50 protein-coding genes (2 of these 50 only partly in view) are annotated in these 57,195 nt (G+C 71.3%); 17 read left to right on the top strand and 33 right to left on the bottom strand.

From position 1 onward, the window contains the following. Nucleotides 1-976, top strand: partial view of a zinc-binding alcohol dehydrogenase family protein gene (locus tag ACFYY7_RS21500; RefSeq protein WP_388663549.1) — the 3' portion only. The gene continues 53 nt to the left of window position 1, outside the view; 976 of the gene's 1,029 nt are visible here — the last part of the coding sequence; the start codon falls outside the window, past its left edge; its stop codon occupies nucleotides 974-976. A gap of 218 nt (nucleotides 977-1,194) precedes the next feature. On the opposite strand, the gene ACFYY7_RS21505 is transcribed toward ACFYY7_RS21500, so the two are convergent. The 13 genes from ACFYY7_RS21505 to ACFYY7_RS21565 all read right to left on the bottom strand — a co-directional run bounded on the left by ACFYY7_RS21505 (nucleotide 1,195) and on the right by ACFYY7_RS21565 (nucleotide 14,307). Next, the gene (locus ACFYY7_RS21505; protein ID WP_388663551.1) at nucleotides 1,195-1,944 is read right to left on the bottom strand and encodes a DUF6390 family protein; all 750 of its coding nucleotides are present in this window, start codon (nucleotides 1,942-1,944) and stop codon (nucleotides 1,195-1,197) included. Next, a complete protein-coding gene (hypE, locus tag ACFYY7_RS21510) occupies nucleotides 1,945-3,045 on the bottom strand; it encodes a hydrogenase expression/formation protein HypE (protein WP_388663553.1) in 1,101 nt (366 codons plus the stop codon). Continuing rightward, on the bottom strand, nucleotides 3,042-4,145 hold the full coding sequence (gene hypD, locus ACFYY7_RS21515; protein ID WP_388663554.1) for a hydrogenase formation protein HypD: 1,104 nt from the start codon (nucleotides 4,143-4,145) through the stop codon (nucleotides 3,042-3,044). The genes hypE and hypD overlap by 4 nt, the downstream gene beginning before the upstream one ends. Beyond that, nucleotides 4,142-4,438, bottom strand: a complete 297-nt coding sequence (locus ACFYY7_RS21520) for a HypC/HybG/HupF family hydrogenase formation chaperone (RefSeq protein ID WP_266692350.1) — start codon at nucleotides 4,436-4,438, stop codon at nucleotides 4,142-4,144. The genes hypD and ACFYY7_RS21520 overlap by 4 nt, the downstream gene beginning before the upstream one ends. A 65-nt stretch (nucleotides 4,439-4,503) precedes the next feature. Then, a complete protein-coding gene (hypF, locus tag ACFYY7_RS21525) occupies nucleotides 4,504-7,056 on the bottom strand; it encodes a carbamoyltransferase HypF (protein ID WP_388663556.1) in 2,553 nt (850 codons plus the stop codon). 2 nt (nucleotides 7,057-7,058) lie between these two features. Beyond that, nucleotides 7,059-7,589, bottom strand: coding sequence for a hydrogenase maturation protease (locus ACFYY7_RS21530; protein WP_388663557.1), 531 nt, complete (start codon nucleotides 7,587-7,589; stop codon nucleotides 7,059-7,061). Nucleotides 7,590-7,672: 83 nt separating this feature from the next. Then, nucleotides 7,673-7,792: a DUF6893 family small protein gene (locus ACFYY7_RS21535; protein ID WP_388663559.1), complete on the bottom strand. Its 120-nt coding sequence runs from the start codon at nucleotides 7,790-7,792 to the stop codon at nucleotides 7,673-7,675. Beyond that, nucleotides 7,789-9,183 (bottom strand): hypothetical protein, encoded by a 1,395-nt coding sequence (locus tag ACFYY7_RS21540; protein WP_388663561.1) that lies wholly within the window; start codon nucleotides 9,181-9,183, stop codon nucleotides 7,789-7,791. The genes ACFYY7_RS21535 and ACFYY7_RS21540 overlap by 4 nt, the downstream gene beginning before the upstream one ends. Further along, on the bottom strand, nucleotides 9,180-9,821 hold the full coding sequence (locus ACFYY7_RS21545) for a DUF6084 family protein (RefSeq protein WP_388663562.1): 642 nt from the start codon (nucleotides 9,819-9,821) through the stop codon (nucleotides 9,180-9,182). Before ACFYY7_RS21545 ends, ACFYY7_RS21540 begins: the two co-directional genes overlap by 4 nt. Then, complete coding sequence (locus ACFYY7_RS21550; RefSeq protein ID WP_388663564.1) at nucleotides 9,818-10,471, bottom strand: DUF5947 family protein; 654 nt, start codon at nucleotides 10,469-10,471, stop codon at nucleotides 9,818-9,820. The genes ACFYY7_RS21545 and ACFYY7_RS21550 overlap by 4 nt, the downstream gene beginning before the upstream one ends. After that, entirely contained in the window at nucleotides 10,468-11,412 is a 945-nt protein-coding gene (locus ACFYY7_RS21555; RefSeq protein ID WP_388663566.1) for a NifU family protein, read from the bottom strand. Before ACFYY7_RS21555 ends, ACFYY7_RS21550 begins: the two co-directional genes overlap by 4 nt. Continuing rightward, on the bottom strand, nucleotides 11,412-13,205 hold the full coding sequence (locus ACFYY7_RS21560; protein WP_388663568.1) for a nickel-dependent hydrogenase large subunit: 1,794 nt from the start codon (nucleotides 13,203-13,205) through the stop codon (nucleotides 11,412-11,414). The genes ACFYY7_RS21555 and ACFYY7_RS21560 overlap by 1 nt, the downstream gene beginning before the upstream one ends. A gap of 46 nt (nucleotides 13,206-13,251) precedes the next feature. Then, entirely contained in the window at nucleotides 13,252-14,307 is a 1,056-nt protein-coding gene (locus tag ACFYY7_RS21565; RefSeq protein WP_356085776.1) for a hydrogenase expression protein HypE, read from the bottom strand. Nucleotides 14,308-14,567: 260 nt separating this feature from the next. On the opposite strand from ACFYY7_RS21565, the gene ACFYY7_RS21570 reads away from it, so the two are divergent. After that, nucleotides 14,568-14,897 carry a hydrogenase maturation nickel metallochaperone HypA gene (locus ACFYY7_RS21570; RefSeq protein WP_259930335.1) on the top strand — a complete coding sequence of 110 codons (330 nt, stop codon included), beginning with the start codon at nucleotides 14,568-14,570 and terminating at the stop codon, nucleotides 14,895-14,897. Nucleotides 14,898-14,900: 3 nt separating this feature from the next. Next, the gene (hypB, locus tag ACFYY7_RS21575) at nucleotides 14,901-15,686 is read left to right on the top strand and encodes a hydrogenase nickel incorporation protein HypB (protein WP_388663569.1); all 786 of its coding nucleotides are present in this window, start codon (nucleotides 14,901-14,903) and stop codon (nucleotides 15,684-15,686) included. Nucleotides 15,687-15,708: 22 nt separating this feature from the next. On the opposite strand, the gene ACFYY7_RS21580 is transcribed toward hypB, so the two are convergent. Then, nucleotides 15,709-17,394 carry a hydrogenase maturation protein gene (locus tag ACFYY7_RS21580; RefSeq protein WP_388663743.1) on the bottom strand — a complete coding sequence of 562 codons (1,686 nt, stop codon included), beginning with the start codon at nucleotides 17,392-17,394 and terminating at the stop codon, nucleotides 15,709-15,711. A 447-nt stretch (nucleotides 17,395-17,841) separates the two neighbouring features. Here ACFYY7_RS21580 and ACFYY7_RS21585 point away from each other — a divergent pair, with 447 nt between their 5' ends. Then, nucleotides 17,842-19,467, top strand: coding sequence for a GAF domain-containing protein (locus ACFYY7_RS21585; RefSeq protein ID WP_388663744.1), 1,626 nt, complete (start codon nucleotides 17,842-17,844; stop codon nucleotides 19,465-19,467). 39 nt (nucleotides 19,468-19,506) lie between these two features. Here ACFYY7_RS21585 and ACFYY7_RS21590 read toward each other — a convergent pair whose 3' ends face one another. Next, complete coding sequence (locus ACFYY7_RS21590) at nucleotides 19,507-20,217, bottom strand: response regulator transcription factor (protein ID WP_351253673.1); 711 nt, start codon at nucleotides 20,215-20,217, stop codon at nucleotides 19,507-19,509. Nucleotides 20,218-20,297: 80 nt separating this feature from the next. Then, nucleotides 20,298-20,759: a cyclic nucleotide-binding domain-containing protein gene (locus ACFYY7_RS21595; RefSeq protein WP_388663571.1), complete on the bottom strand. Its 462-nt coding sequence runs from the start codon at nucleotides 20,757-20,759 to the stop codon at nucleotides 20,298-20,300. Nucleotides 20,760-21,202: 443 nt separating this feature from the next. Between ACFYY7_RS21595 and ACFYY7_RS21600 the strand changes: the two genes are divergently transcribed. Then, nucleotides 21,203-23,605 carry a glycoside hydrolase family 65 protein gene (locus tag ACFYY7_RS21600; RefSeq protein WP_388663746.1) on the top strand — a complete coding sequence of 801 codons (2,403 nt, stop codon included), beginning with the start codon at nucleotides 21,203-21,205 and terminating at the stop codon, nucleotides 23,603-23,605. Between the two features lie 89 nt (nucleotides 23,606-23,694). Here the strand turns inward: ACFYY7_RS21600 and ACFYY7_RS21605 are convergent, their stop codons facing one another. The 3 genes from ACFYY7_RS21605 to ACFYY7_RS21615 all read right to left on the bottom strand — a co-directional run bounded on the left by ACFYY7_RS21605 (nucleotide 23,695) and on the right by ACFYY7_RS21615 (nucleotide 25,849). Further along, nucleotides 23,695-24,456 (bottom strand): HAD family hydrolase, encoded by a 762-nt coding sequence (locus tag ACFYY7_RS21605; RefSeq protein WP_388663572.1) that lies wholly within the window; start codon nucleotides 24,454-24,456, stop codon nucleotides 23,695-23,697. A 158-nt stretch (nucleotides 24,457-24,614) separates the two neighbouring features. Next, a complete protein-coding gene (locus ACFYY7_RS21610) occupies nucleotides 24,615-25,490 on the bottom strand; it encodes a universal stress protein (protein WP_388663574.1) in 876 nt (291 codons plus the stop codon). Then, nucleotides 25,487-25,849, bottom strand: a complete 363-nt coding sequence (locus ACFYY7_RS21615; RefSeq protein ID WP_388663575.1) for a hypothetical protein — start codon at nucleotides 25,847-25,849, stop codon at nucleotides 25,487-25,489. The genes ACFYY7_RS21610 and ACFYY7_RS21615 overlap by 4 nt, the downstream gene beginning before the upstream one ends. Nucleotides 25,850-26,227: 378 nt before the next feature. Between ACFYY7_RS21615 and ACFYY7_RS21620 the strand changes: the two genes are divergently transcribed. Then, nucleotides 26,228-27,115 carry a universal stress protein gene (locus ACFYY7_RS21620; RefSeq protein ID WP_388663577.1) on the top strand — a complete coding sequence of 296 codons (888 nt, stop codon included), beginning with the start codon at nucleotides 26,228-26,230 and terminating at the stop codon, nucleotides 27,113-27,115. Nucleotides 27,116-27,150: 35 nt separating this feature from the next. Then, the gene (locus ACFYY7_RS21625) at nucleotides 27,151-27,825 is read left to right on the top strand and encodes a CBS domain-containing protein (protein ID WP_388663578.1); all 675 of its coding nucleotides are present in this window, start codon (nucleotides 27,151-27,153) and stop codon (nucleotides 27,823-27,825) included. A 388-nt stretch (nucleotides 27,826-28,213) separates the two neighbouring features. On the opposite strand, the gene ACFYY7_RS21630 is transcribed toward ACFYY7_RS21625, so the two are convergent. After that, nucleotides 28,214-30,094, bottom strand: coding sequence for an APC family permease (locus ACFYY7_RS21630; RefSeq protein ID WP_388663580.1), 1,881 nt, complete (start codon nucleotides 30,092-30,094; stop codon nucleotides 28,214-28,216). 371 nt (nucleotides 30,095-30,465) lie between these two features. Between ACFYY7_RS21630 and ACFYY7_RS21635 the strand changes: the two genes are divergently transcribed. After that, the gene (locus tag ACFYY7_RS21635; RefSeq protein WP_388663582.1) at nucleotides 30,466-32,694 is read left to right on the top strand and encodes a PQQ-binding-like beta-propeller repeat protein; all 2,229 of its coding nucleotides are present in this window, start codon (nucleotides 30,466-30,468) and stop codon (nucleotides 32,692-32,694) included. Between the two features lie 63 nt (nucleotides 32,695-32,757). Here the strand turns inward: ACFYY7_RS21635 and ACFYY7_RS21640 are convergent, their stop codons facing one another. From ACFYY7_RS21640 to ACFYY7_RS21650, 3 genes are all read right to left on the bottom strand, one after another. Continuing rightward, nucleotides 32,758-33,639 (bottom strand): geranyl diphosphate 2-C-methyltransferase, encoded by an 882-nt coding sequence (locus tag ACFYY7_RS21640; protein WP_388663583.1) that lies wholly within the window; start codon nucleotides 33,637-33,639, stop codon nucleotides 32,758-32,760. Nucleotides 33,640-33,654: 15 nt separating this feature from the next. Then, nucleotides 33,655-34,959: a family 2 encapsulin nanocompartment cargo protein terpene cyclase gene (locus ACFYY7_RS21645; protein WP_388663584.1), complete on the bottom strand. Its 1,305-nt coding sequence runs from the start codon at nucleotides 34,957-34,959 to the stop codon at nucleotides 33,655-33,657. Between the two features lie 130 nt (nucleotides 34,960-35,089). After that, complete coding sequence (locus ACFYY7_RS21650) at nucleotides 35,090-36,502, bottom strand: family 2B encapsulin nanocompartment shell protein (protein WP_388663586.1); 1,413 nt, start codon at nucleotides 36,500-36,502, stop codon at nucleotides 35,090-35,092. Between the two features lie 673 nt (nucleotides 36,503-37,175). Between ACFYY7_RS21650 and ACFYY7_RS21655 the strand changes: the two genes are divergently transcribed. Beyond that, nucleotides 37,176-37,403: a hypothetical protein gene (locus tag ACFYY7_RS21655; protein ID WP_388663588.1), complete on the top strand. Its 228-nt coding sequence runs from the start codon at nucleotides 37,176-37,178 to the stop codon at nucleotides 37,401-37,403. Next, nucleotides 37,400-37,951, top strand: coding sequence for a fumarylacetoacetate hydrolase family protein (locus ACFYY7_RS21660; protein WP_388663590.1), 552 nt, complete (start codon nucleotides 37,400-37,402; stop codon nucleotides 37,949-37,951). The genes ACFYY7_RS21655 and ACFYY7_RS21660 overlap by 4 nt, the downstream gene beginning before the upstream one ends. A 127-nt stretch (nucleotides 37,952-38,078) precedes the next feature. Here ACFYY7_RS21660 and ACFYY7_RS21665 read toward each other — a convergent pair whose 3' ends face one another. Further along, nucleotides 38,079-39,620, bottom strand: a complete 1,542-nt coding sequence (locus ACFYY7_RS21665) for an MFS transporter (RefSeq protein WP_388663591.1) — start codon at nucleotides 39,618-39,620, stop codon at nucleotides 38,079-38,081. After that, the gene (locus ACFYY7_RS21670; RefSeq protein WP_388663593.1) at nucleotides 39,617-40,558 is read right to left on the bottom strand and encodes a zinc-binding dehydrogenase; all 942 of its coding nucleotides are present in this window, start codon (nucleotides 40,556-40,558) and stop codon (nucleotides 39,617-39,619) included. Before ACFYY7_RS21670 ends, ACFYY7_RS21665 begins: the two co-directional genes overlap by 4 nt. Nucleotides 40,559-40,641: 83 nt before the next feature. Here ACFYY7_RS21670 and ACFYY7_RS21675 point away from each other — a divergent pair, with 83 nt between their 5' ends. Both ACFYY7_RS21675 and ACFYY7_RS21680 read left to right on the top strand, forming a co-directional pair. Further along, nucleotides 40,642-41,304, top strand: coding sequence for a TetR/AcrR family transcriptional regulator (locus ACFYY7_RS21675; protein WP_388663595.1), 663 nt, complete (start codon nucleotides 40,642-40,644; stop codon nucleotides 41,302-41,304). 370 nt (nucleotides 41,305-41,674) lie between these two features. After that, nucleotides 41,675-43,795 carry a LamG domain-containing protein gene (locus ACFYY7_RS21680; RefSeq protein WP_388663597.1) on the top strand — a complete coding sequence of 707 codons (2,121 nt, stop codon included), beginning with the start codon at nucleotides 41,675-41,677 and terminating at the stop codon, nucleotides 43,793-43,795. A gap of 76 nt (nucleotides 43,796-43,871) precedes the next feature. Here ACFYY7_RS21680 and ACFYY7_RS21685 read toward each other — a convergent pair whose 3' ends face one another. Both ACFYY7_RS21685 and ACFYY7_RS21690 read right to left on the bottom strand, forming a co-directional pair. Further along, complete coding sequence (locus tag ACFYY7_RS21685; protein ID WP_388663599.1) at nucleotides 43,872-44,024, bottom strand: hypothetical protein; 153 nt, start codon at nucleotides 44,022-44,024, stop codon at nucleotides 43,872-43,874. A 6-nt stretch (nucleotides 44,025-44,030) separates the two neighbouring features. Then, nucleotides 44,031-44,201 (bottom strand): hypothetical protein, encoded by a 171-nt coding sequence (locus tag ACFYY7_RS21690; RefSeq protein ID WP_388663601.1) that lies wholly within the window; start codon nucleotides 44,199-44,201, stop codon nucleotides 44,031-44,033. Nucleotides 44,202-44,377: 176 nt separating this feature from the next. On the opposite strand from ACFYY7_RS21690, the gene ACFYY7_RS21695 reads away from it, so the two are divergent. Then, nucleotides 44,378-45,640 carry a hypothetical protein gene (locus tag ACFYY7_RS21695; protein WP_388663602.1) on the top strand — a complete coding sequence of 421 codons (1,263 nt, stop codon included), beginning with the start codon at nucleotides 44,378-44,380 and terminating at the stop codon, nucleotides 45,638-45,640. After that, nucleotides 45,637-46,749, top strand: a complete 1,113-nt coding sequence (locus tag ACFYY7_RS21700; protein ID WP_388663604.1) for a hypothetical protein — start codon at nucleotides 45,637-45,639, stop codon at nucleotides 46,747-46,749. The genes ACFYY7_RS21695 and ACFYY7_RS21700 overlap by 4 nt, the downstream gene beginning before the upstream one ends. A 25-nt stretch (nucleotides 46,750-46,774) precedes the next feature. Here the strand turns inward: ACFYY7_RS21700 and ACFYY7_RS21705 are convergent, their stop codons facing one another. From ACFYY7_RS21705 to ACFYY7_RS21730, 6 genes are all read right to left on the bottom strand, one after another. Beyond that, the gene (locus tag ACFYY7_RS21705) at nucleotides 46,775-48,337 is read right to left on the bottom strand and encodes a mucoidy inhibitor MuiA family protein (protein ID WP_388663606.1); all 1,563 of its coding nucleotides are present in this window, start codon (nucleotides 48,335-48,337) and stop codon (nucleotides 46,775-46,777) included. 6 nt (nucleotides 48,338-48,343) lie between these two features. Further along, nucleotides 48,344-50,401: a DUF4139 domain-containing protein gene (locus tag ACFYY7_RS21710; RefSeq protein ID WP_388663608.1), complete on the bottom strand. Its 2,058-nt coding sequence runs from the start codon at nucleotides 50,399-50,401 to the stop codon at nucleotides 48,344-48,346. Nucleotides 50,402-50,489: 88 nt separating this feature from the next. Continuing rightward, the gene (locus ACFYY7_RS21715) at nucleotides 50,490-51,122 is read right to left on the bottom strand and encodes an isochorismatase family protein (protein WP_388663610.1); all 633 of its coding nucleotides are present in this window, start codon (nucleotides 51,120-51,122) and stop codon (nucleotides 50,490-50,492) included. Between the two features lie 40 nt (nucleotides 51,123-51,162). Beyond that, complete coding sequence (locus ACFYY7_RS21720) at nucleotides 51,163-52,827, bottom strand: (2,3-dihydroxybenzoyl)adenylate synthase (RefSeq protein WP_388663612.1); 1,665 nt, start codon at nucleotides 52,825-52,827, stop codon at nucleotides 51,163-51,165. Then, nucleotides 52,824-54,038: an isochorismate synthase DhbC gene (gene dhbC / locus ACFYY7_RS21725; RefSeq protein ID WP_388663614.1), complete on the bottom strand. Its 1,215-nt coding sequence runs from the start codon at nucleotides 54,036-54,038 to the stop codon at nucleotides 52,824-52,826. The genes ACFYY7_RS21720 and dhbC overlap by 4 nt, the downstream gene beginning before the upstream one ends. A gap of 53 nt (nucleotides 54,039-54,091) precedes the next feature. Further along, nucleotides 54,092-54,934, bottom strand: a complete 843-nt coding sequence (locus tag ACFYY7_RS21730) for a 2,3-dihydro-2,3-dihydroxybenzoate dehydrogenase (protein WP_388663615.1) — start codon at nucleotides 54,932-54,934, stop codon at nucleotides 54,092-54,094. Between the two features lie 399 nt (nucleotides 54,935-55,333). On the opposite strand from ACFYY7_RS21730, the gene ACFYY7_RS21735 reads away from it, so the two are divergent. From ACFYY7_RS21735 to ACFYY7_RS21745, 3 genes are all read left to right on the top strand, one after another. Further along, entirely contained in the window at nucleotides 55,334-55,573 is a 240-nt protein-coding gene (locus ACFYY7_RS21735) for a phosphopantetheine-binding protein (RefSeq protein WP_388663616.1), read from the top strand. Next, complete coding sequence (locus ACFYY7_RS21740; RefSeq protein ID WP_388663618.1) at nucleotides 55,570-56,421, top strand: siderophore-interacting protein; 852 nt, start codon at nucleotides 55,570-55,572, stop codon at nucleotides 56,419-56,421. Before ACFYY7_RS21735 ends, ACFYY7_RS21740 begins: the two co-directional genes overlap by 4 nt. 102 nt (nucleotides 56,422-56,523) lie before the next feature. After that, a protein-coding gene (locus tag ACFYY7_RS21745) for an ABC transporter substrate-binding protein (RefSeq protein WP_388663620.1) crosses the window boundary here: on the top strand, nucleotides 56,524-57,195 show its 5' portion. Its footprint extends 327 nt past the window's final position; the window shows 672 of its 999 coding nt (coding positions 1-672); the start codon lies at nucleotides 56,524-56,526; the stop codon falls past the right edge of the window.

Here is a 57,195-nt window from a genome sequence, read left to right on the forward strand (position 1 = left end):
TGGTCCGATCGGGGACGGCCCGCTGGTGCGTGTGCGGCGATCGCTGGCCTTGCCGGGGCCGGGTGAACTGTTGCTGAGGGTGGAGGCGTGCGGTGTGTGCCGCACCGACCTGCACCTTGCCGAGGGCGACCTGCGCCCGCACCGGGGGTCGACCGTTCCCGGCCATGAGATCGTCGGCCGGGTGGCCGCCGCCGGCGAGTCCGTCACGGGGTTCCAGGTCGGTGACCGGGCCGGTGGGGCGTGGCTGCGCAGCACCTGCGGCAACTGCCGCTACTGCAGGGCCGGTCGCGAGAACCTCTGCCCGGCTTCTCTCTACACCGGCTGGGACGCGGACGGCGGATTCGCCGACATCGCCCTCGTACCGGCCGACTACGCCTACCGGCTTCCGGAGGACCAGGACGCCGTCCTGCTGGCGCCGCTGCTGTGCGCCGGGATCATCGGCTACCGCGCCCTGCGCCGCAGCGCCCTGCCGCCCGGCGGCCGGCTCGGGATCTACGGCTTCGGGGCCTCGGCCCATCTGGCGGCGCAGGTCGCCCTGGCCGAAGGAGCGAGGGTGCACGTGCTGACCCGTTCGGCACGAGCCCGTGAGCTCGCCGCAGACCTGGGGGCCTCCTCCGTGGGCGGCGCCTACGACCGTCCGCCCGAACCACTGGATTCGGCGATCCTGTTCGCGCCGGTCGGTGATCTGGTGCCCGTGGCACTGGAGGCGCTGGACCGGTCGGGAACGCTCGCCGTCGCGGGCATCCACCTCACCGACATCCCCGTGCTCGATTACCGGCGCCACCTCTTCGAGGAGCGGAACCTGCGCAGCGTCACCTCCAACACCCGGCAGGACGGCCGTGACTTCCTGGACACGGCCGCACGGATTGGCATGCGGGTCACCGCCAGTCCGTACCCGCTGAGCCGCGCGGACCAGGCGCTGAGTGATCTGGCCGCCGACCGGGTCAACGGCGCCGCCGTCCTCGTCCCGGGATGACAGGGGCCAGCCGGCCCGTCCCGCAGCGCCCCGCGCTCTCCGCAACGGCAGCCGGTTCCGGTCCGGCCGTGGCCATGGGCCGAGCGGTCCCTCTCCGGCACGGCTGCCGGGCGGGCATGCATTCGAACCGGTCGAGGCGAATTCGTATGAGCGGCCGGCGCGGCGCCGGCCGCTCATACGGCGACGGCCACCGCAGCAACCGATGGAGTCGTCGGCCGTCAGCCCGGAGCGTTGTGGATGCCGATGCCCGGTTCGGAGGAAGAGAGGCCCAGGTCGGTGCGGCGGCGCTCCTCAATGAATTCGATGCACCGGGCCTGCTCGTCGGTGATCACATCGCACACCCAGTCCCAGTGCAGTGCCACCCGGTCGCCTGCGGAGAGACCGTCGAGCAGCGTCAGTCCACCGGCCGAGCAGCGTACGGTCTCCTCCTGCCACGCGCCGTAGGTCAGCCCAGCACCGTCCCAGCGCAGCGGGCGTGACCGCACGGTCGCGATGTCTCTGTCGGCGGCTACGACCACTCCCGTACGGATGCGGCACCGGTCGAGCACGGACAGGGCGGTCGGATGGCCCATCGACCGCAGCATCGGGGCCCACGGATACACCTCGAACACCTGGAAGCTGTGATGGGCCAGGGCGCGCCGCCCGGCGTCGCGCCAGGTGCCGCCGAGCTGCCCCCGGAACCGGTCGGTCATGCGCTCCACCAGAGCGGCGGGATCGGCCCGGTCCAGCAGTCCGTTGCCGATCCAGTACGCCTCGACCACCCGCACGTCCAGCGGGTCCGCCAGGCCGGCCGTCTCCGCGAGGAACTGGAGATAGCACCAGGCCCCCTCGAACTGCCGGGCGCGCCGCTCGATGTCGGCGGTCGCGTCACGGCGCAGGAGGGCCGCCGCGTCGGCGGGGCCGCAGTAGCCGAGCTCGTTGGGCGGGTAGGCGTATCGCGCGAACAGCAGGGCGCCCTCGGCACTCACTCAGCAGATCCTCGGTAGTTGTTCGCCGATCGGCAGCCCGATCACCCGGCTCCCGCCCAGCCCCGTCCTCGCCACGACCATCCCGGCGTGATCCGGAACGCAGCTGCCGATCCGGCAGGCGGACCTGCCCAGGGGATGGGCCCGCATGGCGGCCAGCACCCGGTCCGCGTCCTCGGCCGGGACGATCGCGATCAGTTTGCCCTCGTTGGCCACCTGCAGCGGGTCGAGCCCGAGCAGGCTGCACGCGTCGCGCACCGTGGGCGGCACGGGAAGCAGCCGCTCGACCAGTTCGATGCCCACGTCCGAGGCGCGGGCGATCTCGTTCAGCGAAGCCGAGACGCCCCCGCGTGTGGGGTCCCGGAGCACATGGAGGTCGGTACCGGTGGAGAGCATGGCGGCGACCAGTCCGTGCAGCGCGGCGGTGTCGCTCTCCACCGCAGTGCCGAATTCGAGGCCCTCCCGGCAGCTCATCACGGCCACACCGTGCACGCCGATGTCGCCGCTGACGAGCACCGCGTCGCCGGGGAGCGCCCGGCGTGCGTGGATGTCGACACCGGGAGGGATCACGCCGATGCCCGAGGTGTTGAGATAGACGCCGTCACCACTGCCGTGCTCCACGACTTTCGTGTCCCCGGTGACCAGGCGTACGCCGGCGTCCTCGGCGGCCCGGCCCACGGCCTGTGCGATCCGGCCGAGGTCGCTCAGCGCGGTGCCCTCCGCGAGGATGAAGGCGGTGGACAGGAACAGGGGCGTCGCGCCCGACATGGCCAGGTCGTTGACCGTGCCGTTCACCGCCAGGTCACCGATCGAACCGCCGGGGAAGAACATCGGCTTCACCACGAACGAGTCCGTGGAGAAGGCGAGGCGGGTGCCGGAGCCGACCGTCAGGACGGCCGAGTCCCCAAGGTCGGCGGCGGCCGCGGCACCGTACGCGGGCAGGAACAGGTGCTCGATCAGCTCACCGGACATCGCACCGCCGCCCCCGTGACCCATGACGACGGACGGGACGTCCCGCAGCGGGACCGGGCAGGCCCACCCCTCGAAGTCGAAGTCGGGCACGTCGTCCACCACGGCGGTCATGTCCTGCATCGCGTCAGTCATTTCGCATCGACCAGTTCCAGGCGGCGGTGGGTGTAGTAAGCGGCGCACGCGCCCTCGGACGAGACCATGGTCGCGCCGAGCGGATTCCTCGGAGTGCACTCCTTGCCGAACGCCTCGCACAGATGCGGTTTGATCAGCCCCTGAAGGACCTCGCCCGAACGGCAGAGCGACGACTCGGCGGTGTGGATGTCCGTCACCTCGAACCGCTGCTCCGCGTCGAACGCCCGGTACTTCTCGGAGAGTTGCCAGCCGCTGCGGGGGATCGCACCGATGCCGCGCCAGGTCCGGTCGGTCACCTCGAACACATCGGCGAGCATCTCCATGGCGGGCACATTGCCCTCCTCGCGCACGGCCCTGGGGTAGGCGTTCTCCACTTCGTACCGGCCCGCCTCCAGCTGGACGACGGTCCGGCGGACGCCTTCGAGGATGTCCAGTGGTTCGAAGCCGGTGACCACGATCGGCACCTTGTACTTCCGGGCCAGCGCCGGGTACTCGGCCGTCCCCATCACACTGCATACGTGGCCTGCGGCGAGGAACGCCTGCACCCGGCACGTCGAGGACTCCATGATCGCGGCGATCGCGGGCGGCACCAGCACATGGGACACCAGCAGGGAGAAGTTCCGCACCCCGAGCCGCTGGGCCTGGTACACCGTCATGGCGTTCGCGGGGGCGGTGGTCTCGAACCCGATCCCGAAGAAGACGACTTCGCGGTCAGGGTTCTCCCGGGCGATCTTCAGCGCGTCGAGGGGCGAGTACACCACGCGTACGTCGCCGCCGGCGCTCCTGATGGAGAAGAGGTCCCGGCCACTGCCGGGTACGCGCAGCATGTCGCCGAACGAGCAGAAGATGACGCCGGGGCGGGCGGCGATCGCCAGCGCCCGGTCGATGGTCTCCAGCGGGGTGACGCAGACGGGACACCCCGGTCCGTGGATCATCTCCACACCGTCCGGAAGCAGTTGGTCGATGCCATGCCGGATGATGGAGTGGGTCTGGCCGCCGCAGACCTCCATCAGCGCCCAGTTCCGCGTGGTGGCCGCGTGGATCTGGTCGATCAGTTTCTTCGCGAGATCGGGGTCACTGAACTCTTCGAGATACTTCACCGGCCGACTCCTTCGGGAGACGCACCCTGCTGGGCTGCGCGTTCGAAACCGTCTCCGAACTCCTCGGCCAGAATGCCGAGCCGCTCGAAGTCGGCAAGGGTGTCCAGGGCCGACCGTTCGTCGAGGCGCTGGATGGCGAAACCGACGTGCACGATGACGTATTCACCGACGGTCGCATCGGGGATGTATTGGAGGCACACCTCCTTGCGCACCCCGCCGAAATCGACCTCGGCCATCACGGTGCCGTCGACTTCGGCGGTACTGAGGACACGCCCCGGAACAGCCAGACACATGGTCCCTCTCCTCTGTGGATCTCTCTTGAGGTGCGGCGGTACGGCGGTACGGGCGTGCGGCGGCATCAGCCCGATGCGGCGATCATGAGCTGGCCGAGGGCGATCCCGCCGTCGTTCGGGGGGAGCCGGCGCGGCCGCAGGACGGTGAAACCCCTTTCGGTCAGGCCGCGTTGCGTCGCTTCGAGCAGTACGGCGTTCTGGAAGACACCGCCGCCCAGCGCCACGGTGGAGAGGCCGGTGCGCGAGCGGCAGAGGTCCGCGAGGCGGGTGGCCAGAGCGGCGACGGCGGTGTGGAAGCGCACGGCGATCAGCCCGGCCGGAACGCCGTCCCGTACGTCGGACACCACGGCCCGGACCACCGGGCCTGGATCCGCGACGGCCGGCTCCTCTCTCTTCCCGGGCCGGATGCCGAAGCGGTAGCCGCCCTCCGGCGCCGCGGGGCCGGCGGCCGCGGCACGGGCCAGCCCTTCCAGTTCCATGGCCGCCTCCGCCTCGTACGCCACCACGTGCCGGACGTCGGCCAGGGACGCGACCGCGTCGAAGAGCCGGCCCACGCCCGACGTGGGCACGCAGCCGAATCCGGTGGCGAACTGATTGGCCAGCACGTCGCGTTCGGCGGGCGGGCAGGCGCGGACCGCAGGCATGTCGTCGTCCCAGGGGATGCCGGCCGCGTGCAGATGCGCGAGGGCCATCCGGTACGGCCGCAGCACGCTCGCGTCGCCCCCGGCCAGCGGTACGTAACCCAGGTGCGCGGCCCTGCTGAACGACGAGTAACCGGCCACCAGGACCTCGCCGCCCCAGGCCGCCCCGTCGGCGCCGTGGCCGGTGCCGTCGAAGGCGACGCCGATCACGCGCTCGTCCGCGCCCATGCCGTGCTCCGCCATCACGGACGCGATGTGCGCGTGGTGGTGCTGCACGGTGCGGAGCGGCCGCCCGGCCGCGTGGGCGCGAGCCCAGTCGCCGGAGTGGTAGCCGGGGTGGCGGTCGGCCACCAGTCGGGTGGGCGCCACCCCGGTGAGGTCCTCCAGATGCTTCTCGGTCCGGGTCAGGGCGTCGACCGTGGACAGGTCGTCCATGTCGCCGATGTGCTGGCTCAGCCAGGCGTAGCGCCCCTCGGCCAGCGCACAGGTGTTCTTCAGGTCGGCTCCCACGGCGAGCGTCGGGGGCACGTCGAAGGGCAGCGCGATCGGTAGCGGGGCGTATCCGCGCGAGCGGCGCAGCGGCAGCTCGGCACCGGCGGCCCAGCGGCTGACCGAGTCGTCGCACGGCACATGGATGCGCCGGTCGTGCCGCAGCCAGGCATCGACCAGCGGTGCCAGCACGGCCAGCGCGTCGCCGTCGTCGGTGACGATCGGCTCGCCCGACAGATTGGCCGACGTCATCACCAGTGCGTCCGGGCCCGGATCGTCGTCCCCGATCCCGAAGAGCAGGACGTGCAACGGGGTGTACGGAAGGAGCAGCCCGAGGTGGGGGCTGCCGGGCGCCACGGCGTCGGACACCCCGGCCCCGGCCCCGGCGGGGTGCCGGGGCAGGAGCACGATCGGGCGGCGGCCACCGGACAGGAGCTCCTCCTCGTCCGCCGTGACGGTCACCAGCCGCCGCGCGACGTCGAGGTCCGGCACCATCACCGCGAACGGCTTGCCGCCGCGCCGCTTGCGCCGGCGCAGTTCGGCCACGGCCGCGTCGTCGCGGGCGTCGCACACCAGGTGGTAGCCGCCGAGTCCCTTGACCGCGATGATCCCGCCCTCGGCGAGGAGCTTCCGGGCCGTACGCAGAGCGTCCTCGTCACGGGACAGGGGCACGCCTTCCCCGCCGACCAGTTCGAGCCGCGGTCCGCAGTCGGGACAGGCGATCGGCTGGGCGTGGAAGCGCCGGTCGTGCGGGTCCTCGTACTCCGCCCGGCAGGCCGCGCACATCTCGAAGTCCGCCATCGTGGTGGCGGCCCGGTCGTACGGAAGACCGGTGACGATCGTGAACCGGGGGCCACAGTGCGTGCAGGTGATGAACGGGTGGCGGTAGCGCCGGTTCGACGGATCGCCCAGCTCCTCCAGGCAGTCCCGGCAGGTGGCGATGTCGGGCGAGACCAGCGTCCTGGCCCGGTCGGACGCGCTGGAGCGCTCGATGGCGAAGCCCGTACCGCCGCGCGTCGGCAGTTCGGTCGTACGCACGTCCTCGACGACCGCGAGTGGAGGGGCATCGGCGCTCAGACGGCGGCCGAACTCCTCCACGGCCCCGGCCGTTCCCTCGACCTCGGCGAGCACCCCGTCGCCGGTGTTCGTCACCGAGCCCGTGAGCAGCAGCTCCGAGGCGGTGACGTAGACGAAGGGCCGGAAGCCCACGCCCTGCACGACGCCGCGCACCTCGAATCTGCGCCGGATCCGCTGCTCCCGGCCGCGGCCCATCATCTCCAGCCCCGACAGCGCCTCGCGGGCCTTCGCCCGGTCGATGAGCTCGACGGCGAAGCCCATATGGAGAAGCACCCAGTCGTCGCGACCGGGCGCCTGGTCGAGCATGCCGATATTGACACGGCGCCTGGCGCCCTCGACGTCCACCAGAGCCAGCTGGCCCGCGTACCCGTCCACGATCTCCACGACGCGGCCAGGAATGCCTAGGCACATGATCAGGATCTCCGGGGTCGGGTGCTGTTCACGGACGCGGTCGGTACGGCCGGCACGAGCTGCCGGATCAGGGTGTGCACTGCCTGCATCGCCTCGGGCACCGCGCTGCCGACGGCCTCGCCCAGCCCGATGCCCTCCTCGACTCCGGCGGGTGTGCAGCCGACGAGGTAGGTGAGCGGAAGCGTACCGCCCAGCTGATCCAGATTTGACAGAACAGCAACCGGATTCATTCCATGTGCGTCGAATTCACCCGAACCGAGGTCCTCCACACCGATGCGGAGCACTGTCACCTCCCCGGGGGCGCCGCCCCCCGGGTACGCGTCGACCAGAACCAGCGCGTCGTAACCGTCGAGCAGGTCGTACGCGAGATGCATGCCGCGGATGCCGTAGTCCACCACCCGGACCTGCGGGGGCATCCCGCCGTCCCGGGCCAGCCGGCGCACGACCTCCGGGCCGAAGCCGTCGTCGCCGAGAAAGAGATTGCCGATGCCCGCGACCAGCACCCGGGCGGCGGTGTCGGGTTTCTTCGTCATGGTCGGCTCAGCCTCCCCCGGGCCGGAAGCCGGACGATGCCGGCCATGGGGGGCCTCCCCGCTCGCTTCACTCGGATCGGGATTCACATCGAACGGATGCGCAGGTACCGGCGGACGTCGGGGATCGACCTGATCCCGACCGCCACGGCTACGAGTGCCACGGCCGCGGCCGCTCCAGCGGTGATGATGCCCAGGGTCTTCACGATCGGTTCTCCTCTCGGTGCTGAGCCGTCTCCTCGACGCTCAGGGGTGTCAGTTCGTCGGGTGCGAAGTAGAAGTAGCGGCCGTACCAGTCGTGCAGGTCCGACGCGGGGTCGTCGACGAGGACCAGGGCGATGTGCGTACCACCGTCCACGTCCGAGAGAACCGCCGTCACCCGGGCCACCTGGCCGGCGAAGAACAGATCCTGCGCGTCCGCCCGCCGGGAGGGGTGGACGCGGACCAGGCTGCCCTTGGCCACCCGGACCCCATCGATCACGACCGCGTCGCTCCCGGGCCGTACCGAGGCGTCGGCAGCCGGGTCCCACCAGGGGGCGCCCGCGGTATCGAAGGCGGCGGGTTCCACATCCCGGACGTCGGCCGCCGGGTCCACGGGAGCCGCGGGCCGCGGGTCGCGCAGCAGGCCGTGCAGCTGCTGGAGGTCGGCGGGCGACATGCCGTCGCACCGGTCGATGATCTCCCGGGCCCGGGGATCGGTGGCTCGGGCCTCCGTCTTCTCCTCCTCCGTCATGGTCATCACGCGGAGGGTCAGGATCTCGTCGATCTCGGTCGAGTCGAACAGCGCGCCGGGGCTCTGCTCGGCGACCTCCGGGTAGTCGTACAGGATGATCGGCGCACCGAGCAGGGTGTCCGTCGTCCCCTTCGGTCCGGCCAGCACGGGCCAGCACCTGCGTTGCCGGCAACGGCCGGCGGCCGCTGCCGCCCCGGCGGGCGGTTCGAGCAGCGAGACGAACTCGGCGTCGTGCGCCCGCAGCAACAGATGCGCGCCGATCAGCGAGGACCGGATCGCGGCTTCCTTGGTGGTCGCGGGCTCCGGATGCTCGTTGCGCACCGCCACCGAGAGGCGCACGTATCCGTCGTCGACGACGGCCCGAGTGCGAACCCGGACCGCCAAGGGCAGCCGCCGTCGCACGATCCGGCCCGCCACCACGCCCCGCGCGTCGGCCACCGGCTCGGTGTCCTCGCCGCCCGGGACCTCGTGCACGGCGTCCACCACCTCTCCCAACGGCAGGGCGGTCAGCACGACTTCACGCTCGACGGCCTCGTCCCAGGACATCACCGGCACCCCGTCGACGACGAGCTGCTCCACCGGTACCTCCACCCCGTCCTCGCCCGTGCTCCGCACTTCTCGGACCTGGAGCTGGAGGAAGCGCAGATGCACGGTGACGGCCGCCGGCCCTTCGCGCGGTGCCAGCAGGCACTGCATCTCCATCTCCGGATCCTCGCCGAAACTCGCCGCCGTGGCGTGCGGCGGGCCGAGGACCCCGAACTGCCAGCGCGACCGGTTCTTGTGCGAGCTCGCCCGGTACGGGTACAGGAGGTACCCCTCGTACAGGACGGCGTCGGCGATCGAACGCACCTGGTCAAGACTCACGGGACCACCTCGTCGTGCTCGGCCAGGAGGGTCTGGACCGTCTCGTCCCAGCTGATCAGCCCGCGCCGGGCCCGGAAGTCCGCGAAGCGTGCCAGCACCTCGTGGTCCAGCCGGATCCATCCGGTGTTCGGGTAGTGAGCCGCCACCATGCGCCGCCACACCTCGACCGGCATCGGATGCCGGGCCTCGCAGTCCCACGGCACCTGCTCGACCCCGAAGCCCTTGCTGCCGCGGGTGAAGACCGTGCCGGAGAACATCAGGGCGAGGGGCACCGAACCTTCGCCCAGGGCGTGCAGATAGCGGGAACCGATCACGTCGAAGTCGTAGGTGCAGGGCAGGGCGAGATCGAACTCGGTCGCACCGCTGAACCCCTGCACGGTGGTGTCGCAGCTCATCCACTGGAACGGCTTGAGGGTGTCCGTCCAGCGCTCCCGGCGGCCGAACAGGGCCACCAGGCCGCTCTGTTCGGCCTCGTCGTAATGGCGCCGCTGCGGCTCGATGCGGACCTGGCAGTGCAGTGCGATGGCGTGGATCCGCCGGCCCGTCCGCTCCTCGATCCGCAACCGCGCGGTCAGCTGCGGGGCGGCCGCGTACGGCTCGGCGACGACGTCGAGCACGGAGAACGCGAAGTCGTTCACAACGCCCCGATCCCCGCAGCCGGCCGGCTGCGTTCGGCCACCCGCGCGAAGAAGCCGTCCATAGCGGCACGGGCCTCGGTGCCGCCGTCGAACCCGCGCCACAGCGAGCGCAGTTGCCCCGCCAGCTCGTAACAGGCGTCGACCGGCACCAGATGGCACGAACCATCGTTCTGGGCCGTACGCCGGATCAGTAGCGCCTCCACGTCCGGACGCAACACGGCGAGCTCCGGGCTCGACTCGACGACGGCAGCCCAGGCGTCCAGCGGCAGTTCCGACTCGGTGGCCCCGGCGGGCCCGGGGTAGAACGCGACCATCCGGTCCTGGACGGAGTTGCGGAACAGGAAGGCGAGCCCCACGGGAATCTGCAGCTCGTCCCAGGCGCGCCCGTCCACGGTCACCCCGGCGAAGTGCAGATATCGCTCGGGGACCGCCCGGTAGCGCAGCTCCGCGTCCTCGTCGGTGAACAGCAGGTAACAGGCCCGACAGCAGCACATCAGGGCGCGGCTGTCGAGGTTCACCACATGGGAGTGGCTCCCGCCGATCGGTTCCGCGCACATCTCGCAGCGCTCACCGGCGGGCGGCCGCGGCCGGTTGCGCCTGAGCCGCAGCAGGGTGGAGGCCGGCGAGGCGGAACGGCCGGCGGCGATCACGGTGCCACCGCCGCGGGCACCGACACCGAGACCGCGGCACCGTCCGACAGCAGGGGCAGCGGGGCCAGGTGCGTACTGTCCCCGTCGAGGCAGGTTCCGGCCCGCCGCACGTCGTAGTGCGCACGGCACCCGGCGCAGCGCAGGACCGCGTCCCCGGACCGACCGCCCAGCCGCCGCGCCAGCGTGGCCCCCTCGAACGGCCGCTCGCAGCGCGCGCACCGGTCCTCGAAGGCGAAGAGATCCGCGCCCACCCGGCAGGCCACCACCGGCATCCTGCCGACATCGAACCGGGCCACGGCGCCGGGCTCCAGCCCCGACAGCTCAGGCACGACCTCCCACGACGCACCGTCGTCGCCGGCCGCCCCGGCCTCCGTGTGCAGCCGGGTGAACAGCGAGTCCACCGCTACCAGCGGCCCCGCTGCCCCGGCGTCCTCGCCGGCCGCGGTCTCGACCTCGATCGAGGTGATCTCCGGCGCCGCCGCCTCCACAGCGCCCTGCACGGCCAGCCTGAGCGTGACCGAGGAGGACGGGCAGCCGTCACAACTGCCCAGCAGCCTCAACCGGACGGTTCCCTCGTCGGTGACGGCGACGAGTTCCACATCACCGCCGTGCGAACCCAGATACGGTCGTACGCTCTCCAGAGCCCGCTCGACCCGGGTCTCCACGCCGAACGGATGCAGTCCGTGCACCAGCAGGACGCCGGACACCAGCTCGTCTTCGGCCAGGGCGGCCAGGACGTCGTCGTCCAGCCGCCCCCGGTCGTGCATGAGGTCGAGCAGCCGTTCCAGCCCGGCACCGTAGAAGTCGGCGACGAGCCGGACCAGTTCCTCGCTGCGCTCGCGGGCGACCGCGCCGCCCGAGCCGCTGGCGGCGATCAGGGTGTCGATGCGTTCACCGGTCGTCCGCCAGTCGGGCGCGGCCGGGGAATCCTCCCGCGCCATCACTCACTGCCCGCGGACTGGGTGGGGGAGTGCAGGAGTTCCAGCTTCTTGCCCTCGCCGAGGTACATGTGCACACCGCAGGGCAGACAGGGGTCGAAGCTGCGCACCGTGCGCATGATGTCGATGCCCTTGAAGTGTTCCCGGTCGTTCTCCTCGAAGATCGGCTGGCCCTGCACGGCGTCCTCGTAGGGGCCGGGCGTGCCGTACGTGTCACGGGGGCTCGCGTTCCACGGAGTCGGCGGGTACGGGTGGTAGTTGGCGATCTTGCCGTCCCGGATCACCATGTGGTGGGAGAGGACACCGCGGACCGCCTCGGTGAACCCGCAGCCCACCCCCTCCTCGGGCACCTCGAACTTCTCCCAGGTCTTGGTGTTCCCGGAGCGGATCTCCGCGAGGGCCTGCTCCGCGAAGTGGAGCGCGCAGGCGGCCGCGTAGGCCTGGAAGTAGCTGCGAGCCCGGTTGCGCTCGATGGTGTTGCTCCACTTCGGGACGTGCCACTCCAGCTCCACCGGCCCCTTGAGGGCGGTCTTGGGGAGGTTGATCTTGACGCTGTGGCCGGTGGCCTGGATGTAGCCGATGTCGACCAGACCGGCCAGCGCGGTGGTCCACAGCCGCGCGAGCGGCCCGCCGCCCGTGTCGAGCGCCAGGTAGTTCTTGCCGTCGAACCAGCGCGGTGACATGACCCAGCTGTACTTGCCGTCCAGGTCCCGCTTCTGCGGCTGCGGGTTGGTGTGCTGGTTCCACGGGTGGCGCCGGTCGACCGGATTGCCGAGCGGGTCGTGGGAGACGAAGGTCTCCTGCTCGTCCCAGTCGTTGTAGTACGACGAACCGAGCAGGATCCGGATGCCCAGGTTGATCTCCACCAGGTCGGTGGTGACCAGCTTCCCGTCGACGACGACACCGGGGGTGACGTACATCTTCCGGCCCCAGTCGGTCATGTCCTTGTACTCGAAGTTGCAGTGCTCCGGGTCCTGGAAGGAGCCCCAGCAGCCCAGCAGGATGCGCCGGTTGCCGACCTGCTCGTACCCCGGCAGGGCTTCGTAGAAGAAGTCGAAGAGATCGTCGTGCATCGGCACGACCTTCTTCATGAACTCGACGTACCGCTGGAGGCGGGTGATGTAGTCCGTCATCAGCTGGACGGTCGCCACGGTGCCGACCCCGCCGGGATAGAGCGTGGAGGGGTGCACGTGCCGGCCCTCCATCAGGCAGAACATCTCCCGGGTCATCCGGCTGACCTGGAGCGCCTCGCGGTAGAACTCGCCGGTGAACGGGTTCAGCGATCGCATGATGTCGCCGATCGTCTTGTATCCGTGTGCGTCGGCGTGCGGGGAGGGGGTGCGGTTGGCCTGTTCCAGTACCCCGGGGTTGGTCTCCGCGACCATCTTCTCGCAGTAGTCGACCCCGACCAGGTTCTCCTGGAAGATGTTGTGGTCGAACATGTACTCTGCGGCCTCGCCGAGATTCACGATCCATTCGCCGAGGTGCGGCGGCTTCACCCCGTACGCCATGTTCTGCGTGTAACAGGAACATGTTGCGTGGTTGTCACCGCAGATTCCGCAGATGCGACTCGTGATGAAGTGCGCGTCCCGGGGGTCCTTTCCCTTCATGAAGACCGAGTAGCCCCGGAAGATGGAGCTGGTGCTGTGACACTCGGCAACCACCTTCTGCTTGAAGTCGATCTTCGTGTAGATACCCAGGCTGCCGACGATCCGGGTAATGGGATCCCACGCCATTTCGACCAGGTCGTTCTTTCCCTGGCCGCCCCCGGCACCCTTGTGCTGCGTCGCGGTCATTGCGCCGCCTCTTCTTTCTGTCCGTTGCGGTGACGTACGCGGTCACTCACCAGGTGCGTGTGGCGCCGGTGGTGAGTTTCTTGCCGGGCTTGCGCCATTTCGGTTCGCGGTCCAGGGCGTGGGTGGTGAGTCGGCGCAGCTGCCGAATCGTCGACCCGTAGAGCCCGACCGCGTTGGTCGAGAGCTTTCCCCCGGGGGGCTCGTCCATGAACGGCATGAACTTGTCCGGGAACCCGGGCATGGTGCAGCCGATGCAGATGCCACCGACGTTGGGGCAGCCGCCGATGCCGTTCATCCAGCCGCGCTTGGGCACGTTGCACTTGACCGCGGGGCCCCAGCAGCCCAGCTTGACGATGCACTTCGGTGAGCCGTACTCCGTCGCGAAGTCGGCCTGCTCGTAGTACCCGGCCCGGTCGCAGCCCTCGTGGACCGTCGACCCGAACAGCCACGTCGGCCGCAGCGCGTCGTCGAGCGGGATCATCGGCGCCTGGTCGGTGGCCATGTAGAGCAGGTAGGTGAGTGTCTCCGAGAGGTTGTCCGGCTGGATCGGGCACCCCGGGACGCACACGATCGGGATCCCGGCCTTGGACTTCCAGTCCCAGCCCAGGTAGTCGGGAACCCCCATTGCTCCGGTCGGGTTGCCCGCCATGGCGTGGATGCCGCCGTACGTCGCGCAGGTGCCGGCCGCGACGACCGCGGTCGCCTTCGGAGCCAGCCGGTCGAGCCACTCGCTGGTCGTCATCGGCTGGCCGGTGGCGGGATCGTTGCCGAACCCGCACCAGTAACCCTCGTCGTGCAGCCGCTCGTTCGGAATGGATCCCTCGACCACCAGGACGAACGGTTCCAGTTCTCCGCGATCGGCCTTGAAGAACCATTCGAGGAAATCATCGGCGCCGCCGTTCGGGCCGCATTCGAAATCGATGAGCGGCCAGTGGACGGAGACCTGCGGAAGCCCCGGCAGAGCGCCGAGCGCGATTTCCTCGATGCTCGGCTGCGTGGCTGCGGTCAGGGCGACGGAATCGCCGTCGCAGCTCAGTCCTGCGTTGATCCACAGCACGTGGATCAGTGTGTCCTCCGCCTTCACCGCTTCCTTTGTCGGCATGGCAGTGTCGCCTTTCAGGATGACGGCCCAACCGGCCGTCGGCCCCCACGGATGGCTACTTGCACATTGCTACCATCACGCCTCGATTCGTGGGCACCGGCAACAGGGGAATTCGCCGCCCCGGCTCGTCACCGGGGCCCGAATGACGGCATGCGGTGGGCCGCTCGGGTGGTCCGGGCGGGGTACCGGTCCCGTCGGACGGCGCCACGGTCCTCCCGTGGCCCTACGGTCGGAGCCACCCGCGGAAGGACGAGGCACCGGTGCACGAGCTGGCCATCACACAGAGCGTCGTCGACTCGGTGTGCGAACGCGCCGGGGGGCGTCCGGTCCGCTCGGTCCGCGTCCGCGTCGGCGTGCTCACGGCCGTGGTGCCCGACTCGATGCGGTTCTGCTTCGGCCTGGTCACAGAGGGAACGGCCGCCGAGGGCGCGCGGTTGGAGATCGACCAGCCGCCCGGCGCCGGCCGCTGCCGCACCTGTGCCGTCGCATTCACCCTGACCGACCTGATTCTGCTGTGTCCCTGCGGCAGCGCGGATGTGGAGATCACATCGGGACAGGAACTGCAGATCGTCTCCATGGAAGTGGGCTGAACCATGTGCGGTACCTGCGGCTGTGCCGAGGAGTCCGGCGGGACCAGGGTCGTGATGCTGCGGGAGGAGGATGCACCGGACCATGGACATCCGCATCCGCACCCGCACGCTCGTCCGCACGAGCGTCGTCAGCCGGGTGGAGCCGGTGAGACGGTCGCCATCGAGCAGAAGGTACTCGCCAAGAACGACCTGCTCGCGGAGCGCAACCGGACGTGGATGACCGACCGGGGCGTCGTGGCCGTGAACATGATGAGCTCGCCGGGCGCGGGCAAGACCACCCTGCTGGAACGCACCGTCACCGATCTCGGCGGCCGCCGGCCGGTGGCCGTCATCGAGGGCGACCAGGAGACCAGGCTCGACGCCGACCGGATCAGGCGTACGGGCTGCGCCGTGGTGCAGGTGAACACGGGGGCGGGGTGCCACCTCGACGCGGAGATGATGCGGGACGCCCTCACGGCGCTGTCCCCGGCCGAGGGATCCCTGCTCATGGTGGAGAACGTCGGAAACCTGGTGTGCCCCGCCCTGTTCGACCTGGGGGAGCGCAGCAAGGTGGTGATCATCTCGGTCACCGAGGGCACGGACAAGCCGCTGAAGTACCCGTACATGTTCGCCGCTGCCGACCTGATCCTGATCAACAAGTCCGATCTTCTGCCCCATGTCGACTTCGACGTCGAGCAGTGCGCGCGGCACGCGCGCTCGGTGAACCCGGACGTGCGCGTGCTGACGGTCTCGGCGACCACCGGCGAGGGCCTGGGCCACTGGTACGACTGGCTGGCGGAGCAGCGGTAGCCGCTCCGCCGCCGCACCGCGGTCAGCCCCGGGGGAACGGGGGCTGCGGGACCGCGGTGGCGGACGCCGGGCGCTCCTTGCGGACGAAGGCCCGGCGCAGCCCGTGGTACGGGTGGTGCGGGTCCGCGAAGATGCGGTGCATGCGGACGAGTTCGGCCTCCCGGTACGGGGCAAGGTCGACCCGGTCCCGCTCCTCCTTCTTCGCGTGGATCCGGGACTGGGTCGCGGGCAGGGCTGACAGGCGGGTCGCCAGGGCGCCGACCTCCGAGTCGAACGACCGGGGTGCGCAGGGGATCACCCTGTCGACCAGCCCGAGCCGGTGGGCAGCGGTGGAGCTGACCGGCAGGGCGTCCCGCATGAGCCGGTCGGCAGCCGGCGCCCCCACCCGCCGCGGCAGCGTGTACGTCCAGTACTCCGATCCGTACAGCCCCATCAGGCGGTAATGCGGATTCAGGACCGCGCCCGCCCTGCACCACACCTCGTCGGCGGCGAGGGCCAGCATCACCCCGCCCGCCGCGGCGTTTCCGGACAGGGCGGCGACGACGAGCCGGTCGGTGGTGGTCAGCACCGCCTCCACCAGGTCGTCCATGGCGTTGATGTTGGCCCAGGACTCGGCGCCGGGATCGGCCGCCGCCTCGATCACGTTGAGGTGGATGCCGTTGGAGAAGAAGTCCCGGCCGCCGCCGACGACCAGCACCGAGGTGGGCCGGGAGCAGGCGAACCGGTAGGCGCGCAGCAGGCGTTGGCACTGCTCCGTGCTCATCGCGCCGCCACGGAACGAGAACGACAGAAAGCCGGTTCCGGCCTCCTCCCGGTAGCCGATCTCGGACCAGGTGTCGTCGTCCCCGGTCCGGTGCAGCGGAGCCGGCCGCTCGGGCACGGCGGACAGACGCCCGGCCAACGCCGAGGTGGCGGGGAGCTTGAAGGTGGCCGGGCCGCCCGGCGCCCGCCGTGGCCGCAGCTCGGGGATCCACACCGCGCCGTCTGTGGTCGCCCGGCAGATCGCGCCGTCCCGGGTGGCCACCACATCCCCCGGACGCCCGCCCGGCCGGGACTCGGGATACCCGCCGTGCAGGAACCACTCGCCGCCCAGCAACTCGTCGAGCACACCGGGCTGGGAGTCCGCCGCCCTGAGTTTGCGGATCACCGTCGCGGTGGAGTCCGACTGCCAGTCGATGCGACGCAGCGACTGGCGGAACAGGGGGCGGCAGCCCTTGCCGGCGCCGGGGGCCTGCGGCTCCGGGGTGTACACCCCCGACGCGAAGCGTCCGACCGCCAGGAGCACCGCCTCCACGGCGGCGTCCGAGATCTCGTTGCGGTACAGGTCGCTCTTGCCCACCGGGGGCAGCGGACAGGGCAAGGAAGCCCAGACGTCGCCCGCGTCCATCTCCGCGTTCGCCTGAAGCACGGTGACGCCCCAGCGGTCCGCTCCCTCGTGGACGGCCCAGTCCAGGGAGGAGGGCCCGCGGTCGCCGACCGGCCCCGGATGGACGACGAGGCAGGTGTGGACCGACCAGACGTCCCTCGGGATCGCGGTCTTCAGGTACGGCGCCACGACAAGGCCGGGGCACTCCCGGCGGACGGCTTCCCGGACCGGGTCCTCCTCGTGCGCGAGCTGCACGGCAACGGAGTGCCCGTGGTCCCTCAGCTCCGCCTGGACACGTTGGGTAAGGCTGTTGAAGGCGCTTGCGACAAGCAGGATGTGCACGGCGATCTCCCGGTGGCTGCGGTCCGTCCTGATCGAGCCTGGGCGTGGGCGCTTGCCCATCGGGACTCACCCGGCGGGAACATGCCGGGAATTCACCCGAAGCGCACACCACGGGCAGGGGCCGACGCGCTGCTTCGCTCGCCGGATTCACAGCACCGGGCCGCACCTCCCGCGGGTGAGGGCCGCCGCCGTGACAGTCGGTGGCGCGGGCTCCAGCCCGAGGGTGCACAGGTGTGGTGAAAGGCGGACCGGTCGCCGCCCACCGGATGCTTCTCGCCGTGAGGCTACTACCGTGAAGGTGTGACCCCGGCTCGCTACGTGGGTCACAACGGAGGCACCGTGGGCGACAACGGCGACAACGGCGACAAGGGATCCGGCCACTGCGGAGAGGCGCACCGTCGGCTGGGCACACTGCCGGGGGACCTCCAGGAGCGGCTCGACGCCGTGATGCGGGGTCCGGCCGAGGCGGCCCTATTGCTGGATGCCGTCATGTCGGTGGGCAGAGGACTCGATCTGCCCCAGGTGCTGCGCCGGATCGTCGAGGCCGCAGTCGTCGTGGTCGATGCCGAGTACGGGGCCCTGGGCGTGGTCGGTGAGGGAACCCGGCTCGCGCAGTTCCTGCCGGTGGGCATCACGGAGGAGCAGCGCGGAGCCATCGGCCCCCTGCCCGAGGGACACGGCATCCTCGGCGAGCTGATCCGCCACCCCGAGCCGCTGCGGCTCGTGGAACTCTCCGCGCATCCTTCGTCCTACGGGTTTCCGCCGAACCATCCCCCGATGCACTCGTTCCTGGGGGTCCCCGTCCGGGTTCGCGACAAGGTGTTCGGCAACCTGTACCTGACCGAGAAGCGGGGCGGCCGGGCATTCGACGCCGAGGACGAGATCGCGCTGTCGACGCTCGCGGTGGCGGCTGGCGTGGCCATCGAGAACGCCCGTCTGTACGTGGAGACGCGCGACCGCCAACGCTGGCAGGAAGCCGGCAGCGAGATCGTCGCGGCTCTGCTGAGCGGAGCGGGCGAGGCACACGTCCTGCGGATGATCGTCGATCACTCCGTACACATTCTCGCCGCGGATCTCGGCGTGCTGGCACTGCCCGGGGCAGGGCAGTCCCTCCGCGTGGCACAGGCGTCCGGGCTGGACGCCGAGACGTATCGCGGGCTGGAACTGCCGCGAGAGGGATCGCTCGCCGGCGCCGCCCTGGACGCGGGCGAGCCGGTCACCAGCCTCGACGTCGAACATGATCCGAGGACCATCGAGGGCCCGTCGAGGTGGGCGGGGCTCGGCCCCGCGGTCGCGGTGCCGATGGTCACGGGGGAGCGGACCCGTGGGGTGCTGCTGCTGGCCCGGGTACGGGAGCGTCCCGCCTTCACCGGTGCGGAGACAGCGCCGCTGCTGGCGTTCGCCGGGCAGGCGGCTCTGGCGATGGAGCTCACCGAGCGGCGCGAGTCCGCCGAGCAGATCGCCCTGCTGGAGGAACGCGACCGCATTGCCCGGGATCTGCACGATCTGGCCATCCAACGGCTGTTCGCCACCGGAATGACCCTGCAGAGCGTGGTGCGGCTCGTGGAACAGCCGCAGGCGAGCGAACGGCTGCTGCGCGCGGTGGATGATCTGGACGAGACCATCAAGATCATCCGGTCCACCATCTTCGCACTCCGCGCCGGCGACTCGGGCCGGGCCGGCCAGGGGCTGCGTGCCCGGACCGTGGCCACGGTCGAGCAGGCCGCCCGGACCCTGGGATTCCAGCCATCGCTGCGGATGGCAGGGCTGATCGACACCGATGTGCCGGCCGGGACCGCCGAGCAGGTGATCGCGGTGCTCGGCGAGGCGCTGAGCAACGTCGCCCGCCACGCACGGGCGACGGCGGTGGACATCTCGCTGGTGGTGGGAAAGGGCGAGGTGAACCTGATCGTGTCCGACAACGGTGTGGGCATGCCCGGACACGGCGGTTCCCGGAGCGGGCTCGACAACCTCGCACGGCGCGCCGAGAAACTCGGCGGGGAGATGAGTGTGGGGGAGTCCGCACAGGGCGGCACCCGGCTGAGCTGGCAGGTGCCGCTGCGACTGTCCTGATGCCGAATGCCGAGCGGGGTGCTTGACGGAGCCGTACGGTCAGATCCGATGGTGCCCGGCACCGCGCGGGGAGGCCTCCGTGGCGTGCGCGGCGATCACGGCCGCCTGGATACGGCGCTCCACACCGAGCTTGGCCAGCAAACGGGAGATGTGGTTCTTGACCGTCTTCTCCGACAGGTAGAGGCGCTTGCCGATCTGGCTGTTGGTCAGCCCTTCGCCGATCAGCGCGAGGACGTCCTTCTCCCTCGGGGACAGCGCCGACAGCGCGTCGTCCTCCTCGGAGCCGGAACCGGGCTGCTCCTCGCGCAGGCTGTTCATCAGCCGTGCTGTCGTGGACGGGTCGAGGGTCGAGCGTCCGGAAGCCAGTGTGCGGACGGCGGTGACGAGGTCCGAGCCCTTGATCTCCTTCAGTACGTAGCCGGCCGCGCCGGCCATGATGGCGTCGAGCAGTGCTTCGTCGTCGTCGAACGAGGTGAGCATCAGGCAGGCCAGTTCCGGCATCCGTGAGCGCAGCTCACGGCAGACCGTGATCCCGTCGCCGTCCGGCAGCCGCACATCGAGAATCGCGACGTCGGGGCGGAGCGCCGGACCTCGGGCCAGCGCATGATCGGCCGTGCCGGCGTCGCCGACGACTTCGATGTCGGGTTCTGCGTCGAGCAGATCCTGCACGCCGCGCCTGACCACCTCGTGGTCGTCCAGCAGGAACACGCGGATCGGCCTCTGCGCCGAGAACCCCGTGTCGTCGCTCATGGCGGTCCTCCTCGCCATCGTGAGTTCGTACAGCCGGAACACACCAGGGCCGAACGGTCCCGTTCTCCGGTCCGGTCCGGTCAGGCCTCAGGATTCCCGGCCCGTGGGCCGTACAGCTGCAGCAGCCGTTTCCGTGTTCCGTACATGCGCTCCGCCACGGTCTCGGCGACGAACCTGTACACCGCCCGGCCCAGCACCGCATCGGCATCGCACAGCGAGCGGACGGCAGCGGCATCGAATTCCACGGCCTGCCCCGCCCGGACCACATGCGCGCCCAGGTGCCACACGTGTGGGGGAAAGAGCCAGGACCAGCCCAGTAGATCGTCCCGTCCCAATGTCTCGACGACCGCCGCACGGCGGCCGGGCACATGGAGGTCGACCTCGACCTGTCCCGAGCGGATGACCCAGAACCGGTCGGCCTTCCTGCCCTCCTCGAAGAGCCGTGCGTCGAGCACCAGCGGTACTTCGCAGGCCGCCTTGTCGAGCAGGAGGGCCCGGCTCTCGGACGGTATCGCGTCGAGCAGACTCCTGGCCGTTGACATGGGGCCTCCGTTCCTGGCCGACGGCGTGGACCCGCCCACCCGCTCCGAACGATATGCGTGCTTCCGGAGGGACGCTCGGCCGCGCGGTGCGAAGCGCTGTGCCGCGTACTCCTCGTCCACTCCATCGTGCGCCGCCGGGACACGTGGCACTTGGGCCGACCGGCCTGGTTCCGCGCCCCGCTCAGCCCATGCCGCGGGCGACACGCCGGTCCACGTGACGCACGCGGTCCTGCATGGGTGATGACCACGGAGGGGATGGACGAGGCGTCGTACGGCAGCTTCGCCCGGTTGCGACGGCGTCTTCACCGTCACATCCCCGCGGCCGGGGCGGGAGGGGCCCGAAAGGTCCTGGTCGGGACCGACCGGCCCATGCGGAGCGGGTCCGTGCCGGGTGAGCCTGGGGGAGAACCTCGGAGACACAGGAAGAGGGGCGGCTCGTGGAGGTGAGCACGGCGTGCGAGTGGAACTTCAACGGTTACGACCCCAAGGCGGAGCGGACGACCGAAGCCCTGTGCACGCTCGGCAACGGCAGATTCGCCACCAGGGGCTCCGCGCCCGAGTCGTGTGCCGACGCGGTCCACCACCCCGGCACCTACGCGGCCGGGTGCTACGACCGCCTCTTCTCGGAGATCGCGGGAGTACGGGTCGGCAACGAGGACATGGTCGACCTGCCCGACTGGACACGCCTGCGCTACCGCTGCCTGCCGGACGACGGGCCGGCGGGGGACTGGCTCACCACCGACGACCCGAGCCTGCGGCGCCACAAGGTCTCGCTCGATCTGCGAGGCGGCGTTCTCACCCGCCACTTGTTCTTCCAGGACGGCCACGGCCGCCGGCTCCGTGTCACCCACACCAGACTCGTCCACATGGGGGACCCGTACCTCGCCGCCCAGAGAACCACCTTCCACGGGTACGGCTGGAGCGGGGCCGTCGAGGCCGAGTCCGTCATCGACGGTGACGTCACCAACAGCGGTGTCGAGCGATACCGGGGGCTGGACGGACGCCATCTCACCGGCCACCGGGCCGGAGCCGGAGCGGACGGCGTGGCCTGGCTCTCCTGCCGGACCCGTTCGTCCCGGATCCGGATCGCCGTCGCCGTGCGCACGTCGTCGCGGCCCCTCGTGGCAGTGGGATCGAGTTGCACCGGGACCGGAACGGTCCAGAGCTTCAGACTGCCGGTCTCCCGCGGGCATTCCGCCGCCGTGGTGAAGTGCGCCGCGCTGTACACATCGCTGGACCGTCCGTCGGGCGACCCCCTGCCGCTCGCCGTCGAGCACGCGTCGCACTCGGCGTCGTTCGAGGAGCTGCTCGCCTCCCACCGTGCGGCCTGGGAACGCCTGTGGAGCCAGGGCGAGTTGAAGGCGCCCGGCGAAGCGGGGCGCATCCTCCGGCTCCACCTCTTCCACGTCCTGCAGACGCTGTCCCCGCACACGGCCGACCTGGACGTCGGAGTGCCCGCCAGGGGGCTGCACGGCGAGGCGTACCGGGGACATGTGTTCTGGGACGAGTTGTTCGTACTGCCCTGCATCACCCTGCACTTCCCGGAGGTGGCACGGGGCATTCTCATGTACCGCCACCGTCGCCTGCCGGCAGCCCGCGACGCGGCTCGCCGGGCGGGTCTGCGCGGGGCGATGTTCCCCTGGCAGAGCGGTGGTTCGGGCGCCGAGGAGACACAGACGCTGCACCTCAACCCCCGCTCGGGCCGCTGGCTGCCCGACCACTCGCACCTGCAGCACCACGTCGGATCGGCCATCGCCTGGAACGTGTGGCGGTACGGGCAGAGCACCGGCGACACCGGATTCGTCCAGGGACCGGGGGCGGAGCTGTTGCTCGACATCGCCGGCTACTGGGGTGCTTCGGCCACCTACGACGCCGGTCGTGAGCGCTACCGCATCCGCGGTGTGGTGGGCCCGGACGAGTACCACGACGCCTACCCCGGCGCCACTGCTCCCGGGATCGACGACAACGCCTACACCAATGTGACCGCGGCCTGGGTGCTCGCACGCGCACTGGAGGTGTTCGGCGGGCTCCCCGAGGCCCGTCGGCGGGAGCTGGCCGAGCGACTCGGTCTGGACGACGGGACGCTGAGCCGCTGGGAGGACATCTCCCGTCGGCTGTACGTGCCGTTCCACGGCGGTGTGATCAGCCAGTTCGAGGGCTACGGCGAGCTGGCCGAACTGGACTGGGACGCCTACCGCTCCCGCTACCGCGACATCCGCCGGCTCGACCGGATCCTGGAGTCCGAGGGGGACACGGTCAATCGCTATCAGGCGTCCAAGCAGGCGGACACACTCATGCTCGGCTATCTCTTCCGCCCTGCCGAGCTGCGGTCCCTGTTCGACCGTCTCGGGTACCGGCTCGACGACGAAGTGTGGCGCGCGACGATCGGCTACTACCTGGATCGCACCAGTCACGGCTCGACCCTGAGCAGCCTGGTGCACGGCTGGGTGCTCGCGCGGGAGCGAGGCCCGGATGCCTGGCGGTACTGCGAGGAAGCCCTGCTCAGCGATGTGGCGGATGTCCAGGGCGGCACCACCGGCGAGGGCATCCACCTCGGTGCCATGGCCGGCACCCTCGATCTCGTCGAACGGGGCGTCGCAGGGCTGGAAGCAGGCCCGGACGGGCTCCGCGTCGACCCCATTCCGCTCAGGGAGGTGCCGCGCTGCACGTTCACATTCTGTTACCGCGGGCATCGGGGCATCCGTGTCAGGTTCCTGCCGGGCCGGCTGGGGATCCGCGTGCCCTGCTCGCGACTGGCCTCGCCGCTGACCGTGTGCCTGCCCGGCGAGCGGCTGGTGACCGTGGCCGCGGGTGAGCAGCACTGGTTCCGCCTGCCCACGCCCTGATTCCTCGCAGGGCCGGCGCGGTCTGCCGGATCGGCCGGATCGGGTGACCGGCCCATCGCCTTCGCACGATCGGGAACGGGCCGCGGTTCTCAGTCCGTCCTGGGGATCAGCAGCTCGCCGGGGTCGGTCACGACCACATCGGCGCCATGGCGGCGCAGTCCGGCCGAATTGCTTTCTCCGGCTGTACGGTCCACTCCCACCACAAGCCCGAATCCGCCCCGCCGGCCGGCCTCGACACCGGCCAGCGCGTCCTCCAGCACCGCCGCGTCCCGGGCCGGAACGTCCAGCCGCCGGGCGGCCTCCAGGAAGAGCGCCGGGTCCGGTTTGCCCGGAAGGCCCAGCCGACGCGCCTCGTTGCCGTCCACCACACTCCGGAAGAGGCCGATCACGCCTGCCGCGGTCATCAGCTCGGTCGCGTGGCGCGACGCCGAAACCGCGGCACAGGCCACCCGCTCCCGCCCCAGTGCGTGCAGCAGACGGACGGTACCGGGCCAGGCGGCGACGCCGTGCGCACGCACACTCGCGGTGAACAGCTCCTCCTTGCGGGCCGCGACGGCCCACACCGTGGCGGTGCCCGGCGCGTCGTCGGGATCGCCGAGCGGCAGGTCCAGCCCCCGGGAGGCCAGGAACCCGGCGGCCCCGTCCAGCCGTGACCGGCCGTCGACATGGTGGAGATAGTCGGCCACCGGATCGAACGGGCGCTGCCCGCCCGCGGCCGACAGACAGGCGTCGAAGGCACCCTGCCAGGCCGCTGCGTGGACCCGTGCAGAATCGACGACCACGCCGTCGGTGTCGAAGACCACGGCCAGCAGCGAGCGCAGGCAGGCGGCCAGGGCCGGTGTACCGCTCATGGCGGATCCCTTCGTCAGGGAGCCCCGGCCGCCGACCGGGTCAACGGCGCCGCCGTCCTCGTCCCGGGACGACGGCCGGGCCCGCCGCCCCGCCTCGGTCGAGCAGCGTGCCGCGGCGGCGGAACGGGACCCGCGAGCCGGATGACCGGTAGGCCCCGTCATTCGTGAGCGATGACGGCGACGGGTGCGGTGGAGTGATGGAGGACCGCGTGAGCGATCGGCCCGATGTGCCTGCCGACCGAGGACCGGCGGATGCGACGGCCGACGACCATCAGACCCGCTCCGGAACCTGCCTCCAGGAGTTGTCCGGAGACGGGGCCGAGCGTCGCCTGCACGTCGAGGTCGACAGCCGGGTACATGTCCCGCCAGGGCCTCAGCATGTCGTCCAGGCCGGTTCGCTCGGTCTCGGCGATCCGGGCGTTGGCTTCAGCGCTGTACGCGGCTCCGTACCCGGCCAGAGGGGGCAGCATCCAGGTGTGCAGCGCATGGAGCGTGCAGGCCCGCCGCGATGCCTCGTCGAACGCGAAGGAGAGCAGGGCGTCGCACGGCCGGCCGGTGTCGACGCCCACGACCACGTCACGGTCCAGGTGCCGGCCCTGGCCGTGCGGCAGTGTGTCCTCCGCCGCACGCACCAGGACGACGGGCTGTTCCACGGCGCGGATGAGGGCCATGCCGAGGGAACCGAGGACGAACCCCCTGAGCGCGCCCAGCCCTCGGGAGCCGAGCACCAGCATGCTCGCGTCCGCTGCGGCACGGGTCAGTGAGGCGGCTGGTTGTCCGTCGAGCGATTCGGCACTGATGTCCAGCCGAGGGTGCGCCCCCGACAGTTCGTCGGAAGCTTCACGAAGGAGGGTCTGCGCCCACTGGCGGCGCACGTCGGAGCCGGCTGCGGGAATGCTGGGAGGCGCGGACCATGTCTCGGCATGGGCGAGGTGGAGAGGAGCATCGCGAAGGAGGGCTTCCCGCGCGGCCCAATGCGCCGCTGCGACGCTTTCTGCGGATCCGTCGAGGCCCACGACAATACGTTGGTTCATGACGGCCTTCCTCGGACGGGGCTGTTTCGGGTCGGTGAAGAACTCGCGCGGGCGTCGGTGCGCCAGACCTTCTTCTGCTGCCGGGTGTCCGGATGGACACTGTCGGACAGGTCGTCCTGCTCGTAGTCGAGCCGGTGCCACGTCCACGACCCCGTCGACGCTCCGGCACAGACGCAGGACCAGGGGACGAGGCTCTGCCGGGTCACGGTGCCGCTGAGGGGCACGACACCGTCGGCGACCTCGACGGCCAGGGAAGCGGGGCTGAGCCGCAGCGTGTGCGTCAGGACGTCTTCGAGGATCTCCTCCTGGATGGCGTGGTCCCTGCACAGGAAGAGTCGCAGGAGGTCGCTGCGGCTCACGCCGCCTTCCAGAGGTGGGCGCCCCGGGCGAAATCGATCTTCCGCCCGATCCCCATCGGACGGGCACGGCACCGGGCGGGCAGGGCTGCGGCGATACGAGTCGGAGAACCGCTCATCGGTGGCCTCCTCCGTGGTCTGCGCCCTCAGCATCGCAGGGCGGCAGGCTCCCGGGCATGGGCCGTCCGGCCCCTGCCGCCGGCCCGCCCGGTCCCTCCACCACAGCCTCCCACGCGTCGCGTGATGCGGTCCGGCCGGACCGCGAAGAGGGCCGATCGTTCCCCGTCCGGACCGGACCGGCCCTCACCGGCGGACTGGTCCGGTGCGACCGTGAGAACAGGTGCTCTCGCTCCATCAGGTGAAGGGAAGGCGGCGGGGACGATGAAGCTGCCCCTGGTCGTGGGTGTGGACGGAACGGAGAGCAGTCTGAGGGCGCTCGACTGGGCCGCCGATGAGGCAGCCCTGCGAGGGCTGTCACTGCGGCTGGTGTGTGCGTCCAGGTCGGAGCGGTACGAGGGCGCCGCACTCGCACTCACCCTGGGCCGCCCTTCGGAGCGGGCGCTCGCCGACCGCGTTGTCCGGTCCGGCGCCGAGCGGGTCCACCGCCGGCGTCCGGAGGTCGTTGTCTCGGCCGAGGTGACGCCCGGGGACGCGGTGATCGCGCTGCTGCGGGAGGGGCGCCGTGCCGAGGCGCTGATCACCGGGGAGCGAGGCCGTGGCGGGCCCGCCGGACTTCTGCTCGGCTCGGTCAGCCTGGCCGTGGCCGCGCGGGCCCCGTGTCCCGTAATCGTCGTGCGCGGTGACAGGCCCGGAATCGAAGGCGGGCACGGGCGGATCCTCCTGGGCGTCGGGGATCCCGAGCAAGGACCGGCGGCGGTCCGGTTCGCCTTCCGCGAGGCCGGGGCGAGGGACTGCGAACTCGATGCCGTACACGCCTGGCACTGCTCCTCGCACGACCACGCCGACCATCCGCGTACCGTCGACGAGCCGCACCTCTACTGCAAGGAACGTGCGGCGACCCTGATCGACGAGGCGGTGGCCGAGGCCGTGCGCGAGAACCCGACGGTCCGGCTGCGCTCGGCGGCGGTCGAGGGAAAGGCCGTCCGGGTACTCGTGCAGCGCTCGGCCGCGGCGGACCTGGTCGTCGTGGGAGCGCAGCGCCGCACGGGCCGTCTCGGACCTCGGCTCGGCCGCGTCGCCCATGTCCTGCTCCACCATGCCGACTGCCCGGTGGCCGTCGTACCGGTTCCTGATCGGCCCGATACATGAACGCCTCTGACCAGCACCCCCGAAAGGCGAGTCACATGCATCACCGAACCGTTGCAGAACTCATGACCCGGGACGTCGTGCGGGCGCGACGTGACCTGCCGTTCAAGGAGATCGTCGAACTGCTGGCGGAGAACGATGTCACCGCGATGCCCGTGGTGGACGAACTGGACCGGCCCATGGGCGTCGTGTCCGAGGCCGACCTGCTGCGCAAGTCCGCCGACCTGACCGATCCGACCGGACGGACACCGATCCCGCATCTGGAGGCGTGGGAGCGGGCCAAGGCCGAGGGGGCCAGGGCCGAGGAGCTGATGTCGGCTCCCGCGGTGTGCGCGCGGCCGGAGTGGACCGTGGTCGAGGCCGCCCGCCTCATGGAGGTGCAGGGCGTGAAACGCCTTCCCGTTGTGGACGAGACGGACAAGCTGCTGGGCATCGTCAGCCGCAGAGACCTGCTGAGGGTCTTCCTCCGCCACGATGGTGCCATCCGTGAGGAGATCGACCGGGATGTGTTGCAGCAGACGATGGGCCTCGCTCCCTCGGCGGTGAGGGCCGAGGTCCGGCAGGGGGAGGTGGCCCTCAGCGGGTCCGTCGAGTTCAAGAGCCTGATTCCCGTCATCGAACGGTTGTGCAGGAGCGTCGACGGTGTGGTGTCCGTCGCCGAGCACCTGGCCTATCGGACCGACGACGTACCGAGTTCGCCCGACGGCTCGTGAGTCACCGTGCCGAGTTGTCCGACCACGAGGCCGACGACCGTGCTTCCGGCATGCGAACCGGCATCAGAGGAGGAGAGATTCGGGGCGCGCACGGACGCATGGGCTCTGCCGCCTGAATCCTCCGGCTCGAAGGGGACGGCCGCGACCCTTGGTCCGGGTGCGTGGCCGGATCATCCGACGTGGACGCGGGGGCGGCGGGCCCGGTCGGGTTCGGCCTCGCGGCGGCGATGCCCGGCTGATAGCCCAGCGTGGAGCGCAGAGGTGTCCCCGCCCACACGCTGCGCTCGGCCTCGAAGTGTGCGAACGCCCCGGTGAGGAAGTCCTGGCGGGCCAGCGGCTGACTTCGACGGCTCCGGGTCCCCGACGGAGCCGAGCCCGGGCGCGCCGACTACCGCAGGCCGAGGTCCGTGGGCGGCTCGGCCGAGTCGTCCAGGAGCCGGAACCGCAGGCGGCAGATGACCGCGTTCGTTTCGTGCCGGACAGCGTGGGCGACGACCGCACCACGCTGGTTCTGCAGCAGCCGCTGCCACAGGCGGGCCGGCTCGACCTCGGGGATGAGCACGGTGACCCGCAGGCCCGGATCGGTGGACGCCACCTTCCGTACATACGCGGCGACGGGGCGGCCGACCGTGCGGCGGTCGGAGGCGATCCGGACCAGGGGGACACCCGGATTCCACAGTGCCCAGTCCCGCTCCAGTGCCTCGGTCTGCTCCCGGTCCTCGGGGTCCGGGTGGCAGACCGTCACCGCGTGGACCTCGTCACCGAGGGACACCGCCGCGGTGAGGGCCTCGCTGGTGAGCCGGGTGAGGGACGAGACCGGAACCACGATCAGCGAGCGGTCGCGGTGCGGGGGCTCCGGAATGCGGCCGATGCCCAGCCGTTCACCGATCCTGGTGTAGGCGCGGTGGACGGACTCGAAGCCGGCGACCAGCAGTGGCAGTGTGACGACGATCAGCCAGGCGCCGTCGTGGAACTTGGTGGCCGTGACAACGACGGCGCTGACGCCTGTCAGGAGAGCGCCCAGACCGTTCAGCACAGCCTTGCCCGCCCACCTGCTGCCGCGGACCGTGCGCCAGTGGATGACCATGCCGGTCTGGGCGATGGTGAAGCCGACGAACACACCGATCGCGAACAGCGGGACGAGGGTGTTGGTGTCGCCCCCGGAGAAGACCAGGAGCGTGGCGGATACGGCCGCGAGCGTGAGGACCCCGTGGCGGTGGACCTGCCGGTCGGCCTTGAGTCCGAAGACATGGGGCAGGTAGTTGTCGCGGGCCAGCAGCTTCAGCAGCACAGGCAGGCCGCCGAACGACGTGTTCGCGGACAGGGCCAGCAGCACCATCGTGGCGGACTGCACGACGTAGAAGGCGAGATTGTGCCCGAAGGACGCCTCGGCGAGCTGCGCCAGTACGGTCACGCCTTCGACCGGCTGCAACCCGAACCGGGAGATCAGCACGGACAGACCGATCAGCATCACACCGAGCAGTGCGCCGAGTGCCACCTCGGCACGCTGTGCGCGGCGGACGGCCGGGGCACGGAACGACGGCACGGCGTTGGCGATGGCCTCGACACCGGTGAGCGCCGAACAGCCCGCGGCGAAGGCCTTGAGGAGGAGCAGCGCACCGACCGCGGTGGCGTCGGTGCCGAGCACGGACGCGTGTCCGGCGGCCGCTTCCGTACTCACCGGGGCGTCGCGGAACAGGCCGACCACGATGAGCACGAAGATCGCTCCGACGAACACCGCGGTCGGCACGATGAACGCACGCGCCGAGTCCACGATCCCGCGCAGATTCACGGCGGTGATCAGGATCAGCACCGCGAGGCACAGCCACAGGCGATCGCCGTACAGCTCCGGGAACGCGGAGGTCAGCGCTGCCACCCCAGCGGTCACGGCGACGGCCACGTTCAGGACGTAGTCCAGAACCAGGGACGCGGCGGCGACCAGGCTGGTGCGGCGGCCCAGATGTGTTTTTGCGACCGCGTAACTGCCTCCGCCGTCCGGAAACGCCGCGATGACCTGCCGGTACGAGGCGACGAGCACCGCCAGCAGCAGGGCGATCGCCACGGTGACGGGGAGTGTGAAGCCGAGCCCGTAACCCCCCGCGGCTGCCAGTACGAGGACGATGGCCTCCGGCCCGTACGCCACCGACGCCATCGCGTCGAGCGACAGGGCGGCCAGCCCCGTGACGGTTGTGAGCCTGTGACGGGCCGCGTCGCCAGGAGGCACCTCGGCGTTCGGTGCCGCACTGGATTCTGAGCTGAGAACGGACATGGGGTGGGAGCTCCTCCGTGCAAGGGTTCGCCCAGCGTGCGCCTGTTCTCGGCCGGTCGGGTCGGGTGCTGGCGCGTTCTTGGCGCCACGTGCCGGTCTTTTCCCGAGTTCTTGACGGTGATGGTCAGGACGGCGTCAAAGCTGCCCCGAACCGGGCGCTTGGGTAAGTTTCATAAGATTTCGATGACTCTGACCCATTTGGTGCGGAGGTGGCCCGCACCGTACGGTGTCCCACGACACGGGAGCGCCCCCGGGCGCCCTCTACGTCACCCGCTTTGCCCTGCCGTACTGCCCTGCGGCTAGTTTGTGTGCAGTACGGATACGCAGGCCCGTCGCGGCAGAGCCGCACGGGGGACGGGAGGCAGGGAAGAGTGTCGCTGCGGGGAGGTGACCCGGCCGAGATCGGCGGTTATCCGCTTGAGGCGCGCCTCGGCTCGGGTGGCATGGGCACGGTCTTTCTGGCCCGCACGAGCTCGGGTCGGCCTGTCGCGATCAAACTGATCCATCAGCAGTTCGCGGGGGACGACGAGTTCCGTATCCGTTTCCGGCAGGAGGTGGCTGCGGCGAGGCGGGTGAGCGGCGCGTTCACCGCCGCCGTGGTCGACGCCGCCCCTGAGGCCGAGCAGCCGTGGATGGCGACGACCTACATCGAGGGGCCCACGCTCGCCCAGCGCATCGCGGCGGAAGGCCCGCTGAACGGAGCGGAGCTGCGGAGGCTCGGCATCGGGCTGGCGGAGGCGCTGCGCGACATCCACCGGGTGGGGGTCGTCCACCGTGACCTGAAGCCTTCGAACGTCGTGCTCTCCCCCGAGGGCCCGCGCGTCATCGACTTCGGTATCTCGCGCGCCGCGGACCAGCAGACGCTGACGATGACAGGGCGGGTCATCGGTACGCCGCCCTTCATGTCGCCGGAGCAGCTGCAGGCGCCGCGTGATGTGGGGCCGCGGTCCGACGTCTTCTCGCTGGGCACGCTGCTGGTGTACGCGGCGACGGGCCGCGGGCCCTTCGACGCGGACAGCCCGTACATGACGGCGTACCAGGTGGTGCACGAGGAGCCGTCGCTGGACGCCGTTCCGGCGGCCTTGCGCGCGGTCGTCGAGTCGTGCCTGGCCAAGGACGCCGAGGGGCGTCCCTCGGCGGACGAACTCCTGGTGCTCCTGCGGGACCTGCCGGCCGACCTCGGCGGGACCGATGCGCAAGGGAGCGGCACGGGCCGCACCCGCGACATGATCACCCAGCATCACTTCGCGACGCCGGCCACCCCGGCACCGGCCACCGCCCCGGCCGGTCCCGGCACGGGGAGCACCGGCACCATCGGCCGCCGTATCCGTCGCCGATGGCGTCCCGTGCTCGCGGCCGCGGTCGCGGTGACGGCGATCGGCGGGGGAGTCGCCGCCCTGCAGGCAGGCGGCTTCGGGGGGAACGGCGGCGACACGGACAACAGCGTTGCGACGCCGGGTGCCCCGCTTCCGGACGGCTTCGCGCCGTGGCGCACGACTGTGCGGGGCGGCAGCGAGGACACCCCCGACGAACTGCGTTGCGTCGCGCGCGGCGACGCGGTGTTCTGCGGGGGCGGAGGCGTGGTCGCGACCCGTATCAGGGCCTCGGACGGCTCGCGGGCGTGGACGGTGAAGAGTCCGGGCGTCCCCGTCCAGGGCATGCACATGGTGGGCGCCACCGACGACACGGTGCTCGGTTACCGCTTCGCCGCCCAGGGCGCCCCGCAAGGCCCTCGCGACGAGGTGGTGGCCATCGACGCGGACAGCGGCCGGGAGCTGTGGTCCGTGCCGTCCGGTGCCCAGTCGCAGGCCGTCACGGGCCGGACCCAGGACGCCGTTGTGGTCGGCTCCGCCGTTGTGACGGTCGACGCCTCCAACTCCCGCTTCGAGGCCCGGGACGCGCACAGCGGTAAGGTCAGCTGGCAGACGCCGTTCCCCGCGGGCACACAGTGCGCTCCCGTCCCGGTGGGTCCGCAGCTCCTCGCGATGTGTGCGACGGACGCGGAGGTTGATGGCCTGGCGGTGCGCCACTCCACCCTGTACACGGTCGACCGCGCCTCGGGGACCCTGGGCAGGCCCATCGCGGTCAACGGTCCCGCCGTGCCGATGGGCGTCGCCAACGGCAGGCTCGTACTCCTTCAGGAGCACATGGAGGGATGGGAACTGGCCGGCTACGACGGGGTGGCGCAGGTCGACCCGGCCTCGCGGAAGGTCACGTACTCCCGGCTGGCCAAGACGTACTCGGGGACGCCCGGCATGGCGGACGGCACCCTCTACGTGAGCGGCCAGACCGGTCTCATCACGGCGCTCGACCCCGCGACCGGCCGGAAGAAGTGGTCCCGGCAGACAGGCGTGGAGGGCGCGTCGGGTCCCGTGGCGGGAGACCGCGCGCTGTATTTCAGCTCGGCCACCGGCCGGGTGGTCGCGCTGGCACCGTCCGACGGCAAGCCGCTGTGGACAACCGATCCGCAGGCCGATGGTCTGACGGGTGAGGTGGGCGCGAGCCCGCGCGTGACCGTCGTGGGGCGTGCGGTGGTCGTGGCCGCGGCCGATAACACCCTCTTCGCCTTCGACACGCAGAAGCCGCCGAAGTCGGGCTGACCCCGGCGGGGTTCCGGGGGAGGGCCCGTTCCGTCGGGGCGGGCCCTCCCGGTCAGCAGGAGGTCAGACGCGGTCGGCCGCGATGAGCAGGTACTGGAAGGACCCGTCCCTGTAGGAGTTGATGAACGCGTCCTCGATCCCCGTGACCAGCGAAGACGTGGCCCTCAGCTCCCAGTAGGGCAGGGTGTCGGGGGTGAGGTCGACGACGGCCTGCGGCACGAGGCGATTGTCGGCCATGGCGCGCAGGTACTCCCGGCGCGAGTGGATGTTGCACTCGAAGTGCGCGTTGATCTGCGAGACCCACTTCGAGGGCTGGCCGTACCGCGGGTTCCAGCAGCCGGTGATGGTCACGTAGCGGCCGCCGACCGCGAGGACGCGGGAATGCTCGGCGAAGAGGTCGTGCAGATCGACGTACATGCTCGACTCGTTGTTCCAGGAAGCCGCAGCCGACCCGGTCTCGAAGGGCATGGCGAGCATGTTGCAGACGCGGGCGCGGACGTGGTCCTGGAGGCGGAGTTCACGGGCACGGTTGTTGGCGAAGTCGGCTTGCTTGGCCGACAGCGTGACGCCTTCGACCTTGCATCCGAAGCGCTGGTGCGCCATCACCATCGAGCCGCCGCGGCCACAGCCGGCGTCCACCAGGGTGTCGTCACGCCCGATGCCGCCGAGGTGCCCCAGGAGGAACTCCGCCTGCGCCGACTCCAGCCGGTGCAGTTCGGCGATCAGCTTCTTCTCGCTCTCGCTGTCCTCGGCGTCGCCGAGTGCGGAGCGGTCGACTTCACCGATGCCGTAGTGGTGGTGGTAGAGGCCGTCGACATCGCCGAGACGCAGGTTCACGGGCCTGGCCTCGCCGTCCCAGTAGCGGGCGATGTCGCTCTGGTAGGGCGTCGCCGGGCGGGGAATGCGCAGGGAGGCGGGGGCGGCGGTGAGTTCGGTGTTGGTCACGATGAATCCATTCTCTTACCAGAAGTCGGGCAGGCTGTAGCGATAGGTGTTGGACTGGTGCCAGTTGTGGTTGCCGTCGACCCACGCGGCCACGCCCCGCAGGAAGCGCTGCACATTCGGGGCGGGGCAGGCGGCGGCCAGGGTGGCGGCTTCGGCCTCGAAGTCGTGCATGAGGTCGTTGTGGACCTCGACCGACTTCAGATAGGCGTCCCGGTCGGAGAGGCCCTCACGTTCGGCGATCACGACGGGCAGGTTCAGGTGCCGGCCGGGAGCAGCGAGTTCCTTGGTGTACGAGTAGAGGTCGTTCACGATGGTCGTCGCGTTTCCCGCGAGGGCGATGACCCTCTGCATGGCGGGCTGGGCGTGCAGGTCCGCCGGCAGTTCGTAGCCGCCGACGGTGTCGGTGATGGTGGGGCAGGGACGGAAGTTGTTGAACTGGCGCATCGCCAGGTACTCCCATACCTCCGGGACGTGGTCCAGCTGGGCCCAGGCCGCTTCGGCGAGGTACCCCATGTGAAGCCGGGCCATGTCGTGCCGGAGCCGGTCCGCCTGGGACGGGCTCGCCGCTCGGACGAAGTAATCCATGGCGGAGCGGTAGGCGCGCCGGGGCGCGTCCGCGTGGAGGGACTCGGCCCATTGCGGCTGGTACTCCTGCGTCGTGTGCAGGGGGTCGAGGGCGGTGTGCGCCAGCAGAAGGCGTTCGCCGAGGCCGATGGGCGAGCCCCCGTGGTCCTCGCAGTAGCAGTCGTCCACCGCGTTCTCGGCCACCATCAAGCGTGTGGCGACCATCAGGTGGTCGACGGTGGGCGCGTCCGGATGACAGCCGACCATGTAGCGGCCCACGGAGAATCCGTCGAACTGCTCCTCCCAGTCCTCGGGATACAGGGAGACCTCGTCCAGTGCCCAGGACTTGATCCTTCGGCTGACCTCCTCGACCCGCACCGGGTCGGGCTCGGGCACCGGGTGGTGGTAGAGGCCCGGGACCGGCGTGCCTTCCGTCGTATGTGCCGGCGGGGCCGAAGCCGTCGGCGGTTCCTCCCGCAGGCTCAGGCGCAGGCCCGCCGTGCCCAGGCCGCTGGGGCCGCGCAGGATCTGTTCCAGGCCGGCGCTCGGTGCCGGCACGTCGGCTGCGGGGGTGCCGGGAGGAGGCGGGGCGGGCGCGGAAGTCGCAGGTGGGGCGGGCAGGGAAGGCGTGGACGGCGGGCCGCCGGTGGCGGCCTTGACATCACAGGCGCGGGCGGCGGCGAGTACGTACGCCCCGAAGCGGGAGGCGGCCTCGGGCAGGCTCGACTGTGGTGGTGGCAGCTCAGGCGTGGGCATCCATGGCTCCTCGGTGGGGTGGGCGGCTGTCCCGAAGACGGGGGTGGGCGGCTGTCGCGAGGCCCTTCGGGCATGCGCGGCCTCCCCGGGGCGCCCGGGGTGTCGCACCAGGCCCTTCGGACCGGGGCCGCTACTTGGGCCAGCGGGCGATCTGCACGTTCTCCAGCACGCCGACCGCGTCCGGCACGAGGATCGCGGCGGAGTAGTAGGTACTGACGAGGTAGGACATGATGGCCGTCTCGTCGATGCCCATGAAGCGGACCGACAGACCCGGTTCGTACTCGTCCGGCAGCCCGGTCTGGTGCAGACCGATGACGCCCTGGTTCTCCTCGCCGGTACGCATGACAAGGATCGAGCTGGTCTTCTCCGGTGTGACGGGGATCTTGTTGCACGGGAGGATCGGGACCCCGCGCCAGGCCGGGACCTGCTGGCCGCCGAGGTCGACGTGGTCCGGATAGATCCCACGCGAGTTGAACTCACGCCCGATCGCCGCGATGGTCCGGGGGTGCGCGAGGAAGAACTTGGAACCGCGGCGCCGACAGAGCAGTTCGTCCATGTCGTCCGGGGTCGGCGGGCCGGAGTGCGTCTGGATGCGCTGCTTGAAATCGGCGTTGTGGAGCAGGCCGAACTCCCGGTTGTTGATCAGCTCGTGCTCCTGGCGCTCGCGCAACGCCTCGATGGTGAGCCTGAGTTGCTCCTGGGTCTGGTTCATCGGCCCGTTGTAGAGGTCGGCGACCCTGGTGTGGATCCGCAGAACGGTCTGGGCGACCGAGAGTTCGTACTCGCGGGGATCGAGTTCGTAATCGACGAACGCGCCGGGCAACTCGTGCTCGCCGGTGTGGCCGGCCGACATCGCGATCTCCGCCTCACCGCGATGGTTCTGCCGCCGGCGGGAGAGCGATGAGAACGCTTCGAGGTGCTCCCGGAGGCTCGGCGCCGTGGACAGCACGGCCGCGAAGTCGGCGCGTGACAGCGTGAGCAGTGTGCCCGAGGTCTCGGCGGTGGCGGTCTGCTCCCACCGGGCGTCCCCGTCCAGGAGGACGTTCTCTCCGAACCGGTCGCCGTCGGCGAGTACGTCCAGGGCGACCTCGTCGCCGTAACTTCCCACGGAGGACTGCCTGATGCGGCCGTGGGCGATCAGGTGGAGCCTGTCCGCGGGCGTCCCGCGCTCGACCAGTGTCTCGCCGGCCCGGAAGTCGCGTTGGACGCACCGATCGGCGATGGCCGTCAGTACCTCCACGTCGTCGAAGCCGCGCAGCAGAGCCAGTTCACCGAGTTCACGGGGGATCACCCTGACGTCGGAGCCGTCCTGGACGAAGTCCACGCTCCCGTCGCCGACGGTGTAGGCCAGGCGACGGTTCACCCGGTAGGCCCCACCCCGGGCCTCCACCCACGGGAGCATCCGCAGCAGCCAGCGAGAGGTGATCTCCTGCATCTGCGGGGCGGATTTGGTCGTGGTGGCGAGGTTGCGGGCAGCCGCCGTGCCCAGGCTGGATTGCCGGGGCAGCTCCAGTTGTGCTTCCGGGCTCGAATCAGTGGTCATCGGGAGAGCTCTCCTTGGTGAGGGCGTTGATGTACGTATGCGGACGCCGTGGGGCAACAAGAGGGAAAAGGGGTATGTGAACGGGAATCCGTCCAGGTCCACAGGGACACTAATGGCCGCTTCGCCCTCCGGACCAAGGAAAGTTGCCGACATTAACTCGATACGATGATCGTGCCCGCGTGATGTTTGTCCGAGTGTCAGCGAGATCCAGCCGCGATCGGCGGCGCGTCCCGGCGAGTGGCCGGTTCGGCTCATGCGGTGTGGGACCGACGGGTCCAGGGCGGCAGGAGTGCCGTATGCCAAGGGCGTCGGCGACGGCCTCGGGTTCCTCCTCTGACGTTCACCTTGCGAACGCCTGAGTACTCCTGCAATCCACCCGTGATTCTCACGGCGTCCTCATGTGCGGTTGATTGCGTTCCTTCTCGCCGGCTGGTCCGGGACGTACGAGGAGAAGGAGACGCAGGTGTCTCAAGCCGTAGGAGCAGACGAGGACGGGCAACTGCTGCATGTGGCCAGCGGGCTGGGGCCTTGCGATCGCCGCAGCGATCGCCGAGGCCCACCAGGGCCGCATGGAACTCGACCCCCGACCCGCAGCCGGATGCACCTTCCGCCTCCTTCTGCCCGTGCACTGATGGAGCCCGCCGATGAGTCCGTGCAGGGAGAGAGCCCACCGATGAGACTGACCACCTTGCGCATCACCAGCACCCGCACCGCCGCCGCCCGCGTGGACAGGACCCGCCTCACCCTCCTGCCCTTCCCCGACGTCGGCACCCTCGTCACCACCGGCGAGGCGTGGCAGGACCGCGCCGCCGCCCCCGGCGAAGTCCTCACCCGCACCACGCCCCGGCGTACACCGGGCCGCTCACCACCCGGCTCGTCACCTTCACCCAGGTGCACGTGAACCACGCGACCCGCGCCAAGGAACTGAACACCCCGCAGCCACCGGCACCCCGGCTGCCGACCACCCCCGTCGACCGTGTCGTCGGCGACCGGGAAACCATCCGCCTCGCTCCCGCACCGGACATCCGATGGGGAGTCGAACTCGGAGTCGTGATCGGGCGGGAGACCTCTCACGTCCCCGTGACCAAAGCCCTGCGGAGCATCGCCGGCTACACCATCGTCAACACCGCCGCCGTGCCCGGCCGGGCGTCCGTCGTCGTCATGGGCCCCCAGCTCGTCACCCCCGACGAACTGCCGCCCGGCGCCCGCGGTCTCACTCTGACCGCGACCCTCGACGGCCACCCGAGGCAGAAGGCCAACACCTCTGATCTGCTCTTCGACGTCGCCACCCTCGTCGCACGCACCAGCACCCGCACCACACTGATGCCCGGCGACCTGATCACCACGGGAACCCCCGCCGCGACCGGCACCGGCCGACTCCACGACGGCAGCCAACTCACCGTCGGCATCAGAGGAATCGGTGAACTCTGCAACACCATCACCCACTGACCGGACCGTCGCGGCCGTGCCCGGTTCCGGGCCGCGGCCACCGCGCTGCCGCCGGAGGACATCGAAGCAGGGCTCGACGAGCAAGGGCGAATCTCCTTGCCGGGAAACGGGTATGCGGAAGCCGACCTCACGAGTGGGTCGTTGCGGGGCGCCGCGCGAGCCCGGCGCGCTTGAGCCTCGCGCGCATGAGCCAGGTCGCGCACGCGAGAAGGGCGACGATGGTGGCCACGGCCCCGGCGTGGACGTGGATGCTGTGGGTGAAGGCGGTCGTGGCCGCTTCGGTCAGCGTGGCGTTGTCCGCGGGCGGGAGCTTCGCCGCCCGGTCGAGTGTGCCGGCGAGGGTGCGGCTCGCCGCGTCGGGTGCGAGGCCGGGTGGGAGGCGGTCGGTGAGGTCGGCGCGGTAGGCGGCCGCCGAGATGCTTCCCAGGAGGGCGATGCCGAGTGCGCCCCCGAGTTCACCGCCGGTCTCGGAGATCGCCGAGGCCGCGCCGGCCTGTTCCGCAGGGGCGGCGTCGAGCACGATGCCGGTTCCCAGGGCGAGGTAGGGCGTCAGACCGGCGAAGAGCAGGACGGACCCACCGACGACGAACCACGGTTCGTGATCGGCCCGGCCGAGGAGCAGAGGACCGGCCAGCGCCGTCGTCGTCCCGAGCGCCATGACGGTCAGGGGCCGCCACCGTGCGGCGAGACCGGTGGCGAGCAGAGCGGCCGCCGTACCGACGACGGCCGACGGCAGGGTCCACAGACCGGCGGTGAGCGGATCGTGACCGAGGACCAGCTGCAGGTACTGCGCGGACAGCAGGCTGGTGCCGAACAGGACCATGCCGACCAGGAGCATTCCGGTCACCGTGACAGTGAAGCCGGGTGAGCGGAACAAGGCTGTGTCGATCAGCGGGTCCGCGAGAATCCGCTGCCGCTTCCAGAACAGGACACCGGCCGCTGCGCCCACCGCGGCACAACCCCAGGCCTGCGGGCTCCCGCCGTCGGCAGCGAGGATCTTGACCCCCGCCACCAGTAGCACCGGACAGGCGAGACCGGCCGCGACACTGAGGGCATCGATCCTTCCGGCGCCGGACCCGTGGTCGCGCGGCAACAGGGCCGGGCCGGTGATCACCAGCACCAGCATCGCCGGTACGGAGAGCAGGAAGACCGCGCCCCACCAGAAGTGCTGGAGCACGAGCCCGCCGAGCAGCGGCCCGATCGCACCCCCCGTCAGGAACGCCAGCATCCAGATCGTGATGGCGAGCGTCCGCTGCCGCGGGTCGGTGAACAGCCGTCGTATCACCGCCAGCGAGGACGGTGCCAAAGCCGCCGCCGCGATGCCTTGGGCGACCCGCGCGGCGATCAGCATGCCCGGACCGTGCGAGAACGCCGCCAGCAGCGAAGCGCAGGTGAAGGCGGCGGCTCCGCCCAGGAGTATCCGGCGGTGCCCGAACCGGTCCCCGAGCGCTCCCATCGTGACGAGGAGGCCGGCGACGGCGAATCCGTAGCTGTCGGCGATCCACAACAACTGGGCGCTGCCCGGTTCCAAGGAGGCACCGATGGACGGCAGCGCGAGATTCAGCACCGACATGTTCATCATGACCAGTACGGCGGGCACCCCCAGTACGGCCAAGGCCGCCCACGCCCGTGCACCGGCCCGCTGACCGGTCGTTGTGTCAGGGGTCATCGAGCGTCCAGCAGTGTCTTGCCGAACGTCCTGCGCGACTCGATGCGCGCGTGAGCCTCGGACGCGCTCTCCAGGGGCACGACCTGCCCGACCAGCGGACGCCAGGCTCCGGCGACGGCGAGATCGAGCGCCCGCCGGATCAGCACCAGGTTCCGTTCCGGGGCAGGTGCGCCGGCCAGTACGGACACGCTCACGCCAAGGGCTTCGAGCCGCTCCGCGGAAGGTTCGGAGTCCGCGCCGCCGGCGAAGCCGTAGCGCAGGACCCGGCCGCCGGGGCGGACCAGCGTCGTGGCGGCTGTCCCGGCGTCTCCGCCCACGCCGTCGAAGAGCACGTCGACCGGGCCGACCCGCTGCTCCCATCCCGCACGGCGGTAGTCCGCGTACGTGGCACCGAGAGAACCGATCAGCGCTTCCTTGGGCCCGCCACCGGCGGCGCCGACCACCTCGGCCGCGTCCCGGACCGTGGACTGGACCAGCAGGCTGCCCACACCGCCGCCGGCGGCGAGCACGAGCACGCGCCGGCCGGCGGTCTCCCCGGCGGCATCCCTGAGCAGGGTCGCGGTCCGGCCGTCGGCCAACAGCGCGACGGCGTCGGCGAGTTCCATACCGTCGGGGACGCCCACCAGGTCCCGGCCCTGGACCAGGGCCCGGCCCGCGTAGCCGCCCGATCCACCGGTCGTCGCCACCACGCTCCGGCCGACCCAGGAGCCATTCACACCTGCGCCGACCGCCACGACCGTTCCGCCGACGCCGTTGCCGGGAATCCAGGGCAACGGGCGGCTGCCGAAGAGCCCGGCGCGTATCTGGGTCTCCACGAAAGTCACGCAGGCGAACGTCACATCGACCAGGGCGTCTCCGGGGCCCGGCTCGGGATCGAGGGTGTCCTCGGCGACCAGAACCTCCGGCCCTCCGAACGACCGCACCACTACTGCACGCATCCTGCCTCCTTGAAACGGATAGGTCCTATCCGTTTGAAACGTATAACGGAGTGGACCTATCCGCAAACGTTTACGATGGCTCCATGCCACGCAGAGCAGCACGCCAGGATGAAGCGGCCCGCAACGATCGAGCCCTGCTCGCCGCGGCCAAGCACGTCCTCGCGGCGGACGGGGCGCGCGCGTCGGTGGCGAGCATCGCCGCCAAGGCAGGTGTCGGGATGGCGACGGTCTACCGGCGCTACCGGACCAAGCGGGAGTTCTTCCAGTACCTCTGCGTACTCGCGTTGCGCCAGCGCATCGAAGCGGCCGAGAACGCACTCGCGATGGACGACCCCTGGGACGGCCTCGTCCACTACATCACCCGGGCCCTCGACTTCGGCGGCGGGTCGCTCGGGTCCCTGGCAGGCACCATCGAGGTGAACGACGAAATGGCCTCGGCGTTCACCCGGTCCGACGAGCTCCGCTCGCGGCTGGTCCGCAGGGCGCACGCGGCGCAGGTGCTCCGTGCCGATGTCACCGACGTGGACCTCGACCTGCTCATCGAACAGCTCGGCCAGCCGGGCCTGGTCGAGCAGCTCGACGCGCAGGGGCGCGACGACCAGCTCGACGAGGCCCGGTCGGCCCGCCACCGGATGATCGCCATCGCCGTCGACGGGCTGCGGCGCGGCGCCCCGCAACTTCCGGGCGAACCGCCGCGGACGGACCTGCTCAGCCAGCGGTGGAGCGACCCGCCCACGGACTCGTAGGGGGCCTGTCCGGCGAGCAGCTCCGAAGTGCGGCTGCGGGCAGGCGCGGAGGGTGTTCCGCATCGGACCGCAACGGCCGGGACGGGGGTCTCGACTCGCGCAACGAGGCGCACAAGCACGCGCGCAACGAGGCGCACAACGACGCGCAACGAGGCGCGGGACCAGGCCTGTTGCGGCTCGGTGACGTCACGATTCCGCCGGTTCCGGAAATCGTTTTGAATGCGTTCGAAGAGCGCTCTAGAGTCATGCAGCCCGAGACCGACGGCGAGCATGACGGCTGCTGGTCTCCGCGTAGCCCCCTGCGCGAGCCGAACGCTGCGAACCCGTCCCGCGCAGGACCGGACAACCGAAACAGGGGGGACCCAACCGCATGAGAACGTATTTCGGTCGGCGCGCCAGAACCGCCGCCGCGGCCACGGGGCTGGCAGCCGTGCTGCTCGCCGCCACCCCGGGCATCGCCACGGCAGCCGGGGAAAACCTTCCTCCGCTTCAGCCGGGCATCGACACCCTCACCGTCGACTCCACCAAGGCCTGCTCCGACGAGCCCGTCTACGTCCCCCGCGCACCCGAACTCCGGGCCGTCGTCGAGGACACGACGGAGGACAACGAGGAGTGGGAGACGAACGGGGCCGGCGCCGAGTTCGAGGCGTGGTGGACCGACGCCGACGGAGCCCAGCAGCGCCGCACCCACACCTCCGGCATCGTGAACTCGCCCATCACCCAGCTGTGGCGGACCCCCGCCGACCTCCCGGCCGACACCGTCATCTCCTGGCACGTCCGGGCCGTCGACGACGAGGCCGCGACCTCCGCCTGGAGCGACGAAACCCCCGGCATCACCTGCCGGTTCATCATCGACACGGTCGGCCCCGAGCCCGCGACGGTTGCCTCGGAGCAGTACCCGGACGACGAGAGCGGCTGGCACGACGGCGTCGGCGTCTACGGCAGCTTCACCTTCGACTCCCCGTCCCAGGACGTCGTCGAGTACGTCTACACCGTTCTCGGCTCCACACCGAAGCGGGTCCGGCCCGAGGAGCCGGGCGGACCGGCCACCATCCGGTGGATGCCGGAATCCGGCGGGCCCTACTACATGCAGGTCCGTGCCGTGGACCGGGCCGGACGGTCCAGCTCCGAGACGACCTACTGGATGCGCGTCGCCGAGGGCCGCGCACCCGTCGCCCACTGGAAGCTCGCCGACCCGGCAGGAGCGGACCACGCCGCTGCCGAGGCGGGTCCCGCGGCCCGCGCCGGGAGCGGTGTCCGCTTCGGCGCCCCCGCTCCGTCCCGCACCGATCTCACCTCCACCGTCAGCCTCGACGGCCGGGGCAACAGCTACCTCACCCCGGACGCCCCCGCGACGGACACCACCAAGACCTTTGCCCTCTCCGCCTGGGTCCGCCCCTCCGCCACCGGCACTGCGATGACGGTGGCCGGCCAGGACGCCGCCGACGGCACCTCCGCCTTCACCCTCGGCCTGCGCCCGGCCTCGGACTCCTCCGCCACCTGGGCGTTCCGCTACGGCGCCACCACCCTCACCGGCGGCAGCGCCTCGGTCGGCGGCTGGGCCCACCTGACCGGCCTGTACGACACCGAGGACAAGACGCTGCGTCTCTACGTGAACGGCAAGGAAGTCGACTCCGAGACCGGCGTCGCCCCGGTTGCCGCCCCCGGCGCCTTCCAGATCGGCCGCGCCCGCGGCGACTCCGGTGCGCGCTGGAACGGCGAGATCGGCGACGTCCGCGTCTGGGACCGGGTCGTGCCCCGCGAGGAGATCGAGCGACTGGGGTCCCGCCCCGCCGAACTGGCTGCCGCCTGGGACATCGAGCGGACCGATGACGGCGTGATCCCCGGCCGGGACGGCGACAAGCCGCTCACCCTGCACGGCGGCGCCGGCTTCTACACCCCCGACATCGAGGGCTGCCTCGAAGACCCCGACTGCGTCGACTTCCCGGCGGACGCCCTCGACGGCAACGACCACCTGGCCCTGGACGGTACGGACGACTACGCCGCCACCAGCGGCCCCGTCGTCGACACCGCCGACAGCTTCAGCGCCGGCCTGCGGGTCCGCTTCGCGGACACCACCCCCGACCGGCCGATGACCGTACTGTCGCAGGGCGACGCCGACAGCGACGCCTTCAAGGTCCGCTACGACCCGGCCGAGTCCCAGTGGCAGCTGATCGTCACCGACGGCAGCGGACCGGGCGCCGCCGAGACCGTTGTCGCCGGACCCGGCGCTCCCACCTCGTTCTCCGACGAAGTGGTCGTCGTGTACGACGACTCCGAGGGGCACATCACCCTGTACGTCGACGGCGAGGCCGTGGCCGGCACGGAGTTCAACGCCTCCTGGAACGCCCCGGGCCCGCTCCAGATCGGTCGCGGCCACACCGCTGACAGCGGCTGGGGCGAGTACTTCCACGGTGGGGCGGACACCGTCCGTGTCTTCAGCGGAGCCCTCACCGCGTCCCAGGTGAAGTCGTTCGCCTACCTCTACTGAGGCCCGCGGAAGCAGCCCCCGGGGGTTCTCGATCCCGAACGGGCCGGGGAGGGCCTGACCGCGCCGGGGGGCGTGGTCAGGCCGAGCCCGTCTCCCGTGCCTGGGCCATCGCGTCGAGGCCCGCCAGGAGCTGATCCGGTGTCCGATACCGGTCCTCGGGACTGCGCGCCGTGCACTTGCGGATCACCGCCCGCAACTCGTCCGAGACCGGCAGGACGTCCGGGTCCACGTTCTCCTATGGCGAACGCCCCATCAGGCGCTCCCAGAAGAGCAGGCCGAGGGTGAGGATGTCGGACCGGATGTCCGGGCGATCGCCCACCACCTGCTCGGGCGACAGGTAGCCCGGCGTGCCGATCACCATTCCCGCCACGGTGATCGCTGTGCGTTCCTCACCGCTCTCCAGCACGTGCGCCCAGATCCACGACCACCGCGCCGCGCTGCGGGTGCAGGATCACATTGCTCGGCCGTCCTCCAGGGCCCTGGAAGCCTCCAGTGGTCGGGGCTACGGGCTCTGATAGGTTCCATTGTTCGATCCACCGGCGATGACGTGAATCCGCCAGTGGTACTGGGGGAGGGGGCTCCGTGGGCCGAGTGCCGTCAAGGCTGCGCAAGCCGTTGTTCATAGGTCTGCCGCTCGTGCTGCTCGTCACCGGGGTGGTGTTCTTCTCGGGCGGCGGCGGCCGGTCGGACGAGCGTGGCCATATGGCGGCGAACCGGGCGCAGTTGAAGCGTGCATGTGCGGGGCTGCTGCCGTACGAGGAGCTGCGGGGCCTCGTGCCCGACGACGTCGCGGGCGAGGTGAGTCAGTACGGCACCGTGCTCGATCCCGGTGAGGACAGCCACTCCCTGGTGAACTGCTCCGTCACCTGGCCGGGGCACGGATCGGTGCGGGTGCTGGCCGTCGCGCTCATATCCGAGATGCCGGTGACATTGCGGGCCGAGGAAATCCTGCCCGGCGTCGGCAACGACGGGTACGAGGCGCCCGGACTCACCGGCCGGGTGGACGAGCGCGGGCGGACCTGGGTCGTCGCCGAGTGCCCCGGCGGGCTGGCGGGGCGGGCCCGCGAGGTGTCGGGGATGTATGTCACGGCCGATGTCGATCTGCCCGTTCCCGGCAAGGGGAAGCCGGCCGGGTATCTCTACGACTTCCGTACCGCGGTCCAGGCCGCCAACGGGATCACCGCCGCGCAGAAGTGCGGCGGCTCCCCGCTGAAGCCGCCCACGCGGGTCCTCGACACGTACGAGGCCCATGTCACCAAGGACGCGGACGGCGGCAACATGAAGGTCGTGGGGATCGACGAGCCGGGTCTGGGCGTGAGGAAGTGCCGTGGGGTCGGCAGGCGAGCGGGCTTCCCCGGCAAGTGGACAGCGAGCGGTGATCTGCAGGACTCACGGCTGGTGAGCGTCTGCACCGCCACCGTCCTGGACCGCGAGGACCCGATGGACACCGATCCGACACCACCAGACGGTGCGGTCGTCGAGGTCTCGGCGGCGAGCTGGTCCGGGCCGCTCAGGGAGTCGGCCGACGCCCAGTACCAACGCTCCGGTGACAGCTTCGGCTTCCGCGACGGGAAACGGACCAGGGACATCCCGGACTCGGGGTCGCGCGAACTCGCCCTGTGGGCAGGGTCGGAGTGTGCCGCGGGCAGCACGTACCACCGGGTCACCGTCCGTATGGAGACCAACGACCTCAGTGCGTACATGCTCACTGAGGCGGAGCGGACCAAGTACTCCAAGGACGCCCGCAAGCTGATGGACAGCTATCTCGCCGACCCCGACGGCTGGCCCCGGCAGCAGGGGTGTCATGAATCCAGGATCCTGGGAGAGGTGGAGGGATGGCGGTGAGACGGAACGTCCTGCGGGCGGTCGTGGCCCTGGTCGCAGCGGCCGTCGTCGTCGCCGGGTATCTCCAGGTGCACGGCGACTTCCAGCGCTGGAGGGACGAGTCGGCGCTCGACGGAGCCTGCGACGGCCTGCTCGACCGGAACGTGGTGCGCGGCGTCCTCGGAGCGGGAGCCGTCGAGATCGAGAACGAAAGACGCGGCGCGGGCCTGGTGGGGTGTGAGGTGCACGTCTACGGTGGCCGCGCCGTCGAGATCAGCATCCTCGACACTTCGCAGGCCGGACAGTACCCGAACTCCCTCTTCACGGGCTCTCAGGCAGTGTTCGCCGTGCCGGTCGGCCACGGGTGGTCAGGGCTCTTCGGAGCCGGACGGAAAGACGTCGAAAGGGCGGATCTCTTCAGCGTCACCGAGTACGAGGACGTGACCACGAGTCTGGTCCTGAAGTGCACCGGGACGCGCAGTCCCAAGAGCTTGTACGTATCCGTCACGACAACCGGCGACGCGTCACTGGACGACCCGGCCGAAAGACCGGGGTTCACCAGGATCGCCACCTCCACCGCGTCCAGGGTCTCGAAGGCCCGGCACTGCGGAGCCGAGCTCGGGAAGCCCGTCAGCAGCCTCGGCCTGCCGGTGACCGAGGACGATTACGAGCCGCTCGGTACGGCGGACGGGACCTGCTCCGGCATTCCCGCCGCACACGGGATGGCGATCGCCACCGAGACGGCCCGCGGGGGCGCCCCGCACGAGACGTGCCTGCTCGCCGACGCCGACCACAGGAAGCGCTACGAACTCGAAGCGGACTTCGGCCCCCATGCGCAACAGCAGTTGGTTCTCGCCGCGGAGGATTCGTACGAGGACACACCGAACGCCGACACACCGGACGCCGACACCCCCGCGCATCAGCGCGACCCCGGCGGCCGGATGAGCTGGACATCGGCCAAGTGCCCCGACGGCCGGGCCCTGTTCACCCTGCAGCCGTGGGCCGATACGCGCGAGCGTCTCGATTACCCCAGAAGCGACGCGGACCTCGCCTACGAACGTGCGGCACTGCGGGCCTTCGCCGAGCGCTCGGCGAAGGACCACGGATGCTCCGCCCCGGCCACTCCGTGACATCGCGAGCAGCCGTCCACCGGACTCAGAGCCCGGTGACCCTGGCGCTCGCCGACACCTCGTAGACCAGGGTGACCGTGCGGCGGCCGCCGGGCGGGAGCGGGATGTCCCAGCGGGCGATGCCCTCGGCGTCGACCGCGTCGGGCGCCGGGGAGCACGAACCCTTCCGCAGCCGGATCTCCACCGCAGAGACCTCGGAGACCGGGACCCGCTCCCGCAGGACGACCACCCGCTCGTCCTGCTCCCCGGGGGCGGAGAACCGGGACAGGTGCAGCCGGACCGTGCGGGTGACCACGGTCCGCTGGGTGATCCCGGTGGAGTCGCGGGACTCCTCGGCACGCCGGACCACCCGGTAGTCGTCGCAGCTGCCGAAGGCCAGCTCGGCGGGGGCGCCGGGGGCGGTGAAGTCCAGCGTGCCGCGGCCGCCGAAGCCGCTGCCGCGCACCAGGTCCACGGGCCCGGCCAGCAGCGCGTGGCCGGACAGGTTGTCGAACCGCACCACCTGGGTGACCAGTGGGGACAACTCCGGTGAGCAGGCGTACTCGCTGCGCGCGGCCGTGGTGAAGGCGGAGAGCGGCACCCGGTGGGCGCGGCCGTCACCGGGCACCGAGACCGGCGCGGGGGATCTCAGCACCCGCGCCTCGCCGCCGTCGTCCACCCCCGGCAGACCGAGCACCGGGGCCGGGCCGAGGACCCCGATCTCCTCCTCGCGCAGCTCGACGTCGACCGTGCGGCGTTCCGCCGCGGAGCGGTCCTTGAGGGTCAGCCGGTCCTCGTCCAGCCGTGGCGGATCGGTCGCCAGCGTCGAGCGGGCCGTCGACAGCGTCAGCCGTACGTCCGACCAGTCCTCGCCGGTGCGCTGCCAGACCATCGCGTCGGTCTCCAGCGTCAGGGAGTCCCCGTCGAGCACGACCCGGTAGGCGGGCCGCCACAGCGCACACGGGGTGAGGTGGCTCAGCCGCAGCCCGGCCGGCCCGGCGGCCGCGGCCTCCACGGTCAGCTCGACATGGCCGACCAGCTCGGCCGGCTCCTCCTCGGCGATCCGCATGGCCCGCTCGGCCGCCCCGAGTTCGCTGTGGAGGACGGTCAACCGGGCTTCTGTGAAGCGGAGTTGCTCACCGTGATCGTCGCGTTCGGCGTCCACCCGGTCCAGTTCCCGGGCCCAGCGGGCCCGTTCGGTCTCCCCGGATCCGGCGCCCTCGCCGATTTCCCGCAGCAGATCGGCGGCGAGGCGGCCGAGCAGGTCGAGCCGGGTCTTGAGCCGGTCGCGCCGCTGCTCCAGGGCCTGCCGCTCCTCTTCGAGGGCGTGTACGCGGTGGCGCAGGGCGGAGTCGTCCTCCGTGGGCGGCAGCGGTGCGCGCGGCGTCCAGCTGCGGACGATCCGTACGTCGAGGACGGTCGCGGGGTGCTCAGCGGCCAGCTCGGCATGGAGGGTCCGGTCGACGGCCAGCGCGCTGACCGGTCCGAGACGCAGCCGCTGGACCCCGGCCTCCAGGTCGAGCACGACGGCGCGCTCGACGTGGGCACGGTCCTCGAGACAGGTGACGGCGGTGACGGGGAGGGCGATCGGCTTCGGGGCCGTGGACATGGTGTGTCAGCTCCTGCGGTTGCCGCCGACCAGGGCCTTGCCGGTCGGGATGCGGATCTCGTAACCGCCGTCGAGGGCGGCGGTGGCGCCTGCGGGCAGGTCGAGCCGCCAGACGCGGGTTCCCGGCGCGTGCCGGTCGGGCCCCGTGCCTTCCTCGGGTGCCGTCCAGTCGGCCCGTTCCTCGATCCGGACGTCCGGCTCGGAGGAGACCGGCACCCGTTCGTGGACCTCCACCGTGACGGGCCTCGCGAGCCCGTTGGACAGTTCCACGTGGACGCGGTGGTCGAGCACGGTGGTGTTGTTGCGCAGGCCCGCGGTGGACTCGTGGAGGTTGGTACGGCGGGTGACCCGGATGCCCTCGGCCGGCCCGAGCCCCACCCGGCGGACCCCGCCGGGGGCGAGCGTGGGCAGTGCGGCGGTCAGCAGGTAGTCGTCGTCGACGGTGATCTCCACCGGGCCGGCCAGCAGCGCCTGGTCGGTGGAGTTGGAGAGCACCAGCGTCGCGTACACGGTCTGCTCCACGGACGGCACACAGAGGTACTCGGTACGCAGACCGACCGGGATCTCGCCGACGGTGACGGTGTGCCAGGTGCCGTCCGACGGGATGTCGGCGCGGGCGGCGGCATCGAAGCGGTGGTCGAAGGAGCCCGCCGACTCGCGGGGGCGTACGGCCTGACCGGGCAGCGGCAGCGCGGCCACCGCCTCGGCGCGGCGGCGGTACTCGGCCGCCACCGGGTCGAAGGGGGATCCGGGAAACAGCCGGCCCCTGCGACCGCCCGTCTCCTCGGGGCCGCACAGGACGAGGCCGGCGTAGTCGAGTTCGGCGCCGCTCGGCTGGGGCGGACCGGCTGCCGGTGCCGGTGGGGGCGGCGGCACGGCGCCGCCGGGTGCCGCGGGCGCCATGGCGGCGCCGGGGGCACCCGCGTAGGGCCCGCCGCCGAACGCGGCCGGGGGAGCGCCGTACCCGCCGCTCGGCGGCGGGAACGCGGCCGGTGGAGCGCCGTAGCTCAGCGGGGCCTGGGCCGGGGTCGGTGCGGGCGGCGGGGGAGGCGGCGGTGGCAGAGCCGGCTCGGCCGCGGCGACCGCGAGGGCGTGGCCGCCCACCGACGCAGCGGGTGCCGGGGCCGGGCCGGGACCTGCCGCGTCGTACCCGGAGAACAGGTCGACGAGCCCGGCCGGGGGCTCGCGCCAGCCGGAGGGCGCGGGGGCGGGCTGGCTGCGTCCGATCCGCATCGAGCGGAGCCTCGGCAGGTCGGTGCGGCGCCGGAGATCGGCGGTGGCCAGGGCGATGCGGACACCGGTCCAGTCCTCGCCGGTCCGCTGGGCGACCGAGGCGCGCAGCATCAGCCTTCCGCTGCCGTCGCCCTGACGGTGACCGAGGCGGTAGGCCGGCACCCAGACGGCGCCCGGCACCCCGTACTCCAGCTCCACCTCCACCTCCGCGTCACCGGTGTCGCTGTCGGTGCCGGCGAGGGTGAGCACCGCGCAGACCGTGGTCTCCACGTGCGCCGACGGCGCGTCGGTGGAGGCCCGCGCGAGCCGGTCGGCGGCGCCTTCGAGCTCGTGCTCGACGGTGCGCAGCGCCTCCTCCAGCTCGACGAGCCGCTTGTGCAGCCCCGCCAGCCGCTCGTCCACGAAGCCGGCGAGCTCCAGCCAGGCGTCGACCGGGGTGCGGCGGTGCGGATCGTCCCGCCTGCGGGGAGGCGGGACCGGGTGGAGAGCCCTGACCTCCTCGATCAGGCTCAGCTGCCGGTCCCGGCGTCCTTGCGCGGCAGCGTGCTCGTCGCTGAGCCGCTCGACCTTGCGCCGCAACTCGTCGGGCGTGCGCGAGCCGACCGGCTCGGCCTCGACCTCCACCCGGGCCTCGGTGACGCGCACCCCGGGGGAGCCGAGGACACCGGCCCGCAGCGAGCCCGGGTCCAGCGAGCGGGGCAGCCCCGTCACCCGCACCCGGCCGTCGGGCGACACGCTGCCCCGGGCCAGGCGCCGGCAGATCGCGCCCTGCGCGTACACCACGACCGAATCGAGGGTCGAGCCCCACCGTTGTGCCGACTCATCCGTCATGTGCTCCGCCCCCAGCCGTGTCCATGCCGAACGCAGCTTACGCCGGGCCGGTCCGGGCGCCCGAGTCGAATCCGGCGGACGGCATGGGTCAGCTCCCTTCGAAGACGGTCCGGGTGCTCGTGACGACGGCGCATCTGCCTGCCGCCCAGCGCAGGGCCATTGCGTGGTCCTCGGCGGAGAAGTCGGCCACCGCGTCGGCCACCACGAAGGCCTGGATGTCCTGCATCCAGGCGTCGCACGCGGTCATGAGGACGCCGATGTGGGCGTAGACGCCGGTGATGACGATCTGGTCGCGGCCCTGTTCACGCAGGCGTTCCAGGAGGTCGGTGCGGACGAAGCCGCTGTACTTCCACTTGGTGAGCACCGTGTCGCCCTCGTCGGGTGCGACGGCCTCGGCGATCGCGGTGGCGTGAGGGTCGGCGGGCAGGCCCGGACCCCAGAAGTCCTGTTGCAGTCCACGCTGTTGTGGGCTCTGGCCACCGGGCTGCGCGGTGTAGAGCACCGGGATGCCGAGTCGCGTCGCCGACCTTTTCAACTCCGCCACGTGCGAAAGCAGTTCGGGGATCGGCGAGGCGGCGGGATCGTAGGCCGACAGGAAGTGGTTCTGCAGATCGTGGACGAGGAGCACCGCGCGTGACGGGTCGACGGTCCATCCGACCCGGTTGGCGGGCAGCTCGTCGGTGGCAGGCATGGGGTACGGGGCGATGGCGGGCAGGGCCATGGTGCGGGGTTCCGTTCAGGGGAGGGTGTTCACGGGAGGGTCAGGCCGACGGAGAGACGGACGCGTTCCGCGTCGACGGAGGCGCGGACGCGTTCCGTGCCGCGGCGGTCCGCAGCGCCTTCTTGGAGATCTTTCCGACACCGGTCTGCGGGAACGCGTCCACGAACTCGACCCGGTCGGGCACCTTGTACGCGGCCAGACCCCGTTCACGTACGAACCCCTTGACGTCCACCGGCTTCAGCGGACCCGTGCCCGGACGCAGGATCACGTACGCGCAGGTGCGTTCGCCCAGGTACGGGTCCGGCTCGGCCACCACGTTGGCATCGTGGACGCAGGGGTGGGCCAGGATGTGGTTCTCCACCTCCTCGGCGGCGATCTTCTCGCCGCCCCGGTTGATCTGGTCCTTGGCGCGGCCCTCCACGACGATGTGACCGCTGGGGGTGACCCGGACGACATCGCCCGTGCGGTAGAAGCCGTCCTCGGTGAACGATCGGGCGTTTTGTTCCGGCGCCCGCCAGTAGCCGCGGATCGTGTAGGGCCCGCGCGTGAGCAGGTGGCCCGTTTCGCCCGGTGCGACCTCCTGGTCCTCGTCGTCGACGACCAGGATCTCGTCGTCCGGTGAGATGGGCCGCCCCTGGGTGGTGACGATCAGCTCGACCGGGTCGTCCAGCCGGGTGTAGTTGACCAGGCCCTCGGCCATGCCGAAGACCTGCTGCAAGGTGCAGCCGAGCGCCGGCCGGACCCGACGCGCGGCCTCCTCGCTGAACTTGGCGCCACCCACCAGCAGGACGTCGAGGCTGCTGAGGTCGTGCGGGGTGGCGGTGGCCGCCCGGGTCCAGAGCAGGGCCAGTGGCGGGACCAGTCCGGTGAGGGTGACCCGTTCCCGTTCGATCAGCGGGAAGGCCACCTCGGGGGAGGGGCGCGGGCACAGCACCACGCGGCCTCCGGCGTAGAGCGTGCCGAGCGAACCGGGGGAGGAGAGCGGGAAGTTGTGGGCCGCGGGCAGCGCGCAGAGGTAGACGCTGTCCTCGTCGACCCCGCAGATCTCGTTGGAGCCGCGGAGCGAGTAGATGTAGTCGTCGTGGGTGCGCGGAATCAGTTTCGGTAGGCCGGTGCTGCCGCCGGAGAGCTGGAGGAAGGCCAGGTCGTCCGGGCGCGGAGCATCGTGTCCGACCGGGTCCTGCGCCACGTCGGACAGCGCCTCGAACCCGCCCGGGTCCCCGGCGGCGACGAACACGTGCCGCAGCGCGGGTGCGCCGGTGCGGGCGCGGGCCGCCAGTTCGCGGTAGTCGTAGCCGTCGTGTTCCGCCGCGACGACGTACGCGACCGCCTCGGTGAACTCGCAGAAGTACGAGATCTCGCTCTCGCGGTGGGCCGGCAGGGCGAAGACGGGCAGCGCGCCGATCCGGAACAGTGCGAAGACGACCTCGAAGAACTCCGCGGCATTGGGCAGTTGGACCACCACCCGGTCGCCCTTGGTGATGTTCCGGGCAAGGAATCCGGCGGCCAGCCGGTCGGCGCGCCGGTCCAGTTCCGCGTAGCTCCACCGGGTTCCCGCGACCGGGTCGACCACGGCGATCCGGTCCGGGTGCGCCTCGGCGCGCTCCCGGAGCATGGAGCCGAACGTCTCGCCGCGCCACCAGCCCGCGGCCCGGTACTGCTCGGCGAACTCGGACGGCCAGGTGGGAGCGGAGTGCGGGCTCACAGTTCGGCCCCCACGGCGCTGAGGAAGGTACGGAACTTGGCCGCCGTCTCGGCGGTCTCCGCCTCGGGCACGGACGCCGCCACGATGCCGGCGCCCGCGTAGAGGCGCAGTGTGCGTTCCTCGGCCTCGGCGCAGCGGATCGTGACGACCCACTCGCCGTCGCCCCGGGCGTCGCCCCAGCCCACCATCCCGGTGAAGAAGCCGCGGTCGAACGGCTCGGTCTCCGCGATGATCTGCCGGGCCGTCGCGGTGGGGGTGCCGCACACGGCCGGGGTCGGGTGCAGGGCACGGGCCAGGGCCAGGGCCGAGACGTCGGGGGAGGCGAGCGTGCCGGTGACCGTGGTGGACAGGTGCCACATGGTGGCGGTACGGATCAGTGTCGGCCGGGCCGGGACGGTCAGTTCCGCGCAGTGCGGGGCCAGGGCCTGGTGGACGGCGTCCACCACGACGGCGTGCTCGTGCAGGTCCTTCGCGGACTCCAGCAGCGTGGCGGCGCGGCGGACGTCCTCGGCCAGGTCGGCGCTGCGCGGGGTGGACCCGGCGAGCGGATTGGCGACCACGCGCTGTCCCTGCCGGGAGACCAGCAGTTCCGGACTGGCGCCGATGAGGGTGCGTCCGTCCCCGGCCGGCAGGGCGAAGGTGTGGCCGGTGGGGTCGCGGCGGGCCAGGCGCTGGAGCATCCCGGGCAGGTCGAGCGGGGCGGGTGAGGTGAGTTCGAGGGTGCGGGCGAGCACCACCTTGCTGAACTCCCCGCGCCACATGCGCTCCACGGCCGAGGCGACGCCCGCTCCGTAGACCTCGGGTTCGGGGAACGGGCGTATCCGCCAGTCCGCCGGGCCGGTGACGTCGGCGGGCAGGGCGATCAGCGGGTCGGAGGCGAGCGGGGGCGCGATGCGCAGCGCCGCCGGCACGCTCAGGGCGGCCGGTGCTTCGTGGTCGAACGGGATGGCGCCGATGACCACGGGCGATTCCTGCCCGGCCGCGGCGGCCTCGGCCAGGGTGGCGTCCACCCGCTCGCCCAGGGGCCGCGCGTCGTCGGGTACGCGGCGTGCCGCGCCGTGGGCCAGCAGGGTGCGGCCGGGGGTGGCGAGGAAGTGGTCGCCCGGGGTGTAGGAGTCCAGGAGCGAGGTGGCGGCGCCTACGGCCGGGTGGCCCGGGTGGGCCGGATCTGCCGGGGGTAGGTGCGTGGCGACCTGGGAAGCCGTCGACACGGTGACTCCATTCTCGATGGTTCTGCCAGAGGGGGTGGGGAGTTGCGGGTGGTTCAGCGCAGGGTCGCGCCGCCGTCGACGTACAGCTCCTGCATGGTGATGTGGCGGGCGCGGTCCGAGGCGAGGAACGCGACGGCGTCGGCGATGTCCTCGGGGGCGGCGATCCGGCCCAGCGGGATGCCGGTGCGGTAGGTCGCCGGGTCTCCGTCGATGACGCGCTGTTCGGCGTCGGAGCCGGTCCACAGGGCGCGTTGCATGGCCGTGTCGGTGGATCCGGGTGCGACGACGTTGCACCGTACGCCGCTGCGGGCGAGTTCGAGGCCCAGGCATTTGGTGAACATGACCGCCGCGGCCTTCGAAGCGGCGTAGGCGGCCATGCCGGTGCGGGGGATCCCGGCGGCGTTGGAACCGACGGTGACGACACAGCCGTTGCCCCGGCCGGCCATCAGCGGTGCGACGGTCTGCGAGGTGTGCAGGACTCCGTCGGTGTTCACCGCGAAGGTGTCCGACCAGTCCTCGGCGCGGAGTTCGGTGGCGGGGCCGGGACGCAGGACGCCCGCGACGTTCACGAGTACGTCGATGGGGCCGAGTTCGCGCTCGGTCCGGGCCACGGTGCGCTCCACCGAGGACCGGTCGGTGACGTCCATGACGTACGGCTCCAGACGGCCCGTCGGGCGCTCGCTCCCCGGGTTCTCCGCCTGCCGCCGGTTCCATCCGGCGGCCAGGGCGTCGATGCCGTCCCACGCGCGGTCGGTGGCGGCCACCTTGGCGCCGAGGCCGGCGAACAGCTCGGCGACAGCCGCCCCGATGCCCTGTGCGGCACCGGTGACCAGGACAGTACGACCGTCGAACTCGCCGCTTCTGCCCGATATGTGGACAGGTGTGAGGTCAGGCATGAGCAACCTCCGTTCGGGAAAGTTAGGTAAGGGTAACCTAACTTAAATCGAGCGAAGGGGGTGCGGGGTTCGGGTTCGCGGCGACCTGACGGGCGGTCCGGCAGGGGGAGTTGGGGTGCGGGCGCCTCCTGGCGTCGGGGTAGGTGCCCTGCGGTCGGCGCTTATAAGTTAGGTTAGCCTTGCCTTATTGTGAGCGGCGTCGGTCCTCCGGCGTGACTCGTCATGGACCGTGGCGAACAGGCCCGCACCACCGCCGGGCGGCCGGTGCGGCCGTCGACCTCTCCCGTGCACGCCATGACCGGGCGTGCACGGACGTCGCCCCGCGCCGTGGCGTCGTACCCCCATCACCGCCGACGCGTCGACCGCGCTGCCGGCATCCATCTCCGCAGGAGCAACCCGATGAATCAGACCTTGTCGCCCGAACGCGTCCGTGCGGACGTCGCGGAACTCCTCGGGTGCGACCCCGCCGGGATCGAACCCGAGGAGAACCTCGTCGACCTCGGCCTGGACTCGGTGCGGATCATGGTCCTGGTCGACCGCTGGCGTGGTGCGGGAGCGTCCGCTCTGGAGTTCGCCGACCTGGCCGAGCAGCCCGAACTGGGGCACTGGACCGAGCTGTTGACGGGTGGTGCCGCATGAGCCGGGTCGACCACCGGCACCGGCACCTGGACCGGATCGCGGAGGTCCGGGCGGGCCGCCACGCCGAGAAGGTGGGCTACCCGATCGGCATCCGGGCGACCGAGGTCGTACGCACCGCCATGGTCGGCGCCGGCCTGCTGCGGGTGACCCTGGGCGGGCCCGGCACCGAGGGGTTCGAGGCCCACGCGCCGGACGAACACGTGAAACTGCTCTTCCCGGATCCGGACGGCTCGCTGCGACTGCCCGAGCGGAACGGGCTGATGCTGAGCTGGCCGCGACCGGCATCCGTCTCCCGGGAGTACACCGTGCGCCGTCACGACCCGGTCGCGGGCGAGATCGACATCGACGTCGCCCTGCACGACGGCGGCCTCGCCTCGGAATGGGCGCATGGGGCCAGGCCCGGCGACATCATGCACATCGCGGGGCCGCCCGGCGGGATGATCGTCCCGCACAGCTACGACCGCTATCTGCTCGCGGGCGACATCACGGCCCTGCCCGCGATCGCGCGATGGCTGGAGGAACTGCCCAGGGGCTCGAAGGGCTGGGCGTTCGTCGAAGTCGTCGACGCCGCGCAGGAGATCGAGCTGTCCGCGCCCGAGGGCGTGGAGGTGCGCTGGCTGCACCGTGGCGACCGGCCGGCCGGAACCGGCGACGCGCTGGCGCGGGCCGTGACCGCGGTGACGGTGCCCGAGGGGGAGCGGGTGTACGTGTGGGCCGCGGGCGAGGCGGGGCAGATCAAGCCGCTGCGCCGCTGGGCCCGCGACGAACTGCGGCTGGAGAAGGCCGACAGCGACATCACCGGTTACTGGAAGCGCGGCGTCGCCGACTTCGACGAGGACGACCACTGAACGAGGCCGGGCAGGGGGCGGGCGTGACGCCGCTCTCCGGTTCGTCCTGACTCAAAGGCCATCAAGCGTGGTGAGCCTTACCCAATTGGCAAGGAGCTTTTCATGTCCATACGCAGATCGTCCGGCCTGGTCGGAGCCGCATCGCTGGCCCTGGTCCTGACCGGCTGCGGGTTCTCGTCGGAGAGCGGGTCGGACGCCTCGGACAAGGGCGCGACCAGGGTGTTCGCCGCGGACAACGGCAAGATCACCATCCCGGCCTCCCCGAAGCGCGTGGTGGCCACCGGCTATGCCGTGCCCGCCCTCATCGAGGCCGACGCACCGCTGGTCGGGATCTCGTCGTGGAAGCGCGGCGAGCCGATGATGTCCAAGGAGGACCTGGCCGAGTACAAGAAGCTCCCCAAGGTGGCGGGGGAGCAGGCGGCCGAGACCAACTACGAGGCCGTCGCCGAGGCCGACCCCGACCTCATCGTCATCGGTGTGCCCGCCCCCGTGCTCGGCGACATCGACGTCAAGCGGCTGGAGTCCATCGCACCGGTCGTGGCGATCGGCCCGACCGTGCCGTCCGCCTGGCGCGAACTGTCCCGCAAGCAGTCCGACGCCGCGGGCTCGCTCAAGCAGTTCGACGCCGCGAAGGACACGTACGAGGACCGGGCCGCGGAGCTGGCCAAGAAGTACGAGGACGTGCTGCCCCAGCTCGAGCTGGGCCACGCCGGCGCGTACGGGGACGCCGCCAAGGGCACCTTCCAGCGCGAGTTCAACGGTTCGTGGGGCACC

This window comes from Streptomyces sp. NPDC001933 (assembly GCF_042890955.1).
GTDB lineage: Bacteria > Actinomycetota > Actinomycetes > Streptomycetales > Streptomycetaceae > Streptomyces.

Coding starts and splice junctions, on each gene's coding strand:
- ACFYY7_RS21645 (WP_388663584.1), bottom strand. CDS start 34,959: ATGCCCACGCCTGAGCTGCCACCACCACAGTCGAGCCTGCCCGAGGCC.
- ACFYY7_RS21655 (WP_388663588.1), top strand. CDS start 37,176: ATGAGACTGACCACCTTGCGCATCACCAGCACCCGCACCGCCGCCGCC.
- ACFYY7_RS21590 (WP_351253673.1), bottom strand. CDS start 20,217: ATGAGCGACGACACGGGGTTCTCGGCGCAGAGGCCGATCCGCGTGTTC.
- ACFYY7_RS21595 (WP_388663571.1), bottom strand. CDS start 20,759: ATGTCAACGGCCAGGAGTCTGCTCGACGCGATACCGTCCGAGAGCCGG.
- hypF (WP_388663556.1), bottom strand. CDS start 7,056: ATGTGCCTAGGCATTCCTGGCCGCGTCGTGGAGATCGTGGACGGGTAC.
- hypB (WP_388663569.1), top strand. CDS start 14,901: ATGTGCGGTACCTGCGGCTGTGCCGAGGAGTCCGGCGGGACCAGGGTC.
- ACFYY7_RS21680 (WP_388663597.1), top strand. CDS start 41,675: ATGAGAACGTATTTCGGTCGGCGCGCCAGAACCGCCGCCGCGGCCACG.
- ACFYY7_RS21675 (WP_388663595.1), top strand. CDS start 40,642: ATGCCACGCAGAGCAGCACGCCAGGATGAAGCGGCCCGCAACGATCGA.
- ACFYY7_RS21610 (WP_388663574.1), bottom strand. CDS start 25,490: ATGAACCAACGTATTGTCGTGGGCCTCGACGGATCCGCAGAAAGCGTC.
- ACFYY7_RS21625 (WP_388663578.1), top strand. CDS start 27,151: ATGCATCACCGAACCGTTGCAGAACTCATGACCCGGGACGTCGTGCGG.
- ACFYY7_RS21740 (WP_388663618.1), top strand. CDS start 55,570: ATGAGCCGGGTCGACCACCGGCACCGGCACCTGGACCGGATCGCGGAG.
- ACFYY7_RS21705 (WP_388663606.1), bottom strand. CDS start 48,337: ATGTCCACGGCCCCGAAGCCGATCGCCCTCCCCGTCACCGCCGTCACC.
- hypE (WP_388663553.1), bottom strand. CDS start 3,045: ATGACTGACGCGATGCAGGACATGACCGCCGTGGTGGACGACGTGCCC.
- ACFYY7_RS21735 (WP_388663616.1), top strand. CDS start 55,334: ATGAATCAGACCTTGTCGCCCGAACGCGTCCGTGCGGACGTCGCGGAA.
- ACFYY7_RS21520 (WP_266692350.1), bottom strand. CDS start 4,438: ATGTGTCTGGCTGTTCCGGGGCGTGTCCTCAGTACCGCCGAAGTCGAC.
- ACFYY7_RS21650 (WP_388663586.1), bottom strand. CDS start 36,502: ATGACCACTGATTCGAGCCCGGAAGCACAACTGGAGCTGCCCCGGCAA.
- ACFYY7_RS21710 (WP_388663608.1), bottom strand. CDS start 50,401: ATGACGGATGAGTCGGCACAACGGTGGGGCTCGACCCTCGATTCGGTC.
- ACFYY7_RS21670 (WP_388663593.1), bottom strand. CDS start 40,558: ATGCGTGCAGTAGTGGTGCGGTCGTTCGGAGGGCCGGAGGTTCTGGTC.
- ACFYY7_RS21730 (WP_388663615.1), bottom strand. CDS start 54,934: ATGCCTGACCTCACACCTGTCCACATATCGGGCAGAAGCGGCGAGTTC.
- ACFYY7_RS21585 (WP_388663744.1), top strand. CDS start 17,842: ATGCGGGGTCCGGCCGAGGCGGCCCTATTGCTGGATGCCGTCATGTCG.
- ACFYY7_RS21665 (WP_388663591.1), bottom strand. CDS start 39,620: ATGACCCCTGACACAACGACCGGTCAGCGGGCCGGTGCACGGGCGTGG.
- ACFYY7_RS21555 (WP_388663566.1), bottom strand. CDS start 11,412: ATGGCGCGGGAGGATTCCCCGGCCGCGCCCGACTGGCGGACGACCGGT.
- ACFYY7_RS21630 (WP_388663580.1), bottom strand. CDS start 30,094: ATGTCCGTTCTCAGCTCAGAATCCAGTGCGGCACCGAACGCCGAGGTG.
- ACFYY7_RS21565 (WP_356085776.1), bottom strand. CDS start 14,307: ATGCCGACAAAGGAAGCGGTGAAGGCGGAGGACACACTGATCCACGTG.
- ACFYY7_RS21715 (WP_388663610.1), bottom strand. CDS start 51,122: ATGGCCCTGCCCGCCATCGCCCCGTACCCCATGCCTGCCACCGACGAG.
- ACFYY7_RS21560 (WP_388663568.1), bottom strand. CDS start 13,205: ATGACCGCGACGCAGCACAAGGGTGCCGGGGGCGGCCAGGGAAAGAAC.
- ACFYY7_RS21530 (WP_388663557.1), bottom strand. CDS start 7,589: ATGACGAAGAAACCCGACACCGCCGCCCGGGTGCTGGTCGCGGGCATC.
- ACFYY7_RS21620 (WP_388663577.1), top strand. CDS start 26,228: ATGAAGCTGCCCCTGGTCGTGGGTGTGGACGGAACGGAGAGCAGTCTG.
- ACFYY7_RS21605 (WP_388663572.1), bottom strand. CDS start 24,456: ATGAGCGGTACACCGGCCCTGGCCGCCTGCCTGCGCTCGCTGCTGGCC.